Here is a 48470-nt window from a genome sequence, read left to right as displayed (position 1 = left end):
CCCGCGCCGTCGACCGCCTTTGTCCTCAGCTCCTCACTCCGCGGAGGCGAGGGCGGCGGCCGGGGCGGTGCGCGCGGCGGCGCGGCCCGGCAGGACCGAGGCCAGCGCCCCGGCGGCGAGGGCCAGCACCAGCACGATCACGAGGCGGCCCCAGGGGATCGTGATCGAGACCGGATAGGTCGAGCCCAGCAGTGCGATGATCCCGAGCACGCCGTAGAGGGACCCGATCAGCAGCCCCAGCACGGCGCCGACCGCGGCAAGCAGCACTCCCTCCCAGCCGAGCATCGCCCGCATCTGCCGGCGCGTCGTGCCCAGGGCGCGCAGCAGCGCGTTCTCCCCGGTGCGCTCGACCACACCGAGGCTGAGCGTGTTGGCGACCCCGACCAGGGCGACGAGCACCGCGACCGCGAGCAGAGCCACGGTGATGCCCAGCAGGATGTCGAGGATCTGCGCGTAGGACTCGCGCTCGGCGCCGCCGGGAACGCTGCTCGCCCCTTCGAAGCCCTCGGAAGCGGAGAGCTCGTCGACCGAGGAGAGCAGCTCGAACACGTCGATCCCCTCGCGCTCGGCGGTGCCGGGATCGGCGAAGTCAGCGAGCACGACCGGGGTGGTCCCCTCCCCGAGGAGCTGCTCGAGCGTCGCCGGGGTCACCAGCGACATCTGCAGGTTCGCATCCACCTGGACGCGCAGGTCGTGGCTCTGCCCGTCGGCCCCCTCGAGGGAGAGGACCTGGCCGTCGTGGACCCCGAAGCGCTCGGCCCGCTCCTGGCCGAGCAGCACCGTGCCGTCGGCGAGCTCGTCCGCCATCTCGGGACGGTGGGAGACCTCCCGCACCGTCTCGGGGGTCACGGAGTACAGGGTCATCGGCTCGCCGGCGCCGACCTCGACGTCCCCGCGCTCCCCGGCGTGGGCGGCATCCATGCCCTCGATCGCGGCGACCCGTTCGGCGGCATCCTCGGGCATCGCCTCCGCGGAGAGGACCAGGTCGATCGGCCGACGGGAGTCCAGCTCCGAGGTCAGGGTCGCCTCCGCAGTGCGGGCGCCGACAGTCATCATCGTCATGAGCGTGGTGCCGATCAGGAGGGCCGCGATCGTCGCCGCGCTGCGGCGCGGGTTGCGGGCCACGTTCGCCCCGGCGATCCGGGCGGGCAGCCCGCCCAGCAGCGCCCCGAGACGGGCGGCGAGGGCCGCGAGGGGCCGGGTGAGCGTGACGAGCACGAGCATCACGCCGGTGAAGCTCAGCACCCCGCCGCTGATCGCAGCGAGGATGCCGAGCGCGGCGACCCCGTTCAGGGCCAGCGCGGTGCCGCCGACGAGCGCGGCCACGCCGAGCACCACGGCCACCAGGCCCAGCACGCCGCGCACCCCGAGCCCGCGGGTGACGGCGGGCGGCTGCGGGCGCAGCGCCTGCAGCGGCGCGACCCGGGTGGCGGAGCGCATCGGGGCGAGGCTCGCGAGCACGGCGATCGCGACGCCCGCCAGCAGCGGAAGCAGCACCGACCACAGGCTCACCGGCACCGGGGCGACGCCGTTCAGCCAGCCGAGCCCGGCGGCGCCCGCGAGCGCGGCCTGGACCAGCAGGTGCCCGGCGACCACGCCGACCGCCGCGCCGAGCAGCCCGACCAGCAGCGACTCGCGCAGCACCACGGAGCGGACCTGGGCGCGGGTCGCGCCGAGGGTGCGCAGCAGCGCGAGGGAGCGGGTGCGCTGCGCGAGCGTGACGGCGAAGGTGTTCGCGATGACGACGGCGCTGGTGAACAGCGCGATCACCACGAACACGCCGAGGAACATCCCGAGCGCTCCGAAGCCCTGCATGAGGGCGCTGGCGGCTTCCTCCTCGGCCTCCTCGACGCCGCGCACGGTGATGCCCTCGGCGGCGGAGGCCGAGGCGGCCTCGGCCACCGCGGCGGGGTCCTCGCCGTCGGGGACCGTGGCGAGCCAGGTGTCGGTGGTCGTCCCGGCGGTCGGCCCGAGCAGGGCGGCGGCGTTGACGTCCTGGAGCATCAGGCGCGGGGTGCCGCCGAAGACTGCGCCGGCGGGGTCGACGGCGATGCCGGAGACGGTGAGCGTCCGCTCCGTCTCCTGCGCGGGGTCCTCGCCCCTGGCCGGGCCGGAGCCCTGCACGGTGATCGGGTCGCCGACCCCCACCTCGAGGGCGTCGGCGGCGGAGCGGGAGAGCACGATCTCGGACTCGGCACCGGCGGCGGAGCCCTCCTCGAGGGAGTCCTCCTGGCCGGGCGGGAGCATCGTGGCCTCGAAGAACCCGCTGCCGCTCGTCGAGCTCGCCTCGAGATAGCTGCGGGGCGCGGGCCACACGGCCTCGGCGCCCTCGACCTCGGGGGCCGGAAGCGGCTCCTCGGAGGCCCAGTCCTCATCGGACAGCTCGCGCTGGACCTCCAGGTCCGCGCCCTCGTACATCTGGGAGGCCTGGGAGCGCAGGGAGGCCTGCATCAGGTTCCCGGCCAGCACCATGATCGCGACGAAGGCGCAGGACAGGGCGATGGTGACGACCGCAGCGAGGTGACGGCGCACCGGGGTCAGCTTCACGGTGGAGCGAGCCATCAGCGCTGCTCCTGCCCCTGAGGCGCGGAGCGCGCGGTGCGGATCCCGCGCAGGTCCTCGTCGGAGGCGATCCGACCGTCGGCGAGGGTGAGGATCCGGTCGGCGCGCTCGGCGGCGTCCCGCTCGTGGGTGACCATCACGACGGTCTGGCCGAACTCGTCCACCGAGAGGCGCAGGAAGTCCAGCACCTCCTCGGTGGTGCGGGAGTCGAGGTTGCCGGTGGGCTCGTCGGCGAAGACCACGGCCGGGGAGGTGACCAGCGCGCGGGAGATCGCCACGCGCTGGATCTGTCCTCCGGAGAGCTGGGAGGGCAGGTGGTCGAGTCGGTCCGCGATCCCGAAGGCCGAGGTGAGCGTGTCCAGCCAGGCGCGGTCCACGCGGGTCCCGGCCAGCTCGAGGGGGAGCAGGATGTTCTGCTCCGCGCTCAGCATCGGCAGCAGGTTGAACGACTGGAACACGAAGCCGATCCGCTCGCGGCGAAGGCGGGTCAGGGCGTCGTCGTGCAGCGAGGTGATCTCTACGCCCTCGAGCTCGATCGAGCCGGAGGTGACCTCGTCGAGGCCGGCGAGGACGTGCAGCAGAGTCGACTTGCCCGAGCCGGAGGGGCCCATGATCGCGGTGAAGGCGCCGCGGGTGATGTCGAGGTCCACGGCGTCCAGCGCCGTGACGGTGCCGGCGCCGCTGCCGTAGGTGCGGGTCACGGCGCGGGCGCGCAGCGCGACGGGGTCGCCGGAGGCGTCGGTGGAGGGCGGGGGAGCGGCCTGGGCGGCAGTGGTCATCGGGCAGTCCTTCGCGAAGGGGTCATGATGTCGACCCCGATGCTTCCCGAGCGGGGGCCCCGCAGTCGTCAGCCCCCGGTCGCGGCCTTGCGGACCGGGCGAGACCGGGGGAGGGGAGACCGTCATACCCAGGGATGACGCGGCCTCGACCACCGACCGCGCGGCGCGCGAGAGCGGCAGCGCGGGCCGGAGCCCGGCGCCGCCTGCGGGTCATTGCTCGCCGGGGGTGACCAGCCCGGTCTCGAAGGCGATGATCACGGCCTGGACCCGGTCGCGAGCACCGAGCTTGGCGAGGACCCGTCCCACATGGGTCTTCACCGTCGCCTCGGCGACGAACAGCTGCGCGCCGATCTCCCGGTTCGAGCGGCCCCGTCCCATCAGGGTGAGCACCTCACGCTCGCGCTCAGTGAGCTCCGCGAGGACGGAGCTGTCCTGCTCGGCGGGCTCGGGGGTGGCGACCACCCGTTCCAGGAGCCGACGGGTCGCCGACGGGGCGATCACCGCATCGCCGCGGTGGACCGTGCGGATCGCGCCGAGGAGGTCCTCGGGCTGGGCGTCCTTGAGCAGGAAGCCGCTGGCCCCGGCGCGGATCGCGGCGAGCACGTACTCGTCGAGGTCGAAGGTGGTCAGCACGATGATCTTCGGGGCCCGCTCGACGGGCAGCCGCTCCAGGAGCGTCGAGGTCGCCTCGATCCCGTCCATCCGCGGCATCCGCACGTCCATCAGCACCACGTCGACGCTGCGGGCGGACAGCTCGCGCACGGCCTCGGCGCCGTCGGTGGCCTGCAGCACGACCTCCATGTCGTCCTGGGAGTCGATCACCATGGCGAAGCCGGTGCGCACCAGCGGCTGGTCGTCCACCAGCGCGACGCGCAGGGGATGGTCGGCGATCTCGGTCATGGGGTCTCTCCTCGAGGGTCGTCGGCCGCGGGGCCGGGGTCGGTGGTGGTGTAGGGGGAGGCGGGGCCGTCGGCCTCGGCGGCCGTGCCATGGATGGCGGGCAGCGGCACGGTCGCCCGCACACGGTAGCCGCGGGAGGGGAGCGGCCCGGCCTGCAGCGCCCCGCCGAGCACGCTCATCCGCTCCCGCATCCCGGTCAGGCCGTGGCCGAGTCCGTCGGAGGTCGGGTCGGTGCCCTGGCCGTCGTCGACGACCTCGATCACGAGGCCCTCGGCGCCTCGGACCAGGCGCACGGAGGCGCTCGCGCCGGGCCCGGCGTGCTTGAGCACGTTGGTCAGCGCCTCCTGCACCAGGCGGAACACGGACATGCCGACCGACGAGGGGAGCTGGCCGAGGGAGCCCTCGACCTCGAGGTCGACCTCGAGGCCCGCGGCGCGGACGCGCTCAAGCAGCTCGGGCAGCTGCTCGGGGCCCGGCTGCGGACCGAAGCTGGTCTCGTCCTCCTGACGCAGCACGCCCAGCAGGGAGCGCATGTCGGCGAGCGCGGCGCGGCCGGTCTCTCCGATCGTGCCGAGCACCTCCACGGCCTTCTCCGGCTTCTGGGAGGCGACGAAGCGACCGCCGTCGGCCTGCGCGATGATCACGGAGAGGGAGTGGGCCACGACGTCGTGCATCTCGCGGGCGATGCGGGCGCGCTCGTCGGCGACGGCGAGCGCGGTGCGCTGCTCCCGCTCGCGCACCGCCTGCTCGGCCCGGTCGCGGGTCAGGGCGAGCTGACGCACCCGGGCCCGCTGCAGGTTGGCGAGGGCCCAGATCGCGATGATCGTGATCGTGCCGATGATGCCCAGGCCCACGAAGGTGATCGCCGCCTGGCCGACGCCGCCGTACTCGCTAAGCAGCGCGGCGATCCCGAACCAGCTCGCCTGGACGAGCACCCCGAGCATCCCCGCGGCCACACCGATGAGGTGCACGGCGGTGGTGCCGTAGGCGACGGCGCAGAACATCGCGTAGAAGGTCATCGCGTCGCCCGCGACGACCGGGGTGCCGACCAGCACGTGGGAGACGGCGAGCACGCCGATCACGATCACTCCCAGCAGGGGGCGGGTGCGGCAGACCGCCCCCGCGAGCACCATCGGAACCGAGAACGGCACCCACCAGCCGATCACCCCGCCGCCGAGACCGAAGAGCAGCATGAGCGCAGCGGCCGTCCCGAAGCCGATCAGGTCGACGGTGCCGGGGTTCTCGATGATCCAGCGGAAGGGATCGCGGAATCCGCGACCGGTCCGGCCGGGCTGAGGGGCCGAACCGGCGCTGTGCGGCCCCGCGGGAGCGTCGGGGGAGCGGCCGGTGGTCATGTCCACGAGAGTACGGGCGCGGCGGCGCCGCGGCGTCAGACCGCAGTCGGACGGAAGGGCCGTGTGCCTGCGGGGCCCGTCACGCGTGCGGCTCTCGCCTCCGGACGGCCCGGACCGCGTGACGCTGCGGTCACAGCAGACGCTGGGGCGGCTCGAGCAGCTCGGGCCCTTCGTTTCCCACTCGTCCCACGGCCGGATCTACCTCGCGGGGAGCCAGCAGGGCGTCATCCAGCAGGTGCGCGTCATCGTTGATCCAGGCCGCGGCGGCTTCCTTGTGATCCATCGAGGTGTCCAGCCAAGTTTCGACCTGGTGGCGCGGGAGCATCACCGGGGTGCGGTCGTGGATCTGGGCGAGGTCACCGGTGGCCTCGCGCGTGATGATGGTGGCGCTCAGCAGGAAGGCGCCGTCGTCACTGGCCGCAGGGCCCTGGTGACCGCCGGGACCCTTCCACCAGGAGACCAGGGCTGCCATGTACAGGCGGGAGCCGTCGGCCGGGGCGATGAAGAACGGCTGCTTGCGCTTGCCGTCCTCGCCCCGCACCCACTCGTAGTACCCGTCCATGGGGACGATCGCCCGGTGCCGCGCCAGGCTGCCGCGGAAGCTGGGCTTCTCGGCGATGGTCTCCCGTCTCGCGTTGAACGTGCGCGAGGAGAAGGACTCGTCCTTCGCGAACGGGGGCAGCAACCCCCAGCGGGCCACCCGCAGGGCCCGCAGCACCTCACCGGTCTCCTTGTCGATCGACTCGGTGACCACGTGGATCGGTGCGGTGGGAGGGATGTTCCAGCGCTTGCGCAGGCCCGGATCGGTGAGGTCCACCGCGCCCAGGTCATCCAGCAGCGGCTCGATCTCCTGGTAGAAGGCGAAGCGGCCGCACATCTCAGACGCCCTTGGGGCCGTTCGGCTCGCTCGTGCCGTCTCCCTTGGTGCCGAGGGACCCGGTCTCGGGGTCGATCTCGCCCTCTGAGGGAACGGAGGAGCCGCCCTCGGTGCCCGCGCGGGGGGTGAGGCGGGCATCCTCGGAGACGTAGGAGTCAGAGTCGCGGTGCAGGTTCTGCAGGCGGATGTCGCGGCCGTCGTCCACGATTCCCTGGTACTTCTCCTCCTGCTTCTTGGCGCCCTCGTCGTCGCGCAGCGGGAGGGTGAGGGAATCCTCGGCGGGCTTGCCGGACTCGAGCTCCATCGCACGCTCGTACTCGGCATCCACCTCGGCACCCATGATGATCACGATGTTGATCACCCACAGAGCGAACAGCACCGCCATGATGCTGCCGATCGCACCGTAGCTGGAGTAGCTGGCCAGGGTGGCCATGTAGATCGACACCGCCACCGCCGCGATGATGATGCCCAGCACCGCGAACACACCGCCGGGGGAGACCAGGCGGAACGGCTTCTTGATGTTCGGGGCGGCCCAGTACAGCAGCGAGAGGATCACGAACAGGAACAGCAGGATCACGGGCCACTTCACCCAGGCCCAGATCGGCAGGAACGACTCGGTGAGGAAGGTGAGCAGTCCACCGGCGCCGATGGTGCTGGCGATCGGCCCCAGCAGGGCGTCCACCAGGGTCTGGTTCAGCAGGATCGAGATCGCGATGATCAGCAGGCTCAGGATCAGCCCCAGGGTGATCGCGAGCATGGTGCCGGTCTGCCTCACGAAGCCGCGGCCCTCGGGGATGTCGTAGATCTGGTTGGAGGTTCGCGAGTACGCCTTGACGTACGCGGAGGCGGACCACAGCGCGGTGGCGATACCGATGATCAGGGCGATGGTGCCGCCGGTCGCCGATCCCATCAGGGACTCGACGGTGGAGTCGACCAGGCTGCCCAGGCCCTGCTCGGAGGCCCCCGAGGAGGACGCGGCGGCCTGCTTGATCAGCTCCGCGATCTCATCTTTGAGGTCCGACAGCAGCAGGGTGGCCAGGGAGAACAGCGCCAGCAGGGTGGGAGCGATCGACAGCACCATGAAGTAGGTGAGCTTCGCGGCCTGGTCCGTCCCGCCGTCGCGCGAGAACTCGGTGAGCACCCGCTTGGCCATGTACTTGATGGACTGCCCGCTCAGGCGGGTGCCCTTCTTCTCGGTCGACTTATCGGTCGAGACGGCCATGAACACTCTCCTGGGGGATCGGGGTGCACTCGGGGACCGTGCGGCACGGGGTGCTGCACCTGGTGCGCCCTCATCCTGCCACGATCAGGGGAGGCTGGTCCGACTGCGGGTGGGAAGGACCGGGTGGTCCGTGGCCGCGCGAGGGGCGGATCGTCCGGGCCGGGGTTGTCCACACGGATCGGGCGCGCGCTCGCGGTTATCCACAATCCACGGCCGGGCAGTGCGCCGGGGAGCACAACTGCCTACCGTGGCCGGCGTGATGACCACATCACATCGGAGTCGCCGAGCTCGGAGCACAAGGGGGAGAAGACGTGGTGGATGCCGTCACGATCCTCGAGAGCGAATCGCGCGAACTGATCCGCCGCCGAGGTCTGGACGTGCGCGGGGACCAGTTGGAGCCGCTGATCCGGGAGGTCGCCGCTGACTACGACCGGCGGGCCTCCACCGGCACGGTGCCCTTGGTGCACGACATGGATCCGCTGATCGCGGAGGTGGCTGCCCGGATCGGCGGCTTCGGTCCCCTGCAGGAGATGCTGGACGATCCGTCCGTCGAGGAGATCTGGCTGAACTCGCCCAGCGAGGTCTTCGTCGCCCGCAACGGGCGCAGCGAGCTGACACCGCTCGTGCTCACCGACGCCGAGGTGCGCGGGATCGTCGAGCGGATGCTGGTCAGCTCCGGCCGGCGCCTGGACCTTTCCACCCCGTTCGTGGACGCGCTCCTGCCCGACGGCTCCCGGTTGCACTGTGTCATCCCTGCGGTCACCCGCACCCACTTCGCCGTCAACATCCGGAAGTTCGTGGCTCGAGCGCACGACCTGGAGGGCATGGTGGGGCTGGGCTCGCTCACACCCCAGGCCGCAGGTTTCCTCGATGCCGCGGTGGCCTCCGGGCTCAACGTGATCGTGTCCGGGGCAACCGGCGCCGGCAAGACGACCTTCCTGCGGTGCCTGGCCCAGTCGGTGGGTGCCCGGGAACGCGTCGTCACCATCGAGGAGGTCTTCGAGCTCGACCTGGGACTGCGCGATGTGGTTGCCATGCAGACCCGGCAGGCCAATCTGGAGGGGACCGGCGAGATCTCGATGCGCCGCCTGGTCAAGGAGGCCCTGCGCATGCGGCCCAGTCGGATCATCGTCGGGGAGGTGCGTGAGGCCGAGGCGCTGGACATGCTGATAGCGCTGAACAGCGGACTGCCGGGACTGGCCTCGATCCACGCCAACTCGGCGCGCGATGCGGTCACGAAGCTGTGCACGCTTCCCCTTCTTGCTGGTGAGAACGTGTCCAGCAGGTTCGTCGTGCCCACGGTCGCCGGGTCGATCGATCTGGTGGTCCACCTGGACATGCTGGCGGACGGCCGCCGGCGCGTGCGTGAGATCGCGGGCCTGACCGGCCGCGTCGAGAACGATGTCATCGAGGTCTCCGACATCTTCTCGCTGCGTGATGACAGGCTGGTGCGGGGGGACGGCCATCCGCCTCACCCCGAGCGCTTCGCCCGTGCCGGGCACGACCTCTCACGCCTGCTGGGCGGGCGGAGGGCGGCATGACAGACGGCGCCTTCCTGGGGCTCATGGCCGGCCTGGGCCTGCTGGCGATCTGGTGGTCGATGTGGGAGCAGGAGGAGAGCCAGAGCCGTCCCGGGCCGGTGGCCGGTCTGCTCGACCGGATGCGGGACGATCTGGTGAGGGTGGGCCTGGGAACGGTAACCCCGGCAGCGGTGCCCGCGCTGAGTGCCGGTCTCGGCCTGGTGGTGGCCGCCGCTGTATGGGCGCCATCCGGAGCTGTGGTCCCTGCCCTCGCACTCGGGCTGGTGGCGAGCCTCCTGCCCATGATGGTGCTGCGGGCCGCAGCCCGGCGCCGCACCACGGCCCTCCGAGAGGTGTGGCCCGAGGCAGTCGATCACATCGCCTCGGCGATCCGCGCGGGAATGTCGCTTCCCGAGGCTCTGGTGCAGCTCAGCAGGAAGGGGCCCGAGCAGCTGCAGCCCGCCTTCGTCGAGTTCAGCCGTGACTACCAGGCCAGTGGAGACTTCTCCAACAGCCTGGATCGGCTCAAGGTCCGGCTGGCCGATCCCGTCGGGGATCGGATCGTCGAGGCCCTGCGGATCACCCGCGATGTCGGCGGTACCGATCTCGGTATCCTGCTGCGTACCCTCTCCTCCTTCCTGCGGGAGGACGCCCGCACCCGGTCCGAGCTCGAGGCCCGGCAGTCGTGGACGATCAACGCCGCCCGATTGGCCCTGGCCGCACCGTGGATCGTCCTGGCATTGATGTCCACCCGTCCTCAGGCCGCCCAGGCCTACGATTCCACGGCCGGACTGGTGATGATCCTGATCGGCGGTGCCGTGTCGCTGGTGGCCTACCGGGTGATGCTGATGATCGCGCGGCTCCCGCAGGACGAGAGGGTGCTGCGATGAGCGCCCCGGGAACCGTGGTGGCCGGGGCTCTGCTGGGCCTGGTGCTCGGGACCGGCCTCGCTCTCATCGCCGGGCGCCTGCCGTGGCTGCGACAGCGGGATCTCGCGGCACGCATCGATCCCTACCTGCGAAGGAGCTCGGCGAGTGCGCTGCTGGACTCCGCGGGGCCGCGCGGACGATCCAGGGTGGTCCTCGAGGCCCTCCTGGGGCCGGTAGCGGTGCGTGCCATCGGTGTGCTGGAGCGCCTCACCGGCGGTGCGGATCAGTTGGAGCGGCGCCTGCGAATGGCCGGCCGACGCAGCAGCGCGGACTCCTTCCGGATCGAGCAGGTCGTGTTCGGAGCAGCGGGGCTCGTGCTCGGCCTGGCAGCGGGACTGGCAGCGGTCGGGATCCGCGGTGCCAGCCCGCTGGTGGGTCTGGTGATCGTCGTACTCGGCACGGTCTCGGGCATCCTGCTGCGCGACTACCTCCTGGGCGTCGAGATCAAGCGGCGAGCGGCGCGCATGGCCCGGGAGTTCCCCACGGTGGCCGATCTGCTGGCCCTGGCGGTGGCCGCCGGCGAGAGCCCGATCGCTGCCATGGAGCGGGTGGCACGATCATCCTCAGGTGCGCTGCCGGACGAGTTCGCCGCCACCGTCGCGGAGATCCGCGCGGGGTCGAGCGTGTCCCAGGCCCTGGCCGCAATGGGCTCCCGCACCCCGCTCGAATCGCTGGCGCGCTTCGGCGAAGGGGTCTCGATCGCCATCGAACGCGGCACCCCGCTGGCGGAGGTGCTCCGGGCCCAGGCCCAGGACGCACGGGAGGCGTCCAAGCGCCAGCTGATGGAGACCGCCGGCCAGCGGGAGGTGCTGATGCTGATCCCGGTCGTCTTCTTCGTTCTTCCCCTGGTGATCGTGTTCGCGATCTTCCCGGGTCTCGCAGTCCTGGAGATCAGCCTGTGAACGCGCCCATCACCCCCGAAAGCCCAGGATCCCCCCGTGAACGATCGACCTGACAACCCATCATTCGCCCGGGAACGGTTCCCGGGCCTCACCCCAGGAGGCTGAGATGACCATCCACCGCACCCGACTCACCCGATCCGCCGTCGCCCCACGCACCGTCCGATCCAGGCAGGAGAGCCCGTCGATCCCGTCCCAGCCCCGACGACGTGCGTCCCTGGGGGCGCGCCTTCTTGCTCGCCTCGCCGCTGACAGGGGCGATGTCCCGGGGTGGGTGATGATCACGCTCATGACCGCGGCGATCGTGGTCGCCCTGTGGGCGATCGCATCCGAGCAGTTCGTGGCGATCTTCAACAACGCCCTGCGCCCGTTCCTCGGTGAGGAGCTCTGAGACAGCCCATGGTGGGTGCGATGGCCCCGGCGCTCCCGCTCCGGCCGCGCCCTCTGGCGGGGCTGGCGCGTCGGCTGCGCGGTGAGGACGGATCGGCCGTGGCAGAGTTCCCGCTGGTGTCCGTGCTGATCATCATGATCGCGCTCGGGGTGATCCAGGCGGCGCTGATACTCCACACTCGCAACACCCTGATCGATGCGGCTGTCCAGGGCGCGCACCATGCGGCACTGGTCGGCTCGACACCCGAGGACGGTGCTGCCCGAGCCGAGTCCCTCATCAGCGGTCGCTTCGGTGACTCGCTCGATGCCGAGGCCACAGCGACCACGGACGGGAGCGGGACCATTCGCGTCCAGGTGAGCGCCACCTTGCCCCTGGTGGGGATGATCGGGCCCTCGGCCGGTCTGCAGGTGGAAGGGCGTGCGATCGACGAGAGCACCTGGTAGTCGGATACCGCTCCACGCTCGTCACGATGGAAGGAGGGATGTCGTGCGAACTCTGTACCGCCGATGGCGGGCCGAGGACGGCAATGCGCTGGTGGAGTTCGTGGTGCTGGCCGTCGCACTGCTGCTCCCTGCCCTGTACCTGGTGCTGACCCTGGGATCCGTGCAGTCCGCTGTCTTCGCCGCCGACATCATCGCCCGGGACACTGCCCGCATCCATGCCGTCGAGCAGGAACCCGTGCGTGCCCAGCAGCGCAGCAGCGATCACGCCGAGATGGTCCTGGAGGACTTCGGTCTGTCCGCTCGCGATGCGGTGGAGGTCTCCTGCACCCACGATCCCTGTGCCACCGCCGGCGGCACCGTGACTGCCACCGTCCGGATCCCGGTGCCGATTCCCGGGCTCGGGCCGGTCCTCGGCCAGAAGGGCCCGGTGGCCGTGAGCTCCGGACACGCGGTGCAGGTGGACCAGTACCGGGCAGGCAACGGATGATCCCGCGCGGGAACGGAGCAGGCGCGCTGATGACGCGGCTGCGCAGCACCGATGGATCGATGACGATCCTCACCACCGGCGTCCTGGTGGTGATCCTGATGGTGATCGCCGTGGGCACCTCGATCACCGGGGTGCACCTGGAGCGCAACCGGCTCCAGCACGCCGCCGACGGAGCCGCCCTGGCCGCCACCCAGGCGCTGGACCCTGCCGACCTGTACGGCCACGGATCCGGGGGCGTCCCCTCCGAGGCCGATGCGCGCTCCGCCGCGATCGAGCATCTGTCCACCTACCCGATCGACTCCACCCGAACCGAGGATCTCGACATCACCGGGGTACAGGTGGACACGGATGGCACGGTGCGCATCCAGCTCTCGGCCACCACCCACCCACCGCTGGCAGGATGGTTCACCCGGGGCACGGGCATCGCCGTCCCCCTCACGGTCGAAGGGCAGGCACGCTCACGATGAACACAGGCGCAGCAGTGAGCTCCCCGCACAGCCCGCTCCGGTCAGCAGCCGACACCGTGCTGCTGGCTCCCGACAAGTTCAAGGGTTCGGCCACCGCCGCCCAGGTGGCGAAGGCTCTCGCCCGCGGCATCTCGGCCACGGCCCCCGAGGTCCGCCTGATCCACTGCCCCATCGCCGACGGCGGCGACGGCACCGTTGACGCCGCCCTCACCGCCGGGTACACCGAGCACCCCGCCACCGTCACCGGGCCCACCGGGAAGAAGCGCGCCGCCCGTTGGGCCCAGGGGTCCGACGGCACCGCCGTGGTCGAACTGGCCGAGACCGTCGGCCTCCAAGCACTCCCCGGGGGCGATCTCGCCGGCCGCACCGCCTCCACCCGCGGTCTCGGGGAACTGATCCTCGCCGCCGTCACCGCGGGCGCTCGCAGTGTGATGGTGGGCCTGGGCGGCAGCGCTTCCACCGATCTCGGGGCAGGGCTGCTGCAGGGGCTGGGGGCGCGGCTGCTCGATGCGGACGGGGTCGGCATCGGGCCAGGGCTCGACGGTCTTGCGCGCCTGGTGACCGCGGACCTGGACCCTGCCCGAGAAGCCCTGGACGGGGTGCAGCTGATCATCGCCAGCGACGTCACCAGCCCCCTTCTGGGGCCCGAGGGCGCTGCTGGCGTGTTCGGCCCGCAGAAGGGGCTCGCCGCCACCGAGATCGACGAGGCCGAGGCGATCCTCGAGCGGGCCGCCGCCGTCCTCGACCCCAGCGGTGACCTCCGGGACCGGCCCGGTGCTGGGGCGGCCGGGGGAGCGGGCTTCGCCCTGCACCTGCTCGGTGCGCTCCCGCGCTCCGGGGCCGACGCCGTGCTCGAGCTCGCCGGCTTCGACCAGCACCTCGATAGCGCCCACCTGGTGATCACCGGGGAGGGAGCGCTCGATGAGCAGACCCTCCAGGGCAAGGGCCCCGCCGAAGTGGCGCGCCGCGCCGCCGCCCGGAGCCTGCCGGTGCTCGCCGTGGCCGGCGCGGTCCGGCTGGACCCGTCCCGCCTGCGTGAGGCCCGCATCGAGCGGGCCTGGGACCTGCTCTCCCGGGCCGGCGGCAGCGCCCAGGCCATGGCCCGCACCGAGGAGCTGCTCGAGGACGTCGGCCGCAAGATCGGTGCGCACCTGAGCGAGGCCCGGCTCGGCCAGGGCCGGGAACCCTCCTGACGGCTCCCCGGCAGCACTGCCGTAGACTCCCCCCTTGTGGCAGCCATCGACTTCTCCGCAGAGATCCCGCACCTCCGTTCGACCCTGAGCTCGATCGAGCAGGTGACGGACGTCAGCGCGCTCGAGGCGAAGATCGCCGAGCTCGAGAAGGAGGCATCGGACCAGAACCTCTGGGACGACGTCGACAACGCCCAGCGCGTCACCTCCGCCCTGTCCCACGCCCAGGCCGAGCTGCGCCGCGTCACCGAGCTCGGCCAGCGCATCGACGACCTCGAGATCATGGTCGAGCTCTCCGCCGAGGAGAACGACGCCGAGGCGCTCGCCGAGGCCGAGGCGGAGTTCGCCGCCATTCGCAAGTCCCTCGACGAGCTCGAGGTGCGCACCCTGCTCTCCGGCGAGTACGACGAGCGCAACGCGGTGATCACCATCCGCGCCGGCGCCGGCGGCGTGGACGCAGCGGACTTCGCCGAGATGCTGCTGCGCATGTACCTGCGGTGGGCGGAGCGCCACGGGTACTCCACCAAGGTGATGGACACCTCCTACGCCGAGGAGGCCGGACTGAAGTCCGTGACCTTCGAGGTCAGTGCCCCCTTCGCCTACGGCACCCTCTCCGTCGAAGGCGGTACCCACCGCCTGGTGCGCATCAGCCCCTTCGACAACCAGGGCCGGCGCCAGACCTCCTTCGCCGCCGTCGAGGTGATCCCGCTGATCGAGTCCACCGACTCCATCGAGATCCCCGAGAACGAGCTGAAGATCGACGTGTTCCGCTCCTCCGGCCCCGGTGGTCAGAGCGTGAACACCACCGACTCCGCCGTGCGCATGACCCACATCCCCACCGGGATCGTGGTGTCCATGCAGGACGAGAAGTCCCAGATCCAGAACCGTGCCGCCGCGCTGCGCGTGATGCAGTCCCGCCTGCTGCTGCTGAAGAAGGAGCAGGAGGCCGCCGAGCGCAAGGAGCTCGCCGGGGACGTGAAGGCCAGCTGGGGCGACCAGATGCGCTCCTACGTGCTGAACCCGTACCAGATGGTGAAGGACCTGCGCACCGAGTACCAGGAGGGCAATCCCTCCTCCGTGTTCGACGGCGAGATCGACGAGTTCATCGACGCCGGCATCCGCTGGCGCGCCGAGCAGGGCAAGGAATCCGACGCCTGATCCCGTCGAGTCCCGCTGCGCACCGAGGTTTGACCAGGACTTGACCGTCCCGGTGACGGTGGCAACGGCGCATCTGCTCCTGGGGCGCCTACCCTGGAAGCGCTCAGCTTCCCCGACCCCGACAGGCGCTCGTGATCCGTTTCGACGACGTCACCAAGACGTACATGCGTGGACAGAACCCCGCGGTGGAGAACCTCGATATCGAGTTCGCCCGCGGGGAGTTCGTGTTCCTGGTGGGGGCCTCCGGTTCCGGCAAGTCGACCCTGATGCGCATGGTGCTCAAGGAGACCGCGCCCACCAGTGGGACCGTGCACGTGGCCGGCAAGGACCTCTCCCGCATCCCCTCGTGGCGGGTGCCGGCGCTGCGGCGCGACATCGGCATGGTGTTCCAGGACTTCCGCCTGCTGCCCTCCAAGACCGCCTACCAGAACATCGAGTTCGCCCTGGCCGTGATCGGCACCCCCCGCAAGGTGGTGCGGCGCCTGGTGCCCGAGATGCTGGAGATGGTGGGACTGGAGGACAAGGGCCGCCGCCTGCCACACGAGCTCTCCGGCGGTGAGCAGCAGCGCGTGGCCATCGCCCGGGCCTACGTCAACCGCCCCTCGATCCTGCTGGCCGACGAGCCCACAGGCAACCTCGACCCCTCCACCGCGGAGGGAATCCTGGACCTGCTGGCCGAGATCAACGATCGCGGCACCACCGTGGTGATGGCCACTCACGACCGCACCGCCGTCGACCGCATGCGCCGCCGAGTGGTGGAGATGGTCGCGGGCAGGGTGGTGCGCGACGACGCCCACGGCACCTACGAGTCCGTCGCCCCGGAGAGCGTCATCTCCGGCAACCTCCCCGACGGGGCCGAGGACCTCGACGCACAGGCCCTCGCCGATCCGGAGACGGATCACCGGGACAGCACCGATGATGCCCAGCGCTCCCCCGACGACCGTCCCGGGAGACAGGCGGGCGGATCCCACCGCGTCCCCCATGACGGCGACGACCTGCTCGACGAGCGCGATGCCCACCTGCGCGAGGAGGACGAGGCCTTCGCCGAGGACCTGCACGATCCGGAGTCCGCACGATGAGGGCGCGGTACATCCTCAGCGAGATCCTCACCGGTCTGTGGCGCAACATCTCCATGGTGATCTCGGTGGTGATCGTCACCGCGGTCTCCCTGACCTTCGTGGGCACCGGCCTGCTGATGCAGAAGCAGATCCTGGAGATGAAGAACACCCTGGTGGAGCAGTCGCAGGTGACCATCTTCATGTGCTCGCCCCACTCGACGGCGGCCTCGTGCGCCGGGGGAGCGGCCACCGATGCGCAGATCGACTCCGCGCGCGAGGCCCTCGAGGGGGACGTGCTCTCCCCGTACATCGACAGGTTCTCCGAACGCAGTCAGGACGAGGCCCTGGAGATCTACCAGGAGCAGTTCGCGGGGGAGGGGTTCGTCTCGAACTTCACGGCCGCGGACATGCCCGTCTCCTTCCACATCACGCTGAAGAACGCGGAGGACTCCGACGCGGTGGTCGAGTTCTTCCAGGGACGCGACGGCGTGGACGAGGTCACCGACCTGCTCAGCGTGTTCGCCCCGTTCATCGACGTGCTCAACCAGTCCACGATGTTCGCCCTGGGACTGGCGGTGCTGATGCTGGTCGCCGCCGCTCTGCTGGTGGCCACCACGATCCGGATGTCGGTGGCCAACCGCCGCCGCGAGATCGCGATCATGCGCCTGGTGGGAGCCTCCAACGTGTTCATCCGGGCACCGTTCTTGCTCGAGGGCGCCGCGGCCGCCCTCATCGGAGGAGTGATCGCCTCAGCGATGCTGTGGGTGGGCCTGCGGTACATCGTCGAGGGCTGGCTGGTGGAGACCCTCGGCCCCCAGCTGATCACCGTGGGAACCGCCGACCTGGTGTGGGCGGCGCCGGTGATCATCGTGCTGGGCGCGGCGCTGTCCATCGTGTCCTGTGTGGTCTCCCTGAACCGCTACCTGAAGGTGTGAGCATGACCGATCGCCTCCTGCGCCGCCCGCTGTGCGTGCTCGCCTCCGCACTGATGGTGCTGTTCCCGCTGCTGGCGGTGCCGACCACGGCGCTCGCGGAGGGGTCCAAGGACGACAAGATCGCCGAGCGCGATTCGATCGAGCAGCAGCTCGAGGACCTCCGCCTGGAGCTGGACGGGGTCAACGACGACCTCGCCGACACCTACATGGAACTGGCCGAGACCGAGCTGCTGATCCCTCAGGCCCAGGACGCTCTCGACGACGCCCGGGAGGAGCTCGCGATCGCCGAGGAGGAGGACCGCGAGGTCGGCGAACGGCTGAGCAAGGCCCAGGACGAGGAGAAGGAGCTGGAGGACGAGGTCGCCGCCGGCCAGGACGAGGTCGACCGCACCGACGACGAGCTCGCCCAGGTGGCACTGTCGGCCTACAAGGGCGCGGGGATTCCCAACCCGGCCACCGTCTTCGTGGGCGGCAGCCCCCAGGACACGGTGGATCGCACCATGAACTACCGCCTCACCATGGCGTCCCAGGGGTCGCGCCTGGACACCCTGCGCACCGACCAGGCCGTGAGCGAGAACTCCGCCGACCGCCTCACCGCCGTGCGCGAGGAGATCGACGACCTCAAGGCCGAGGCCGAGGAGACCCTCGAGCGGAAGACCCAGGCCGAGCAGGACGCCGAGGACGCCAAGCAGGAGCTCGACGACCTGTATGCGCAGCAGACGCAGCAGCGCGACGACCTCGAGGACAAGAAGAAGCAGTACGAGGACGACGAGCAGAACCTGGAGTCGCGCAGCTCCTCCCTCGACGACGAGATCGCCGAGCTGGCCCGCAAGGAGCGCGAGCGGGAGGAGAGCAGCGGCAGCGGCGGGGCGCAGCCCGCAGTCACGCCCTCGGGCAGCGGATGGACCCGCCCCGTCGGTGAGCGCCTGAACTCCAACTTCGGCTGGCGCGTGCATCCGATCTACCGCACCCGCCGCCTCCACGCCGGGGTGGACTTCCCCTCCGCCTGCGGCGTCCCGGTGGGCGCCACCCAGTCCGGCCGCGTCATCCAGCGCACCTACAACCGCGGCGCCGGCAACAAGATCGTGCTCAGCCACGGCATCCACAACGGCAAGCTGATCACCAGCTCCTACCACCACCTGCAAGGCTTCGCACTTCCGGTGGGGGCGAGCGTCTCAGCCGGGCAGACCGTGGGCTACGTGGGCACCACCGGAAGCTCCACCGGCTGCCACCTCCACTTCGAGATCCACGAGGACGGCAACGCCGTCAACCCCGCGAAGTACATCTGAACCAGGACGCGCCGCCCGGGAGCGGTTTTGAGGCCGGCGCCCGGTGCCGTGCCCTCGCGCCCTGCGCATAATCGCTCGCACACGACCAGGAGCGGCGCGTAGGCTGGGACGCTGGCGCGGGGACCGCGTCGGCTCCGGTGAGGCCGAACGGTGGCGCTGGTGGATCACGAGGTGAGGAGGGACCATGGCCACGAAGGCCGAGAAGAAGGCGACCAAGGCCGCGAAGAGGCAGGGCGCTGCGGACGGACCCGTCAAGAAGCTCATCGCCTCCAACAAGAAGGCCCGTCACGACTACCACATCGATGACACCTGGGAGGCCGGCATCGTGCTGACCGGCACCGAGGTGAAGTCCCTCCGTGACCGCGGTGCCTCCCTCGTCGACGGCTACTGCTATCTCGATGGCGGCGAGGTGTGGATGGATGCCGTGCACATCGCCCCGTACGTGAAGGGCACCTGGACCAACCATGCCGCCCGCCGCAAGCGCAAGCTGCTGCTGCACAAGCACGAGATCGCCAAGCTCGCCGGGAAGACCCGTGAGAAGGGCTACACCCTGGTCCCGCTGGAGATGTACTTCCTCGGATCCCACGCGAAGGTGGTGATCGCCCTGGCCCGCGGCAAGAAGGAGTGGGACAAGCGGCACACCTTGCGCGAACAGCAGGATCTGCGTGAGGCCCAGCGCGCGATGCGCCGGCGAGAACTCGTCTGACCACACAGTTTTACTATCGCTTGAGCTGATGTTGGGTTCCCTTATACAGTTGGCGTGCGCCGGACCAGGCACACCGACGGAGCTGCGAGGAGCAGCTCGACCACGAAGGGGTACCGATGAGGGAATCGCGCACGACCAGGGCGGGCCGCACGGCTCGAGCGCTCATGACCGGAGTGGCGGCCGCCGTGCTGGCACTCGGCATGGTCGGATGCAGCAACGATGCAGAACCGGTCGATCAGCCGACAGCGGGCGAGGAGGCGACCGGGGGCGACCAGGGCCCGGCATCATCGGACGGCGGAGGCACCGCCACCGACTCCGATGAGGCCACCGACGACCAGTCGGAGGTCGGAGCGAGCGACGGGGGAGGGGCGGATGCCCCGGAGGCCCGGGGCAGTGCAGGCAGGCCGCCGGCCGTGCTCTACATCGTCGACGGGGTGGAGGAGGCCGTGGACACCTCGCAGACCCCGTGGACGCTCACCGGTGACGGCTTGGCAGGCGTGCTTGCCGGGCACGAGGTGATCAGCGACCGTACCGCCCCCTCCTGCGACGGCGAGCTCGCCTACACCGATAGGTCCTCCGTGAACTGCACGGCATCCTTCGACATGGAGGGCCTCGACGGGGAGCAGGAGCTGACCGTGATGGCGGTACGCGCGCCGGTGGGGTTCGACCCGGCCGGTTCCCCGGCACTGCTGGTGAGCATCGGTGCCCCGCCATCGGCGCAGGCACTGGAGACCTTCACCGATCAGGACAACCATCTCGTCGGAGTGGGGCAGGGCTCCATGTTCGGCACGGATGAGCTGAGTGCCGCGGAGCTCGGCGAGGCTGTCCAGGCCACTGCGAACAGCGATGCCGGGTACGCCCCCCTCGACTCCCCGATCGCGGTGACCGAGTGCGAGGGTGCGCTCCCGGCCGGCTCCCCGGATCCCGTCGGGTGCGACGTCGTCTGGGAGCACTCGACCGACGCCGGCTTCGATGCCGAGGCGATGGCTGTGTGGTTCGTGGACTCCGACCCCGGGCTGCTGGTGGCCCTGGAGATCGGCGACCAGTCCACCGAGGGCGAATCGGGCTGATCCGCCCGTCCGCAGGCCCACCGGACCCGGTATTCCCCGGATCCCGGTGGGCCTGCCCACGTAGAAAAGACCTTGGGCGAACGCGCGCCACCGGCTACACTGGTATGACCGTGGACGAGGGTCCACCAGCCGTACGGCTGAGGATTCCTCTGATTGACAAGTGAACATCGAGTGCACCGGCAGCCCATCAGCTGCCGCTCCATGCCACTGCTCCACGCTCGGGGACGATCGGTTTCGACGGTAGTTGTCCAGCGAGGGGAAGCGGGCCGAGAATCCAGAGTCAACTCGTTAATGTCCTCTGGAAACCAATAAGTGCCGAACCCAAGCGCACTGACTTCGCTCTCGCTGCCTGATCAGCGACAGCAGTCTGGAACCCCGGGCGTGCTCCTGACCCGGATCGTTCCATCATCAAAGGAGCCACTGCTTCCGTCCCTCGTCATCGGGGCCGGGTGAACACCTCAGAGTGACTGAGTCCGTCGACGACGTGTCCGTGCGAGCGTCGGGACTGAGAAAGCGCCTTTCACGGACTGCGCCCGGAGAAGCCCTGGCTTCGCACTATCGGACGCGGGTTCGATTCCCGCCGTCTCCACTCGATGAGAAGTACCAGAAGGCCCTCTCCCCTGCGCTGATGCGCGGGGGAGGGGGCCTTCTGCATGCGTCGTCATCACGCGGTGAGCATTTCTCGCACGCGCCTGGCTGCACCCGGCGCCGGCGCTCCCGCCCCATCGGTACCATCTCCGGTATGGACATGACGCGTGTGCGGGATCGGTTCTGATGGCCGGGGTCCATTCGCACGGCCACACCCACGGTCACGCCCACAGCAGCGCCCGCACCGCCCGTGGGCGCCTGGCCTTCGCCTTCGGGATCACCCTGGTGATCGTGCTCGTCCAGGCCGTGGGCAGCGTGATCACCGGCTCCCTGGCACTGCTGACGGACACCGTCCACGCCCTCGCGGACGCCTCGGGACTCGCCGTGGCGCTGATCGCCGCCACCATGATGCTGCGTCCGCCCAGCAGCGCGCGCACGTGGGGCTTCGCGCGCATCGAGGTCATCGCCGCCCTCGGGCAGGCGGTGCTGCTGCTGGTGGTGGGGCTGTACACGGCGGTCGAAGGGCTCTCGCGGCTCGCCGCGCCGCCGGAGGTGCCCTCCCGGGAGCTGCTGATCTTCGGCGTCGTCGGCCTGGCGGCCAACATCGTCTCCATCCTGATCCTCTCGGGCAGCGGATCGGCCAACCTGAACCTGCGGGCCGCCACCCTCGAGGTGGTCAACGACGCCCTGGGGTCCCTGGGCGTCATCGTGGCAGCCGTGGTCATCGCCACCACGGGGTTCCAGCGGGCCGATGCACTGGCGGGACTGTTCATCGCCGCCCTGATCGTCCCCCGGGCGTTCCGGATCCTCCACGAGACCCTGCGGATCCTCATGGAGTACACCCCGCGCGGTGTCGATCTGGACGAGGTCCGCGAGCACATCCTGGCGCTGGACCACGTGGTAGACCTGCACGACCTGCACGCCTCCGCAATCGGCAGCGACCTGCCGGTGATCTCGGCGCACGTGGTGATCGCGGACGGCTGCTTCGAATCCGGTCATGCCCCGCAGATCCTCGCCGACGTGCAGTCCTGCCTGCGCAGCCACTTCCCGATCGCGTTCGAGCACTCGACGATCCAGTTGGAGACGGAGGAGATCCGCCGCCAGGAGGCCTGGGCCGCCCTGCACGAGTGACCACAGCCAGCCCATGGCGCGCGCACATCGGGCCGCCAGGGCGCGGACAGCGCCGACTGTCGGCTCAGCCGTCGATCAGTGCCCCGTACCCCAGCTCCACCAGGTGCGCCCTGCTCATCGCCAGCGACTCGAAGATGTCGCGCCCGTAGGTGAGGTCCTGCTCCACCAGCAGGTGCTCCGCACCGGAGGCGATGCCCTGCTCGATCACCGGTGCCCAGTCCAGGGTTCCCTGTCCCACCTCGGCGAACTGCACGATGGAGCCCTGCCAGTAGGTGGGGAAGGCGGTGGTGTCCCCTGCATCCATCGCCGCCAGCACCTCGGCCGGGGGAAGGGTGATCCGGTAGTCCTTCAGATGCACCATGTCCAGCACGCCGTCGAACTGCTGCAGGGTGCGCTCCGGGTCGCGGCCGCCGCGCTGCACCCAGTGGCAGTCGATCTCGAAGCGCAGGCTCGGGGCCTTCTCGCGCAGGTGCTCCAGCAGCGTGCGCCCGTCGATCCGGGCGAACTCCACGTGGTGGTTGTGGTAGCTCAGCGAGATGCCCGCCTCCTGCATCCGGGCCGCGTACTGCTCGGTCTCATCGCAGAACGCGAAGAACGCCTCCGGGGAGCGCATGGCCTCCATCGGCATCATGCCGATCCGGATCATGGAGGTGCCGAGCGTCTGCGCCTCCTTCACCAGCAGATCGAAGTGCTCGGCCAGAGTCTGGTCCTGGGAGGAGGGCGGCGCGGTGGTCTTCGCGGAGATCGCGGCGTACTCGATGCCCAGTTCCGTGCGAGCCCGCTCCATGTCGGCCACGTTCTGCGCGGTCATCGGGATCTGGGAGACCTCCACGACGCTGTAGCCGGTCTCGCGCACCCGCTCCAGGACCGGCAGCACCCCCTGCTCGGCGATGTGGTCCCTCAGCATCATCAGCTGGATTCCGATGCGCGCCATGGCACTCTCCTCGAGGCAGTAGGGTGCGCACCAGCCTATCCAGCGCGACCCGTCCCGCTGCGGCAGGTTGCCGCCCGTTGTCGTGACGGGGGCACGGCACCGGGCAGGATCGGCGCCCAGCCGAGCGGGGCCGGCCACCACCCGCGGCTCAGCCGAAGCAGAGCCCGTGCCCGCGCTGGCAGCGGTTGCCGTCGCGCGCAGCGGTGGCTGACCGGGGCTCAGCTCGCCTGCACCCGGTCCCGAGCGCGCACGAACGCCTGCACGCAGGCCTCGATGTCCTCCTCGGTGTGCGCGGCGGAGAGCTGCACGCGGATGCGAGCCCTTCCGCGCGGCACCACCGGGTAGGAGAACGCGGTGACGTACACGCCCTCCTCGAGCATCGCATCGGCGATCCGACCGGCCAGCGCGGCGTCCCCGAACATCACCGGGACGATCGCGTGCTCGCCGTCCAGCAGCTCGAAGCCCTCCTCGCCCATGCGTCGGCGGAACCGGGCTGCATTGTCGAACAGCGTGCCGCGCAGCTCGTGCGAGGCGGCCACCAGCTCGAGGGCCTTGATCGAGGCGGCCACGATCGCCGGTGCCAGGGAGTTGGAGAACAGGTAGGGACGGCCCTTCTGCCGCAGCATGGCGATGATCTCGGCGCGACCGGAGACATAGCCGCCGCTCGCGCCGCCCAGCGCCTTGCCGAAGGTACCGGTGTAGATGTCCACCCGATCCGAGACCCCGAAGTGCTCCGGTGTGCCGGCCCCGGTGGCGCCCATGAAGCCCACCGCATGGGAGTCGTCCACCATCACCAGCGCGCCGAACTCCTCGGCGAGGTCGCAGATCTCCTCCAGCGGTGCCAGGTACCCGTCCATGGAGAACACCCCGTCGGTGACGATCACGGTGCGGCGAGCGCCCTTGCCGTCGTGCAGCTGCGCGGCTGCCTCCAGCTGGGTGCGCAGATCCGCCATGTCGGCGTTGCGGTAGCGGAAGCGCGCCGCCTTGGAAAGGCGGATGCCGTCGATCAAGGAGGCGTGGTTCAGCTCGTCGGAGATGATGGCGTCCTCCTTGCCGAACAGGGGCTCGAACACGGCCCCGTTGGCGTCGAAGCAGGAGGAGAACAGGATGGTGGCCTCGGTCCCCAGGAACTCGCTCATGGCGTCCTCGAGCCGGAGGTGCAGGTCCTGGGTGCCGCAGATGAAGCGCACCGAGGCCATGCCGAAACCTCGCTCATCGAGGGCATCGTGGGCGGCGGCGACCAGGTCGGGGTGATCGGCCAGGCCCAGGTAGTTGTTGGCGCAGAAGTTCAGCACCTCAGAGCCGTCACGGCCGATGGGGCCCGCGGTGATGCGGCCCGACTGAGCGGTGGTGATCACCCGCTCGTGCTTGAAGGTCCCGGCCTCCTCGATCTGTGCGAGCTCGGCGGTCAGCTGATCCTTGAGGTCCGTGTACACGGGGTTCCTTCCTGCGGGTGGGGGTGAGTGGTCAATCGATGCTCTCCCAGTCCAGCAGCACCTTGCCGCCGCTGCCGGAGCGGGCGATCTCGTAGCCCTCCTCGAACCGGGAGGCGGGCAGCACGTCGGTGACGGTGCGGGTGACCAGTTCTCGCAGCTTCTGCGAACTGGTGAGCATCGCGGCCATCGCGTTCCAGGTCTCGAACATCTCGCGGCCGTAGATGCCCTGCAGGGTGAGCATGCGCGTGACCACGACCGTCCAGTCGATCTCGAACTGCCTGGGCGGGAGCCCCAGCAGCGCTATCTTGCCGCCGTGGTTCATGTTCTCGATCATCTCCTGCAGGGCGGAGGCCTGCCCGGAGATCTCCAGACCCACGTCGAAGCCCTCTCGCATGCCCAGCTCCTGCTGGGCCTCGCGCACACGGGTGGTGGAGACGTCCACCGTGACGTCCGCCCCGCTCTCGACGGCCATCTGCAGCCGGTGCGGCGCCACGTCGGTGGCGGTGATGTAGCGGGCACCGGCATGGCGCGCCACGGCCACGCACATCTGGCCGATCGGGCCCGCGCCCGTGACCAGGACGTCCTCACCCACCACGGGGAACTTCACGGTGGTGTGCACGGCATTGCCCAGCGGATCGAACAGCGCGCCCAGCTCGGGGGAGATCAGCTCGGTGCCACCGCCCGACTCGTGCACCCACACGTTCAGGTGCGGGATCACCACGTACTCGGCGAAGGCGCCGTCCCTCTGCACGCCCACGGAGCGGGTGCGGATGCACATCTGCCGGCGTCCGGCCCGACAGTTGCGGCAGGTCCCGCACACCACGTGCCCCTCACCGGAGACGCGGTCGCCGATGCGCACATCGGGAACCTGGTCGCCCACCTCGACCACCTCGCCGTAGAACTCGTGGCCGGGGGTGAACGGGACGGTGTCGCACATGGCCTGGGCGGAGGCGTCCCAGGCCAGGATGTGCAGGTCGGTCCCGCAGATCCCGGCGCGCATCACCCGGATCTTCACGTCCCAAGGGCCGCACTTCGGCTCCGGCACCTCGGTGAGCATCAGGCCTGGCCCGGGCTCGGTCTTGCGCAGCGCACGCATCGCAGCGGTCGTCTCCTCGGTCACACCACGGGCCCGGCCAGGACAGCCGGCAGCCCGTGTCCGATCAGTGACCTTCATCCTAGTGCGGGCGCACCGCCTGCTCCTTCGGTACGGGCCGTAGAGTTGGCCCGTCATGACCGAGAACGCCCCCGCCGACCGCCCCAGGACTGACCTGCGGATCACCTACCCCACGGACCTGCCCGTCTCCCAGCGCCGCGAGGACATCCAGGCGGCCATCCGCGAGAACCAGGTGGTGGTGATCGCCGGCGAGACCGGATCCGGCAAGACCACCCAGATCCCCAAGATGCTGCTCGAGCTGGGGTACGGGGCCAAGGGCCGCCTGATCGGCCACACGCAGCCGCGACGCATCGCCGCCCGCTCGGTGGCGCAGCGGATCGCCGCGGAGCTGGGGGAGAAGCTGGGCGAGGGCACCGTCGGTTACCAGGTGCGGTTCACCAAGGAGACCAGCCGCGGGGCCCGCCTCAAGCTGATGACCGACGGCATCCTGCTGGCGGAGATCGGCCGGGACCGGCTGCTGAAGCGCTACGACGCGATCATCATCGACGAGGCCCACGAGCGCTCCCTCACCATCGACGTGATCCTGGGCTACCTGCGGCAGATCCTGCCCGAGCGACCCGATCTCAAGGTCATCATCACCTCCGCCACCATCGACCCCGAGCGCTTCGCGGCCCACTTCTCTTGCCGCCTCCCCTCCGGCGACCAGGAGCCGGCGCCGATCCTCGAGGTCTCCGGCCGCACCTACCCCGTGGAGATCCGCTATCGCCCCCTGGTGCTCGAGCCCGACCTCGAGGGGGACGCGGGCGAGGACGACGACCTGGACGACATCCACTCCGTCGAGCGTGACCTCACCCAGGCCATCACCGACGCTGTGGACGAACTGGCTGCTGAGGGCCCCGGCGACATGCTGGTGTTCCTGCCCGGTGAGCGGGAGATCCGGGAGATCGCCGATGCCCTCAGCTCCCACCTGGGGCGCGGCACCCGGGGCCGGGCCGCCCTGCCGGTGGAGGTGCTGCCCCTGTTCGGCCGGCTCTCCGCCGCCGACCAGCAGAAGATCTTCACCCCGCCCCCCGCCGGCACCTTCCGCCGCATCATCCTGTCCACGAACGTCGCCGAGACCTCCCTGACCGTCCCGGGCATCACGTACGTGATCGACTCGGGCCTGGCCCGGATCTCGAGGTACTCCCAGCGCACCAAGGTGCAGCGCCTGCCGATCGAGGCGATCTCCCAGGCCAGCGCGAACCAGCGCTCGGGACGCTCCGGCCGTACCGCCCCCGGCATCGCCATCCGCCTGTACTCCCAGGAGGACTACGAGGCCCGGCCCGAGTACACCGAGCCGGAGATCCTGCGCACCTCTCTGGCCTCCGTGGTGCTGTTGATGACCTCGCTGGGCCTGGGCGACGTGGAGTCCTTCCCCTTCGTCGAGCCCCCCGCCACGCGCGCCATCACCGACGGTGTGCGTCTGCTGGAGGAGCTGGGTGCCATCGAGGACGCCCCTGGTCAGCCCGGCGGGCGCCGACTGACGAAGGTGGGCCGCACCCTGGCCCGCTTCCCCCTGGATCCCCGCATGGCGCGCATGCTGATCGAGGCGCACCGCCTCGGGGCGCTGCGGGAGGTGCTGATCATCGTGGCGGCCCTGGAGATCCAGGATCCCCGCGAGCGGCCCCTGGGCCAGGAGCAGCAGGCCAAGGAGAAGCACCGCCGCTTCGAGGACGAGACCAGCGACTTCCTGGCCTATCTGAAGCTGTGGGAGCACCTGCAGCAGCGCCGCGATGCGCTGTCCGGCTCCGCCTTCCGCCGCGAGGTGCGCTCGGAGTTCCTGCACTACCTGCGGATCCGTGAATGGTGGGACCTGCACTCCCAGCTGCGGGACATGGCCAAGGACGTGGGGCTCTCCCGCAACGACACCCCCGCAAGCCCTCAGGCCATCCACCAGGCGCTGCTGGCGGGCCTGCTCAGCCATGTAGGCCTGTACGAGGAGCGCTCCCGCGAGTACACCGGGGCCCGCGGCGCCCGCTTCGCGATCTGGCCCGGCTCGGCCCTGGCCAAGAAGCGCCCCGACTACGTGATGGTCGCCGAGCTGGTGGAGACCTCCCGGCTGTGGGGCCGCACCGCCGCGCGCATCGACCCCGCCTGGGCCGAGGAGGTGGGCGCCCACGTGGTGCGGCGCTCACATTCCGCACCGCACTGGTCCTCCAAGCAGGCCGGCGCGATGGCCCACGAGAAGGTCACCCTGTACGGGGTTCCCATCGTGGCCGACCGCGTGGTGGGCTACGGACGCATCGACCCCGAGGCCGCTCGCGACATCTTCATCCAGCACGCCCTGATCGAGGGGGACTGGCGCACCCGCCACCACTTCTTCCGCGACAACCGTGCCCTCATCGCCCGACTCGAGGAACTGGAGGCCAAGACCCGTCGGCGCGACCTGCTGGTCTCCGACGAGCAGCTGTTCCGCTTCTACGACGAGCGGATCCCCGCCGAGGTGGTCTCCGGCGCCCACTTCGACTCCTGGTGGAAGAAGCAACGGCACGAGACGCCGGACCTGCTCACCCTCACCGAGGACGACCTGCTGGACCCGGACGCCGACGTCGCCCACCTGGCACGGGACTACCCGGACACCTGGGTGCAGGGCGACATCACCCTGCCGCTGAGCTACTCGTTCGGCGAGGTGGGGGCCAAGGGGGCCGATGGCGTGACCGCCACCGTGCCGCTGGCCGTGCTGAACCGTCTCGAGCCGCGCGGCTTCGACTGGTTGGTGCCCGGCATGCGCCACGAGCTGATCACCGAGCTGATCCGCTCCCTGCCCAAACCGATCCGCCGCCACCTGGTGCCGGCCCCCGAGCGGGCCAAAGCCGTGGCCGCAACCCTCCACGACGACGACCCCGATGCGGGCGAGCCCTTCGTGGAGGCCGTGGCCGATGAGCTGGTGGCCCTGCCCGGGGTGCCCCAGGACCTCCCCCTGTATGGGGCCGAGTTCGACCTGGCGAAGCTGCCCGCCCACCTGCGCATGCACTTCCGGGTGGTGGACGCCAAGGGCCGCCAGATCGGCAGCGGCGACTCCCTGGCCGATCTCAAGGCCCGCCTCAAACAGCGCATGGAGGCCTCGGTCTCCTCCCGCGGTGACGACCTGGACCGCACCGACCTGCGCAGCTTCCCCGAGGACGGGGTGCCGCGCGTCCACGAGTCCACCGTGGGCGGGCTGAAGGTCACCGGCTACCCCGCACTGGTGGCCCGTCGCGACAAGGACGGCACCGTCACCCGCATCGACCTGGCCGTCCTCGCCACCGAGGACGAGCAGTCCCTGGCTCACCGCGCCGGTCTGATCGCCCTGATCGACCGGGAGGTGGGGACGGACCTGTCCGGGGTGCTGAACTCCCTTCCCAACCCCACCAAGCTGGCCGTGGCCGGTTCGGACTACCCCTCCACCGCGGCCCTGCTGGCCGATGCTTCCCGCGCCGCCACCGCCCACCTGGTGGGGGAGGGCACCGCGCGCACCCGTGCCGAGTACGACGCACTGCAGGAGCAGGTGCGCGCACGCCACGACGTGCTCGCCGCCCAGGCCGTCAAGGACGCCGCCGGTGCGCTCGCCGTCCACGGCCGGCTGCAGAAGGAGGTCTCCCGCGCCTCCTCGCTGGCGATCCTGAACACACTCACCGCGATCCGCGAGCACGCCGCCTCCCTGCTGGGCGACGGCTTCATCTCCCGCACGGGACTGGACCACCTGGGGGACCTGCGCCGGTATCTCGAGACCGATCTGGTTCGCCTGGACAAGCTGCAGCAGAATCCCCGTCGTGATGACCAGCTCGCCTGGCAGATCGACGACATCACCCGGTACTGGGAGGGAGTCCGGGCGAAGCTCTCCGCCCGTCGCCTGGCCGAACCGGACGCCGGTGAGATCCCCTGGATGCTCGAGGAGCTCCGCGTGAGCCTGTTCGCCCAGACCCTGGGCACGAAGTACACCGTCTCGGACAAGCGGATCCGCAAGGCCATCGCAGAACTGGGGTGAGCGCCCCAGCCAGATGGTGCCCACCGCTCAGGCGATCTGGGTGCGCCACGCGCACGACGTGGCACCGTTCGTCGGCTGAATGACTACGGTCCGGCGGGCCGACGGATACTCTGTGTCCCATGTCACCGATGCCCTCCGTGAGCTACTCCATCACCATCCGTCTCGAGTTCGCGGCACGCTCCGCCGCCGTCAGCGACATCACCGGCAGCATCGAGCGCCACGGGGGCTCGGTCACCGCCCTGGACGTCTCCGCCTCCGGGCCGGAGCGGATGCGGGCCGACATCACCGTCCTCACCGGCGGCCACGATCACGCGATGGAGATCGTCGAGGAGCTGCGCGTGCTGGACGGCGTGGAGCTGGGCAAGGTCTCCGACCGCACCTTCCTGGCCCACCTGGGCGGCAAGCTCACCGTCGAGTCGAAGGTTCCGATCCGCCACCGTGACGATCTCTCCATGGTCTACACCCCGGGCGTGGCCCGGGTGGTCAAGGCCATCGCGGAGAACCCCGAGGACGCCCGCCGCCTGACCATCAAGCGCAACACCGTCGCGGTGGTCTCCGACGGCTCCGCCATCCTGGGCCTGGGGGACCTGGGGCCGCTGGCGGCCATGCCGGTGATGGAGGGCAAGGCGGCCCTGTTCAAGCGCTTCGCCAACATCGACGCCTTCCCGATATGCCTGGACGCCCACTCGGTCGACGACATCGTCGCCCATGTCAAGGCGATCGCCCCCGTGTTCGCCGGCATCAACCTCGAGGACATCTCCGCCCCCCGCTGCTTCGAGATCGAGGACCGCCTCCGGGCTGAGCTGGACATCCCCGTGTTCCATGACGACCAGCACGGCACCGCCATCGTCGTGGTGGCCGCGCTGCGCAACGCCCTGCGGGTGGTCGACAAGAAGATCGAGACCGCCCGCATCGTGCTGTCCGGCGCAGGCGCGGCCGGCACCGCGATCCTCAGCCTGCTGCGCGCCGCCGGGGCGCGGGACGTCGTGGTCACCGACGTCGACGGCGTCGTCCACGAGGGCCGCGAGCAGCTCGCCGGTCGCCTGCCGTGGATCGCCGAGGTCACAAATCCGCGCGGCATCACCGGCACCCTGCGCGACGCCGTCGCCGGGGCCGACGTGTTCATCGGCGTCAGTGCCGGCAACATCCTCACCGCCGAGGACGTGGCCACCATGGCAGATCGCTCCGTGGTGTTCGCGATGGCCAATCCCACCCCGGAGATCGATCCCTCCGAGGCCGCCAAGCACGCGGAGGTCGTGGCCACCGGACGCAGCGACTTCTCCAACCAGATCAACAACGTGCTGGCCTTCCCCGGCGTTTTCCGCGGCCTGCTCGATGCTCGTGCCACCCGGGTCACCGACCGCATGCTGCTGGCCGCGGCGAAGGCCCTGGCCGACGTGGTCACGCCCGAGGAGCTCAACCCCACCTACATCGTGCCCAGCGTGTTCCACGAAGGTGTCACCAAGGCCGTGGCCAGTGCCGTGGAGCAGGTGGCACGGGAGGACGCCGGCACGGTGGACACCATCACCGGCGCCATCCAGGCCGTGTACGCCGACGAGATCAGCCTGGAGGGCTGAGCACGCCCGGCGTCGGCGCTTCCACCCCGGCACCACGGCCGCCGGCCCGATGGCGGCTTGCCCCGGTCGTCCTGCGGCTCAGCGCTGGGCCAGCGGCGCGGGCTCGAGCTCGTCGATCGTCTCCAGCAGTCGCCGGCGGCGCTGGCGTTCGCCGATCCACAGCCCCAGGCCCAGGGCGATGCCGACCATGTCGGCGATCAGATCGCCCGCCGTCCCCGCACGTTCGGGGAGAGCCACGAGCTGCACGAGCTCGGACAGGACGGCATGCACCAGGGCCGCTATCACCACCCATCCCATCGGGAACCGCTTCACCGGTGCCAGCACGCGCCCGGCCGCCCACACGGTCAGGGCGAACACCAGCACGTGGGCCACCTTGTCGAGGCCCGGCACTGCGAGCCCCGGGATGCTCGAGGGGACGGTCGGCAGGTAGAAGCCGATGTTGAGCAGCAGAGCGAGGCCCAGCAGGCCCAGCCTCCACGGCACCGAGCCCCCGGCGCGGCGGATCTCGGTGGGCGTGCGGGCGATCAGGTCCGAGGCGATGCTCATGGCGGGCATGGTGGCACGGATCCCCCCGTGCCTCAGGGAGGCAGGGCCGCTAGGCTCGGGGCATTCGCGCAACGACCGAGGGAGTCGCCATGACCATCCGCACCACTGCTGCCCGTACCATCGCCGTCGGCTCTGCCCTTGGGGCTCGCATGACCTCGGACCCCTCGCACACCGATCCGTACCGGGAGGACCCGGGCGCCTCGCCCACCTCCACCGCGGTGCTGGACAGGCAGGTGCAGGAGAAGGAGCAGACCACCGACGACGGTGACCACGACCGCTTCGCCCACTACGTGCGCAAGGACAAGGTCACCCAGGCCGCCCTGGACGGCTCGCCCGTGATCGCTCTGTGCGGGAAGGTGTGGGTGCCGGGCCGTGACCCGAAGAAGTACCCGGTCTGCCCGGCGTGCAAGGAGATCTACGACGGCATCCGCGGCCCGCAGGACGGCGACGGCGAGGGTGGCAAGGGCTCCGGCCGCGGAGGGTTCCGGGGCTTCTTCGGCGGGCGCCGCTGACAGCGCGTCCCTCGATCGACCCTCGGGGACCGGCCGGCCAGATCGGTCGATCGGGGACTGCCGGCGGGTCGATCGGGGACTGCTGGGTGGTCGATCTCCTCACAGCGACACGGCGCCGGTTCGTCGGTGCGCGGCGGTACGGTGGGGCACGCTGTGACTGCGCTGAACCATCCCCCCTCCAGTGACCCGCGCCGCCCCTCCGAGGCGGCAGCCCGGTCGCTCCCGCCTGCCTACCCCGAACGCGCCGCCTGGGGCACCGCCCCCAAGCTGCGAGCCTGGCAGCAGGCCGCGCTGGACCAGTACCGCGAGGCCCAGCCGAAGGACTTCCTGGCCGTGGCGACCCCGGGTGCAGGCAAGACCACCTTCGCGCTGCAGGTCGCGGCCCGGCTGCTCGCGGCCGGCACGGTGCGTCGGGTGACCGTGGTGGCCCCCACCGAGCACCTCAAGGCGCAGTGGGCCGATTCCGCCGCCCGCGTGGGCATCTCCCTGGATCCGAACTTCACCAACGCCCAGGGCCGCCATGGCGCCCAGTACCAGGGCGTGGCCATCACCTACGCACAGGTGGGAATGAACCCGGGACTGCACCGCGCCCGCACCGAGGCCGATCGCACCTTGGTGATCCTGGACGAGATCCACCACGCCGGCGACGCCCTCACCTGGGGCGACGGTGTGCGTGAGGCCTTCGACCCCGCCACCCGGCGGCTCGCGCTGACCGGTACCCCGTTCCGCTCCGACGACTCCCAGATCCCCTTCGTCACCTACGAGGAGGACGGCGAGGGCTTCCTGCGCTCCAAGGCCGACTACACCTACGGCTACCGCGACGCCCTGCAGGACCACGTGGTGCGCCCGGTGCTGTTCATGACCTACTCCGGGCGGATGCACTGGCGCACCAAGACCGGCGACGAGGTCTCCGCGCAGCTCGGCGCCCTGGAGAGCAAGGACATCACCCAGCAGGCCTGGCGCACCGCCCTGGACCCCAAGGGCGAGTGGATCCAGGCCGTGCTCTCGGCCGCGGACCGTCGCCTCACCGAGGTGCGCCGCCACGTGCCCGACGCCGGGGGACTGGTGATCGCCACCGATCAGAAGTCCGCCCGCGCCTACGCCGCCACCCTCGCCGACCTCACCGGCGAGCAGCCCACCGTGGTGCTCTCCGACGATGCCGGCGCCGGCAAGCGCATCGAGGCGTTCTCCGATTCCGAGGACCGCTGGATGGTGGCGGTGCGCATGGTCTCCGAGGGCGTGGACGTGCCCCGCCTGGCGGTCGGCGTGTACGCGACCTCCACCGCCACCCCCATGTTCTTCGCGCAGGCCGTGGGCCGCTTCGTGCGCTCCCGCACCCGTGGGGAGACCGCCAGCGTGTTCATCCCCTCGGTGCCGATCCTGATGGCGCACGCAGCCGCGATGGAGGCCGAGCGGGACCATGTGCTGGACCGCAGGCCCGATGCCGGCGATGCGCTCACGGGGCTGGACGAGGCCCTCATCGAGGAGGCCAACCGCTCCGAGCGGGCCTCCGAGCAGCTGGAGATGCGCTTCGAGGCCCTCGAGTCCGAGGCGTCCTTCGACCGGGTGCTGTTCGACGGCGGCGAGTACGGCGCCGGGGGAGTGGTGGGCAGCGAGGACGAACAGGAGTTCCTGGGGATCCCCGGCCTGCTGGACACCGAGCAGATGCGCACCGTGCTGCAGCAGCACCAGGCCCAGCAGCAGTCCCGTCGTCAGAACGGCGCCTCCCGCGCCCCGCAGCCCGGCGTGGTGGACCACCGCCGTCTCATGGACCTGCGCAAGGAGCTCAGCTCCCTGGTCTCGGCGTGGTCGCGCAAGTCCGGCACCCCGCACGGCTCGGTGCACACCAGCCTGCGCAACCGCTGCGGCGGCCCCGCCGTTCCCCAGGCCAGCGCCGATCAGCTGCAGGAGCGGATCGACACCGTGCGCGGCTGGTTCGTGGGAAGGCGCTGAGGGGTACGGCGAACACTGCCCGGAAGCACGTGGCGCTGGTGGTCAGTCTCTCGACGAGGTCGCGGGCTTGTCGGCACACCGCGAAGCTCTCTGGCCAGGCCCACTGTTGTCGAGGTCGGCGTGGTAGCCGGTCTCGTTGTTCGCTTGAGTAGGTGAGTGCCTAGAGGCATCAGCGGAGCGCCCGGCCCGCAGAATCGGGCCAAGTGCGGGAAGGAGCAGAGTGGTGAGCCGCGGCCCGGCGATTGACGGAAAGCGTCGCTCATGCGACGATTTCTGCATGGAGTTGACCGTCGCAGACGCAGCGCAGATTGCCGGCGTGAGCCTGCGAACGGTGCAGCGGGCGCTGGGGGATGGAAGGCTTGGTATGGCCCGGGTGCTCGGGCGACAGGTCACGACGGACGACCTAGCCGTGCAGGCGTGGGTCCGGACGACATCACGTGGACGGAAGTGGTCCAGCAGGACACTCGAGGCAGCCATTGATCTGCTGTCCGGCGGGCAAGGCGATTCGGTCTCATCATCTGAGCGATCAAGACTGCGGGCGGCACTGCGCGAAATGACCGCCCGGCAGATCGCCTCCTCGTCGTGGATCGGCACATGGTCGAGGTATCGAACCCTCGGCGAGGTGGATGCTCACCTGATCGGCCCCAGCATTGCAGATCTATCCGCCCTGGGGATCGTGGCGGGTGAGTCGTGGATGCGGTTCGCCGAGGCGGTCGACCTCGACCAGTTCGAGGCGAGCCAGCCGGTTGCAGCAGATCCCGATGGCGACCTCGTCGTCATCGAGCGGCCCCACGACAATCGCGGAGCCAGATGGCTGGTGGACACGTATGTGCTCGGTGATGCGCGGGAGTCCGCTGCTGCAGCCTCCGAGCTGGAGTCGGTTGCCCATGCGCTCTGATCCGCACGCCTTGCTGACTGAGGTGGCCATGTCGTTCGAGCTGGACAGCTGGCTCCTTGTGGGTGGGCTCATGGTGCACTGTCACGCCCAGAGGGCTGGGGTCACGCACGTGCGTCCCACAGATGACGCGGACATCGTCGTGGAACTCCAGTCCGGGGCGTACGTTGCCCACGCTCTGGCACTCGCGGACCTGGGGTTCACCCCGCGTGAGCCGGTGGACGCCGCCGCACCCTTTCACCGGTTCGTGCGGGATGGCGACACCGTCGACCTCATGGTCTCTGACCGGGAATCGTGGTCACCGCGATACCTTGGTCGTGATCTCGTCAAGGTTCCCGGGTCTGGATCTGCCTTGAAACGATCGATCGTGCACCTGCTCCCCAGCGGGGAGCGCATCCGTATCCCCGACCTGCCTTCAGCGTTGTCCCTGAAGGGCGCCGCTCATCAGGTCCCCAGTGCAAATCCTGTACGTCACTTGCAGGACTCGGTGACCCTGCTGGCCTGCGCCGGGCCTGATGGGCTCAGGCCGGTGCCGAGCAAGTCAATGCGGGCGAACCTGAATCACTTGGTGAAGTGTCTGTCGACAACTGCAGAGGCTCGGTCGCTCGCTGCGCCAGAGAACCGGGTCCGAGCCAGCCAGTGCATCCAGACATTTCGTCAAGACTGGGTGGCGCCGTCATTCCTGGGGTCTACCACCGCGACGACAGCCCGCCGCCGTCGTCCCCAGCTCTAGCCGCCGACGGCACTTCCCTGCCGAGTTGCTGTCGTCCTCGCGCTGCCTCCTGGGATAATTCCTGAGCAACGTGGCTCACGCCCCCGGACGCGGAACGCCCATTGTTGCCGCGCTCAGCGCTGGCCGGGCAGGGGCCATTCGCGCGGAGGAATGCTCGATGACAGACCTGTGGGCCGAAGAGCAGAGTGGGTTGGATGCACCCCTCGACCCCGCCAAGGCTGCGTTGCCGGTCCGAGCGAGCCTCAGCGCAGCACTCGTGCCGCCTCGATGCCGTCGGTGACGGTCGGGATCGCGACGGGGCCGTCGGGACCCTCGTCCGGGTCCAGTTGCAGTTCGGCCAGGGACTCCTGGTGGCGCTGCCGTGCCCGCTGCACCAGCTCGGGCTGGGAGAGGGGCTCCACCGGCTCCCCGCCCAGGATGAGAGGCACCTGCAGGGGCCGCAGGTCCGTGCGGCTCCACTCGGGGGAGGCGCCGGCGGAGTTCAGCTCCGCGTGCAGCTCCCGCTCGAACTCGGCCACCTCGGCCTCGCCCGGCAGCACCAGCTCGGCGTGGGCCTTCCCGCCCACCAGCATCCGGTAGGCGTGCTTGCCGGCACCCAGGGTGGCCTTGGACTCGGACATCTTGCCGACGGGATGCACGAGGCCATCGGCGCCCTCCCGCTCCACCAGCTTGTACACGAAACCGGGGGCGGGGTGACCGGAACCGGTGACCAGCTTGGTGCCGATCCCGTAGCCGTCCACCGGGTCGTCCTTGAGGTCCTCCACCCGGTGCTCGTCCAGATCGCCGGTGGCGGTGATGCGGGTGCCGGTGGCCCCCAGGGAGTCCAGCAGCTCGCGCAGGGAGGCGGCCTGCTTCTCGAGGTCACCGGAGTCCAGGCGCACGGCGCCCAGCTCCGGACCGGCCAGCTCCACGGCGGTGCGCACCGCCTGCTCCACGTCGTAGGTGTCCACCAGCAGGGCGGTGTCGGTGCCCTGGGCGGCCAGCTGGGCGCGGAACGCCTCCTCCTCTGTATCGAACAGCAGGGTGAAGGCGTGGGCGGCGGTCCCGGCCACCGGGATCCGGTAGTGGGCACCCGCTGCCAGGTTGGAGGTGGAGTCGAAGCCCACCACATACGCGGCGCGTGCCGCGTGGATCGCAGCGTCCTCGTGGACCCGCCGGCCTCCCATCTCGATGCAGGGTCTGCCGCGGGCCGCGGTGACCATGCGCGAGCCGGCCGAGGCCACACCGCTGTCATGGTTGATGATCGAGAGGATCACCGTCTCCAGCAGCACCGCGTTGCCGAAGGTGCCCTCCACCCGCAGCACCGGCGAGTTCGGGAAGTACAGCTCGCCCTCCTCGTAGCCGTGCACGTCCCCGGTGAAGCGGTACTCCGCCAGATGCTGCAGGGTGTCCTCGTCCAGGGTGCCCGTACTGTGCAGGTACCGCAGATCAGCGTCGTCGAAGCGGAACTCGGCGATCGCCTCCAGCACCCGGCCGGTGCCGGCCAGCGCGCCGTAGCGCCTGCCCTCGGGAAGGGAGCGGGTGAACACCTCGAACACGCAGCGACGATCCGCGACGCCCGCCTGACGGGCGGCGCGCAGCATGGTCAGCTCGTAGAGGTCGGTGAGCAGAGAGGTGGTCACCGCTCCACCGTAGTGCGTCGCACGGCTCCTCCGTCGCACCCGGCACGTAGAATCTTGCGGACCGCTCGGAGAACCTGTGCGGCCCCAGCGAGGAGGAGATCGATGCCGGTCCAGGCACCGCGGGCCACGTCCGCACCCGGCGGCCTCACCGACACCTCCCGGTCGCCCCAGGATCTGGCCGAGACCACCGGGCCCTGGTGCACCGTGGTGTGGAACGACCCGGTGAACCTGATGAGCTATGTGGTGTTCGTGTTCCGCCGCTACTTCGGCTACTCCCGCCCCATTGCCGAGCAGCTGATGATGCAGGTGCACCAGGAGGGCCGCGCGATCGTCTCCCGCGGCTCCCGCGAGCGGGTCGAGACCGATGTGCAGGCCATGCACTCCTACGGCCTGCACGCCACCCTGGAGAGGGCGGGGGAGGACTGAATGGCCCACGCATTCCGCCGTCGACCCGACGGCTCCCTGGTGTGCCGCCTGGACGCCGAGGAGAAGGCGATCATCGCCCAGGTGGCGCAGGAGACAGCCGATCTGATTCGGGCGGATCTGGGCATCGGTGCTGATTCCAGCGCCATCCAGCAGGCCGCCGACAGCGAGGACCCGCTGCAGCGCCTGGAGGCCGAGTTCGCCTCCCGTGACGCCCGCGAACCGTCGGATACCGCCGTGAAGCGCCTGTTCCCCGACGCCTCTCGCGACCCGGCCCTGGCGGCCGAGTACCGGCGCCTGGGCCAGCTGGACCTCGCCGAGGGCAAGATCGCCGATCTGCGCAGCGTGATGACCGTGATGGACGCCTCCGGGCCCGGCCGCAGCGAGGTCGCACTGGACCAGGAGGAGGCCGTCTCGTTCCTGCGTGCCGTCAACGACGTGCGGATCGTGCTGGCGGATCGCCTGGGGCTGGAGCGGGACGGCGACTTCGACACCGTGCGCATGCTGCAGCAGATCGGGGAGCGGGTGGAGGACGCCACCCCTGCCGATGCCGGGCAGGTGGGAGGCGATGTGGTGATCGCCGTGTACGAGCTGCTCAGCTGGCTTCAGGAGAGCCTGCTGCGCGCCATGGACTGACCGCACCCGGGTCACGGGCCCGCCGCGCATCCCGTTCGCCCGCCCCGCTGAGCCCCGTCGGCCGCTCCTGCTGTGACCCTGCACCCAGTGAGCGCGCCGTCACTGCAGGCAGGCCCCCCGGAGCCTACGCTGGCCGGGATGAACAACGCGCCGATCGGGATCTTCGACTCCGGCGTCGGGGGCCTCACCGTCGCCCGGGCCGTGCTGGACCAGCTACCACAGGAGGAGCTGGTCTACATCGGCGACACCGCGCACACCCCGTACGGGCCCCGCCCGATCGCCGAGGTGCGCGCCCTGGCTCTGGACATCATGGACTCCCTGGTGGACCGCGGCGTGAAGATGCTGGTGATCGCCTGCAACACCGCCTCGGCTGCTGTGCTGCGCGATGCCCGCGAGCGCTACCGGGTGCCCGTGGTCGAGGTGATCCAGCCGGCCGTGCGCCGTGCCGTGGCCGCCACCCGCAACCACCGCGTGGGCGTGATCGGCACCCAGGCCACCATCACCTCTCGCGCCTACGAGGACGCCTTCGCCGCCGCGCCCGCCCTGGACATCGTCACCGCCGCCTGCCCGCGGTTCGTGGAGTTCGTCGAGCGCGGCGAGATCACCGGGGACGAGGTGGTCGAGGTCGCCGAGGAGTACCTGGCCCCCGTGCGCGAGGCCGGGGTGGACACCCTGGTGCTGGGCTGCACCCACTACCCGATGCTCGCCGGCCCCATCAGCTACGTGATGGGCCCGGACGTCACCCTGGTCTCTTCAGCGGAGGAGACCGCACTGGACATCTACCGCCAGCTGCGCGGCAGCGACCTGCTGCGCACCGACCGCGAGCCGCCCCGCCACGTGTTCGCCCAGACCGCCACCGGTCGCGGGCACGACAGCGACTTCGCGCGGCTCTCCCGACGGTTCCTGGGCCCCATGGTCACCATGACCGCGACCCTGCCGGCGGTGACGCCATGAGGATCCACGTGATCGGCTGCTCCGGCAGCTTCGCCGGGCCGCGCAGCGCCGCCTCCAGCTACCTGCTCGAGCACGAGGACGAGGCCGGCCGCACCTGGCGGGTGCTGATCGACCTGGGCTCGGGTGCGTTCGGCCCCCTGCAACGGGTGATCGACCCCGCCCAACTGGACGCCGTGGTCTTCTCCCACCTGCACCCCGACCACTTCCTGGACCTCACGGGCCTGGAGGTGTTCTGGGCGTACCACGAGCGCACCGACCTTCCCCAGCTGCCGATCCACGCCCCGGCCTCCCTGCCGCAGCGCCTGGCCGCGGTGATGTGCCGGGAGGGCGATGTGCCCGACGGCGTGGACACCGTCCCCTTCGCGTACCACGCGATCAGCGACCGCCACGTGTTCGAGGTGGGGCCGCTGCGCTTCGAGACCCGTCTGGTGCTGCATCCGGTCGAGGCGTACGGGTTCCGTGTCACTTGCGGTGACGAGGTGTTCGTGTACTCCGGGGACACCGATTCCTGCCAGGCGCTGGACGAGCTCGCCGCTGGCGCGGACCTGTTCCTGTGCGAGGCCGGGTATCTCGAGGGCCGCGACGACCGCTTCACCGGGGTCCACCTGACCGGCCGCCGGGCGGGGGAGTGCGCCGCCAGGGCCGGGGTGAAGGTGCTGGCCCTGACCCACATCCCCGCGTGGACCGAGCCCCAGCAGGCACTGGAGGAGGCGCGCGCGGTGCACGACGGAGAGATCCGCGTGGTGTGCCCGATGGATATCCTCGACGTGTCCCCCTGACACCCACCGAGGAGGTCGCGCCCGTGAGCGCCGACACCAGCAGCACCAGCACCGACATCCCCACCCGCGGGGCCGACGCCGGCGATCGCGTCGACGGTCGCACCCCCGAGCAGCTGCGCGAGGTGCGCATCACCCGCGGCTGGCTCGACCACGCCGAGGGCAGCGCCCTGATCGAGTTCGGCCGCACCCGCGTGCTGTGTGCCGCCACCTTCACCGAGGGGGTGCCGCGCTGGAAGAAGGGCTCCGGCTCCGGTTGGGTCACCGCGGAGTACGCCATGCTGCCGCGCTCGACCAACACCCGCTCCAGCCGCGAGAGCGTCAAGGGGAAGATCGGGGGCCGCACCCACGAGATCTCCCGCCTCATCGGCCGCTCCCTGCGCGCCGTCATCGACCTCGAGGCTCTCGGGGAGAACACCATCCAGCTCGACTGCGACGTGCTGCAGGCCGACGGCGGCACCCGCACCGCCGCCATCACCGGCGCCTACGTGGCCCTGGCCGACGCTGTCGCCTGGGGCAAGAAGCACACCGCGATCCCTTCGGCCCGCACCGTGCTGACCGACACCGTCAGCGCCGTCAGCGTGGGCATCATCGATGGTCGCCCCCTGCTGGACCTCGAGTACCGCGAGGACGTGACCGCCGGGACCGACATGAACGTGGTGGTCACCGGTGGTGGCGACTTCGTCGAGGTGCAGGGCACCGCCGAGGGCGCTCCCTTCGACCGCGAGGAGCTCAACGCCCTGCTGGACCTGGCCGTGCGCGGCTGCGGCGAGCTCGCCGAGATCCAGCGCAGCGTGCTCGAGCAGGAAGCGGGCCGTCCGGCCGAGGGCCGATGAGCACGGGCATCCCCGCCGCGGCGCGGGTGATCCTGGCCTCCCACAACGCCAAGAAGCTGCGGGAGCTGCAGCGGATCCTCACCGCAGCCGTCCCCGGGCTGCCCGAGGAGGCCGTGATCTCCTCCGCCGGCATCGACCTGCCCGACGTGGTGGAGGATGCCGTCACCTTCGAGGACAACGCCCTGTTGAAGGCACGATCCGCCGCAGCGGCCACCGGTCTGCTCGCGGTGGCCGACGACTCCGGCCTGGCCGTCGACGTGCTCGGTGGGGCCCCCGGCATCTTCTCGGCCCGCTGGAGCGGGCGCCATGGCGATGACGACGCCAACAACGACCTGCTGCTGGCCCAGCTCGCCGACGTACCCGCCGAGCACCGCACCGCACGCTTCGTGTGCGCGGCGGCCCTGGTGGCGTCGGACGGCAGCGAGACCGTCGAGCGCGGGGAGATGACCGGTGTGCTGCTGACTGAGCGGCACGGGGAGGGCGGCTTCGGCTACGACCCGCTGTTCCGCCCCGACGGGGAGCAGCGCTCCGCTGCCGAGCTCAGCCCCGGGGCGAAGGACGCCATCTCCCACCGCGGGAAGGCGTTCCGGGCCCTCGCCGTGCACGTGGCCCGGCTCCTGGAGAGCTGAGCGGGGCGTGAGCGGGGCCTGGACCGAGGGGGCGCCACCGCTGCTGTGCGGCAGTGCTCGCTGCGGTCAGATCAGCCCGCCGTGGGCGAGGGCGCGGCGCACGATGATGTCGTGCCCGCCCTCCATCTCGTCCAGCATCCCGGAGTCCAGCAGCTCGGGGACCGAGCACCAAGCCAGGTCCAGGGCGTCCTCCTGCGGGGCGGCCTCGCCGTCCACGGGCACGATGTAGGCCAGGGAGATCGCGTGCTGCCGCGCATCTGTGAACAGGGACTGGCCGGGGGTGGGGAAGTACTCGGCCACCGTGAACGGCTGGGGCGCCACCGGGATGCGGGGCAGGGCCATCGGCCCCAGGTCCTTCTCCACGTGGCGGGCGATGGCCTCGCGCAGCGTCTCGTGCACCAGCACGCGACCCGAGACGATCGCCCGCACGATGCGCCCGGTGCCGGAGGCGCGCAGCAGCAGACCCACCTCGGAGATGGTGCCGTCGGTGTCGGTGCGCACCGGCACGATGTCCACGTAGGGGATGGGCAGGCGGCGTCGAAGCTCCCGGATGCGCTCGGGCTCGAACCAGGCGCCCTCGGTGTCCACGGCGGTGTTGTTCATCGGGCCTCCTCGGCTCAGCGGTCGATCAGTGCTCAGTGCTCAGTGTTCGGATCGGTGGCGTCCACGGCGGGATCGGCCCCCGGGGTCAGGTTCCGGTGCTCGACGACGAAGCGCGGGTTCTGATCGCGCGACGCGGTGCGCACGGTGTTCTGGACGCGCTCGTTGGCGATCATCTCCACCGTCCACTCGGTACCCTCCAGGCGCACCAGGGACAGGGTGCCATTGGGGATCGAGTCCAGGGCGCGCTCGGCGATGCCCGAGAGGATGAAGCGGATGATCGTCCCGTGGGCCACCACCAGCACGTTCTTGCCCCGGTACTGCTCCTCGAGCTTCTCCAGGGAGTCGTAGCCGCGGTCGGCCACCTCCTGGTGGTCCTCACGCCCGGGGAAGGAGCGCTGCGGCCAGCGAGCCTCCGCCTCGTCGACGTCCATCCCCTCGGCCTGGCCCCAGTCGATCTCCCGCAGGTCAGGGACAACCTGGCCGAAGGGGATCCCGTGGTCCTCCGCGATGATGCGCCCGGTCTGCTCGGCCCGCTGCAAGGGGGAGGTGATCACCACGTCCCAGTCCACGTCCGGGATGTGGTCGAGCGCCCGATGGGCCTGCTCGATGCCGTCGTCGTTGAGCGGGATGTCCGAGGAGCCCTGGAACAGGCTCCGGCGGTTGTACTCCGTCTGCCCGTGGCGGACGAGACCGAACAGGGTCACGAGTGCTCACCTCTCATATGGCCTGGGTGCCATGGGGCCGGGTGCCGAACGGGGCTCGGCGCCTCGGGATCGTGCGCGAGAAGGGACTCGAACCCTCACGCCCTCGGGCACTGGAACCTAAATCCAGCGCGTCTGCCAATTCCGCCACTCGCGCGCCTGATCAGGGTAGCGGGTCACGGCACCCGGACCGCACTGCCGCTGGGGCGGGCCCTCCCGGTAGGCTCGGACCCAGCCCGGACGCTCACCTGTCCGTCGCTGCATCGACCACATCCCCCGATCGGACCAGGAGTTCACATGGCCGTCCTCTCAGGCAAGACCGCTGTCGTCACCGGATCCTCCCGCGGCGTGGGAGCCTCCACCGCGAAGCAGCTGGCCGAGCTGGGTGCGAACGTGGTGATCAACTACCGGCAGAAGGCGCCCCGGGCGAACAAGGTGGTCGCCGAGATCGAGGCCGCCGGTGGCCGGGCCGTGGCCGTCGGCGCCGATCTGACCAGCCCCGAGGACGTGCGCACCCTGATGTTCACAGCCGTCGACGAGTTCGGCGCACTGGACCTGCTGGTCCTCAATGCCTCCGGCGGCATGGAGAAGGACCTCGGGGAGGACTACGCCACCCGCCTGAACCGCGACGCCCAGCTGGATGCGCTCGAGGCCGGCCTGGAGCACCTCGGTGCCGGTGGCCGCGTGGTGTTCGTGACCAGTCACCAGGCCCACTTCATCAAGGACGTCGAGACGATGCCGGAGTACGAGGCGGTCGCCCGCTCCAAGCGCGCCGGCGAGGACGCCCTGAGCGAGCAGATCCCGGTGATGTCCGAGAAGGGCGTCTCCTTCGTGGTTGTCAGCGCCGACATGATCGAGGGAACCGTCACCGCCACCCTGCTGGACCGGGCACGCCCCGGTGCTCTGGAGGCGCGGCGTGAGGCCGCCGGTCGCCTCTACTCCGTGGACGAGTTCGCTGCAGAGATCGTCCGCATGGCCACGGCCGACGTGCCCACCGGTCACATCGAGCTGGTGGGAGGCGCCGACGACTTCCTGGCCCGCGCCGGAGCCGACGGCGCCTCGATCGAACAGAGCAGTGATGAGCAGGAGGAGCAGCGATGACCCAGCCGACGGACCGCACCGGAGTGGACCATCCCCTCGACGGCCCGGGGCTGGCCTCGCAGGAGACACCCGATCCCGAGCAGGCCGATCACGAGGTCGACGAGTCCGAGCAGAGCTCCCTCGAGGAGCCGCCGGAGGAGGAGCCCTCCCCATTGCAGCAGAGCCGACGGGCAGAACCCTCGGACGCGGGACGCCCCGTGTTCGACGCGGCCGACAACACCCCGACCCGGCAGCGGGGAGTTGTCGGCGATCCGAGTGCCCCGACCGAGCCGGCGGATCTCACTGGCGGCGGATCGGGCACGTTCATCGTCGGGGGCTGACCCCGCGCACGCGATGTGAGCCGTGAGCACCGGTCACGGTACGATCGGTGCGTTCGTAACCTGATGACCCTGGAGGCAGTGGTGGCAAAGGATCCCAGCCTGGACGAGATGCGTGACGAGGCCTACCGGCGTCAGGACAATCTCGCCGCCGACATCGATGAGCTGATCGACCGCGTCAACCCCAAGAACGCGGTGCAGCGCTGGAAGAACGAGATCGTCGGGTCGGTGAAGTCTTTCTCCGAGGCCGGTGACGGGAAGACCCCTTCGAACGGTGCGCTCGCCGTCGCAGGCGGCGTCATCGGCCTGGTCGTGCTGACCACGGGCATCGCCATCGCCGTCGCCCTCTCGGGTGATGACGAGAAGAAGGCCCACAAGGAGGCCGAGAAGGCCCGTGAGCAGGCCGCCAAGGATGCCGAGAAGGCCCGCGAGGACGCCCGCAAGGCCCGCGCCGCGTTCTTCGAGGACGTCCAGACGAAAGCCCGCAACGCCGAGAAGCAGGTGCGCGGGGGGATCGAGCAGGCACGCAAGGACGCCACGAAGTCCCGGAAGAAGGCCCGCAAGAACGCCGCGAAGGCCCGCAGGAGCACGTCCTCGGACATCGAGAAGGCGCTGAAGCGCGCTCACAAGGCCGTCGCCAAGGCCACCAGGTAGGAGCTCAGTGCCGGGTGGCGGCGAGATCCCCGCGCACGTACAGCCAAGACCCGTCCACGCGCGTGAAGTGCGAGATCTCGTGCAGTTCCCGGCGGCCCTGTTCGGTGCGGGCGATCGCCACGAACTCCACGGTGCCCTCGTCGTCGAAGGGACCGCCCCCAGTGGTGCCGCGCACGTCGAGCCGCAGCCACCGGGTGTCGGCGAGGCTGCGGGCAAGGTCGGCCCGGTCCGGGCGGGTGTCCGGGTGCCAGGAGGCCAGGGCGTGCTCGAGGTCCTGCGTGGTGAACGCGGTGTAGCGCGAGCGCATCAGTGCTTCCGCGGTGGCCGCCCTCCGCTTGCCGGTCAGGACCGGACCGCAGCAGGAACCGAAGGTGTCACCGCTGCCGCAGGGGCAGCGCTCGTCGTTCGCAGGATGACGGGTCGAGGAGCTCATTCCCCGATTATCGCCGACTCTTCCCCCGTGGCCCGAGCGGGCGCTCCCGAGGCGGCCAGGGCGGGTGCCCCGGGTGCGGGGCGCAGCGGGGCCTGGCAGGGTCGACCCCATGGCTGCTGATCAGGATCCACCCTCGCGAGACGCCACCCTTCCGAGCGGGTACCGGCTGCGACGCGAGGCGCCCACCCTCGAGGAGTACGTGCGGATGCGCACCGTCGCCGGTCTCAGCCCCATCACGGCGGCCCAGGCGGCAGGGCCGCTGGAGACCAGCTGGGCGTGGTGCACCGTCCGCGACGGCGATGGGTGCCTGGCGGCGATGGGACGGGTGCTGGGTGACGGCGGCTGGTACTTCCACATCGCTGATGTGGCCACCGACCCCGCCCACCAGCGGCGCGGACTGGGGCGCGCGGTGATGGAGGATCTGATCTCCCGGATCGACGACGAGGCGCCCCCGAAGCCCTACATCACCCTGCTGGGCGACCCGCCGGGCCGTTCTCTCTACCGGTCCCTGGGATTCGTGGACTCCGAGCCCAGCCTGGGGATGCGCCTGCCGCGGTGAGCGCGCGTCCGGGCTGATGCCCGCGCCTGCACTCAGCTGCACATCGGCGCCGGCTCCGTGGTCACCAAGGACGTGCCCGCCGCAGCGGTGGTGGACGGGAACCCTGTCCGCATGATCCGTGAGCCCCAAGAGCCGAGTGCGAGCAGTGCCTCGGGGAGTGGCGGAGGAGTCCCCGGCCGGTGCGGAGCAGGCCGCCTGCGCAACGGACCTGCGGTACGTGGCCGGAGCCGATGTGCGCTGCACCGTGACCGCAGGGCACGGTCGTCCTCTCCGGTCCGGCGACGGGACCGATGGACGGATCAGCGGCGCGACCAGCCGGGGGTGGAGGGGCCGATCGTCGGCCACCAGCCGGTCTCAGACATGAACCGCACCGAGGAGATCCGCTGGGAGCGGCGCTGCACCTCGAGTCGGGTGCCCACCAGGGCCTGGGTGATCTCCGGGTAGAACTTCGCCGGCCCCTCGGCCTTCGCCTCGATCCCGAGGTCCTTCGCCCAGCGACCCCGCGTGATGGGCTCACCCCCCACGTTGTAGAAACCGCTGCTGGCGCGCAGGGCCGCGACGAACGCCCGCCCCGCATCGGTGTGGTGCAGCAGGGTGATGTACCCGTCGGGGCGGCCCAGCAGGATCGGGTCGCCCGCGCGGGTGGCCTTCAGAGCGTGGGTGGTGTGGGGGTCGCGGCCGAACAGCTGCGCAAGGCGCAGGATCACGGCGCTGCGACCGGAGGTCGCGAAGTCCACGGCGGCGCGCATCTCCCGCACGCGCGGGCGGAACGCCTGGTTGCGCACCGCGAGGGCGAGATCCTCCCCGATCCAGTCCGAGCCGTTGTCCGGGTACAGGTAGGCGGAGGATTCCTGGATCAGGCGGCGCACCCCGGAACGCGCGGCGGCCTCTGCGATCGCGACGGAGGCCTCCATGTGCAGGCGGTCGTCCTCCCGCCAGGCCAGAGGCCGCATGGCGGCCATGCCCACGGGCACCTTGGCGAGGGTGTTGATGACGACGTCGTGGCCGCGGAAGGCGCGGGAGAGGTCGTTGCTGTCGAACACATCAGCGATGACGGCGGTGCCGCCGCGGCCCTCAATCACGGGGACCCCGCGGTCGCGGCGGGTGACGCCGGTGACCTCATGCCCCGCGGCCACGAGGGCTTCGACGGCCTCCTGGCCCAGTACGCCCGTGGCGCCGGTGACGGCGATCCTCACGCTGTCCTCCTCTGCCGACGGGTCCGGGCCGCCTGGGTCGATGACGCTGCGATGACCGATTCTAGGGGATGGAGCAGGTCCCGCCGTGCGATGACAGCCCTGCTCGCCCGGGTGGATCGTCGGCAGAGACGCCGTGGGGGCGGCCGGGCGGGATCCTGTCGGCTCGCTCACAGAGTGCCCCGTCGCGTTGGATGACGGCGATCCGAGGTGTAGTGTCTACTCCTGTTCGCGCCATTAGCTCAGTTGGTTAGAGCAGCTGACTCTTAATCAGCGGGTCCGGGGTTCGAGTCCCTGATGGCGCACCCGCGAGAGAGGCCCCACCGGATCGGTGGGGCCTCTTCGCGTCTCGGAACAGTCCGAGACCGTCGAACAGGTCGGCCACCGGTACGTCGAAGTAGCTGGCGGCGTACTCGATCTCCTTCGCTTTCCATGGCGCTCCCTTTGATCTCGGCAAAGATGATTGCGCGGCTCCACCCAGTGGCCCGAACGGCTGGAGCGAGCCCACACCGCCACGCTGCGGCTGCGGCTCGACTCGATACCTCGTGGGATGGGCCGCGTGCCTGTGCGGCGGGGGACCGATGACGCTCGGGCATCGGACCTGGCACTGCCAAGAGTGCGGGCAGCGCACGGTCATCGGCTGCGTGGATGCCGCCCGTGAGGTCCGGCCCCGTGATCCGCTCGCGATACGGAACTACTGACGTACTGCAATACGGAACTACTGCACTACTGCAATGCCTGGTCCGGCGGGACGGTCAGCGGAGAACGGGCTGGATCTCCTGTTGCTGGCGGTACGTCTCGTGGCCGGGGGTGTCTCCTCGGCAGATGCGAGCAACGGTGCTGGCGGATAGTCCGGTTGCGGAGGCAATGGCTCGGTACGGCCGGCCCTGGCCGCGCAGGAGCAAGACGGTCTCGTACTGCTCGGGCTTGACGGCGATCGGTCGGCCGGGGCGGTGGCCGCGGTTCCGAGCGGCTTCGAGCCCTGCCGTGGTGCGCTCCCTGATGCGGTCTCGCTCGCGCTGCGCGAGGGCTCCGAGCAGCGTCACCGAGAACATGCCGTCTGCTGTGGAGGTGTCCACGCGCTCGTGCAGCGACTCCACCGTGATCCCGCGGGTCGTCAGCTCGTCCAAGGTAAGAATGAGCCGGCTCGTGCGCCGGGAGAGGCGATCGAGGTCGGTCACCACCAGGGTGTCGCCCTCGGCCAGTACGCCCGACATGAGCCGGTCTAGGTGTAGTTGGTCATGACGTTGTCGACGCCGGTGCGGAGGCGTGAGGCCGGGGGCTGATCGCCGCAGGCGGTGTGGGGCCGATGGACTCTTCTATGTCTGTCAAGCCGTGGTCGGCGCCGCGTGGAGCGCCTCGAGAGTTCGG

Annotated in this window: 45 protein-coding genes, 2 tRNA genes and 1 other RNA gene; 31 read left to right on the top strand and 17 right to left on the bottom strand. The window is 70.5% G+C overall.

Annotated elements, in window-relative coordinates:
• Window positions 1-33: 33 nt before the first annotated feature.
• From M4D54_RS05855 to M4D54_RS05830, 6 genes are all read right to left on the bottom strand, one after another.
• A complete protein-coding gene (locus M4D54_RS05855) occupies window positions 34-2562 on the bottom strand; it encodes an ABC transporter permease (protein ID WP_259890676.1) in 2529 nt (842 codons plus the stop codon).
• Window positions 2562-3341, bottom strand: coding sequence for an ABC transporter ATP-binding protein (locus M4D54_RS05850; RefSeq protein WP_193864710.1), 780 nt, complete (start codon window positions 3339-3341; stop codon window positions 2562-2564). The genes M4D54_RS05855 and M4D54_RS05850 overlap by 1 nt, the downstream gene beginning before the upstream one ends.
• A gap of 210 nt (window positions 3342-3551) precedes the next feature.
• On the bottom strand, window positions 3552-4241 hold the full coding sequence (locus tag M4D54_RS05845; protein WP_193864711.1) for a response regulator transcription factor: 690 nt from the start codon (window positions 4239-4241) through the stop codon (window positions 3552-3554).
• Window positions 4238-5596, bottom strand: a complete 1359-nt coding sequence (locus tag M4D54_RS05840; protein ID WP_228018472.1) for a sensor histidine kinase — start codon at window positions 5594-5596, stop codon at window positions 4238-4240. Before M4D54_RS05840 ends, M4D54_RS05845 begins: the two co-directional genes overlap by 4 nt.
• Window positions 5597-5726: 130 nt before the next feature.
• Window positions 5727-6473 carry an SOS response-associated peptidase gene (locus tag M4D54_RS05835; RefSeq protein ID WP_193864712.1) on the bottom strand — a complete coding sequence of 249 codons (747 nt, stop codon included), beginning with the start codon at window positions 6471-6473 and terminating at the stop codon, window positions 5727-5729.
• Between the two features lies 1 nt (window position 6474).
• A complete protein-coding gene (locus M4D54_RS05830) occupies window positions 6475-7695 on the bottom strand; it encodes a YihY/virulence factor BrkB family protein (RefSeq protein WP_193864713.1) in 1221 nt (406 codons plus the stop codon).
• Window positions 7696-8009: 314 nt separating this feature from the next.
• Between M4D54_RS05830 and M4D54_RS05825 the strand changes: the two genes are divergently transcribed.
• From M4D54_RS05825 to M4D54_RS05750, 15 genes are all read left to right on the top strand, one after another.
• Entirely contained in the window at window positions 8010-9236 is a 1227-nt protein-coding gene (locus tag M4D54_RS05825) for a CpaF family protein (protein WP_193864714.1), read from the top strand.
• Window positions 9233-10105 (top strand): type II secretion system F family protein, encoded by an 873-nt coding sequence (locus M4D54_RS05820; RefSeq protein WP_193864715.1) that lies wholly within the window; start codon window positions 9233-9235, stop codon window positions 10103-10105. The genes M4D54_RS05825 and M4D54_RS05820 overlap by 4 nt, the downstream gene beginning before the upstream one ends.
• A complete protein-coding gene (locus M4D54_RS05815) occupies window positions 10102-11046 on the top strand; it encodes a type II secretion system F family protein (protein WP_193864716.1) in 945 nt (314 codons plus the stop codon). Before M4D54_RS05820 ends, M4D54_RS05815 begins: the two co-directional genes overlap by 4 nt.
• A 486-nt stretch (window positions 11047-11532) precedes the next feature.
• Window positions 11533-11877: a TadE family protein gene (locus tag M4D54_RS05805; protein WP_259789216.1), complete on the top strand. Its 345-nt coding sequence runs from the start codon at window positions 11533-11535 to the stop codon at window positions 11875-11877.
• A 43-nt stretch (window positions 11878-11920) separates the two neighbouring features.
• A complete protein-coding gene (locus tag M4D54_RS05800; protein ID WP_259789215.1) occupies window positions 11921-12364 on the top strand; it encodes a hypothetical protein in 444 nt (147 codons plus the stop codon).
• Between the two features lie 59 nt (window positions 12365-12423).
• A complete protein-coding gene (locus M4D54_RS05795; RefSeq protein ID WP_228018477.1) occupies window positions 12424-12831 on the top strand; it encodes a pilus assembly protein TadG-related protein in 408 nt (135 codons plus the stop codon).
• Complete coding sequence (locus tag M4D54_RS05790; protein ID WP_193864719.1) at window positions 12828-14024, top strand: glycerate kinase; 1197 nt, start codon at window positions 12828-12830, stop codon at window positions 14022-14024. The genes M4D54_RS05795 and M4D54_RS05790 overlap by 4 nt, the downstream gene beginning before the upstream one ends.
• Before the next feature lie 36 nt (window positions 14025-14060).
• Window positions 14061-15179, top strand: coding sequence for a peptide chain release factor 2 (prfB, locus tag M4D54_RS05785; RefSeq protein WP_193864720.1), 1119 nt, complete (start codon window positions 14061-14063; stop codon window positions 15177-15179).
• Between the two features lie 131 nt (window positions 15180-15310).
• Window positions 15311-16258, top strand: coding sequence for a cell division ATP-binding protein FtsE (ftsE, locus tag M4D54_RS05780; protein ID WP_193864721.1), 948 nt, complete (start codon window positions 15311-15313; stop codon window positions 16256-16258).
• A complete protein-coding gene (ftsX, locus tag M4D54_RS05775; protein ID WP_259789213.1) occupies window positions 16255-17172 on the top strand; it encodes a permease-like cell division protein FtsX in 918 nt (305 codons plus the stop codon). The genes ftsE and ftsX overlap by 4 nt, the downstream gene beginning before the upstream one ends.
• Before the next feature lie 2 nt (window positions 17173-17174).
• Window positions 17175-18461, top strand: coding sequence for a murein hydrolase activator EnvC (locus M4D54_RS05770; RefSeq protein WP_193864723.1), 1287 nt, complete (start codon window positions 17175-17177; stop codon window positions 18459-18461).
• A gap of 184 nt (window positions 18462-18645) precedes the next feature.
• Window positions 18646-19167, top strand: coding sequence for an SsrA-binding protein SmpB (smpB, locus tag M4D54_RS05765; protein ID WP_228018478.1), 522 nt, complete (start codon window positions 18646-18648; stop codon window positions 19165-19167).
• A 164-nt stretch (window positions 19168-19331) separates the two neighbouring features.
• Window positions 19332-20237 (top strand): hypothetical protein, encoded by a 906-nt coding sequence (locus tag M4D54_RS05760; protein WP_193864724.1) that lies wholly within the window; start codon window positions 19332-19334, stop codon window positions 20235-20237.
• A gap of 220 nt (window positions 20238-20457) precedes the next feature.
• Window positions 20458-20829, top strand: a transfer-messenger RNA (tmRNA) gene (gene ssrA / locus M4D54_RS05755).
• A 182-nt stretch (window positions 20830-21011) separates the two neighbouring features.
• Window positions 21012-21956, top strand: coding sequence for a cation diffusion facilitator family transporter (locus tag M4D54_RS05750; protein WP_193864725.1), 945 nt, complete (start codon window positions 21012-21014; stop codon window positions 21954-21956).
• A gap of 64 nt (window positions 21957-22020) precedes the next feature.
• On the opposite strand, the gene M4D54_RS05745 is transcribed toward M4D54_RS05750, so the two are convergent.
• The 3 genes from M4D54_RS05745 to tdh form a co-directional block, all read right to left on the bottom strand.
• Window positions 22021-22890, bottom strand: coding sequence for a sugar phosphate isomerase/epimerase (locus M4D54_RS05745; protein WP_259890675.1), 870 nt, complete (start codon window positions 22888-22890; stop codon window positions 22021-22023).
• 218 nt (window positions 22891-23108) lie between these two features.
• Window positions 23109-24326, bottom strand: coding sequence for a glycine C-acetyltransferase (locus M4D54_RS05740; RefSeq protein WP_193864727.1), 1218 nt, complete (start codon window positions 24324-24326; stop codon window positions 23109-23111).
• 31 nt (window positions 24327-24357) lie between these two features.
• Entirely contained in the window at window positions 24358-25422 is a 1065-nt protein-coding gene (gene tdh / locus M4D54_RS05735) for an L-threonine 3-dehydrogenase (protein ID WP_193864728.1), read from the bottom strand.
• Window positions 25423-25555: 133 nt separating this feature from the next.
• On the opposite strand from tdh, the gene hrpA reads away from it, so the two are divergent.
• Window positions 25556-29446 carry an ATP-dependent RNA helicase HrpA gene (hrpA, locus tag M4D54_RS05730; RefSeq protein ID WP_193864729.1) on the top strand — a complete coding sequence of 1297 codons (3891 nt, stop codon included), beginning with the start codon at window positions 25556-25558 and terminating at the stop codon, window positions 29444-29446.
• A gap of 119 nt (window positions 29447-29565) precedes the next feature.
• Window positions 29566-31023 carry an NAD-dependent malic enzyme gene (locus tag M4D54_RS05725; protein WP_193864730.1) on the top strand — a complete coding sequence of 486 codons (1458 nt, stop codon included), beginning with the start codon at window positions 29566-29568 and terminating at the stop codon, window positions 31021-31023.
• 78 nt (window positions 31024-31101) lie between these two features.
• Here the strand turns inward: M4D54_RS05725 and M4D54_RS05720 are convergent, their stop codons facing one another.
• Entirely contained in the window at window positions 31102-31569 is a 468-nt protein-coding gene (locus M4D54_RS05720; protein ID WP_193864731.1) for a VanZ family protein, read from the bottom strand.
• A gap of 89 nt (window positions 31570-31658) precedes the next feature.
• Here M4D54_RS05720 and M4D54_RS05715 point away from each other — a divergent pair, with 89 nt between their 5' ends.
• The 3 genes from M4D54_RS05715 to M4D54_RS05705 all read left to right on the top strand — a co-directional run bounded on the left by M4D54_RS05715 (window position 31659) and on the right by M4D54_RS05705 (window position 34932).
• Window positions 31659-32081 carry a DUF3039 domain-containing protein gene (locus M4D54_RS05715; protein WP_396121478.1) on the top strand — a complete coding sequence of 141 codons (423 nt, stop codon included), beginning with the start codon at window positions 31659-31661 and terminating at the stop codon, window positions 32079-32081.
• A gap of 153 nt (window positions 32082-32234) precedes the next feature.
• The gene (locus M4D54_RS05710) at window positions 32235-34034 is read left to right on the top strand and encodes a DEAD/DEAH box helicase (protein WP_259890674.1); all 1800 of its coding nucleotides are present in this window, start codon (window positions 32235-32237) and stop codon (window positions 34032-34034) included.
• A gap of 223 nt (window positions 34035-34257) precedes the next feature.
• The gene (locus tag M4D54_RS05705) at window positions 34258-34932 is read left to right on the top strand and encodes a hypothetical protein (protein WP_259890673.1); all 675 of its coding nucleotides are present in this window, start codon (window positions 34258-34260) and stop codon (window positions 34930-34932) included.
• 972 nt (window positions 34933-35904) lie between these two features.
• Here the strand turns inward: M4D54_RS05705 and M4D54_RS05700 are convergent.
• The gene (locus M4D54_RS05700) at window positions 35905-37284 is read right to left on the bottom strand and encodes a nicotinate phosphoribosyltransferase (protein WP_259890672.1); all 1380 of its coding nucleotides are present in this window, start codon (window positions 37282-37284) and stop codon (window positions 35905-35907) included.
• 102 nt (window positions 37285-37386) lie between these two features.
• On the opposite strand from M4D54_RS05700, the gene clpS reads away from it, so the two are divergent.
• From clpS to rdgB, 6 genes are all read left to right on the top strand, one after another.
• Window positions 37387-37710 carry an ATP-dependent Clp protease adapter ClpS gene (gene clpS, locus M4D54_RS05695; protein WP_259789200.1) on the top strand — a complete coding sequence of 108 codons (324 nt, stop codon included), beginning with the start codon at window positions 37387-37389 and terminating at the stop codon, window positions 37708-37710.
• Window positions 37711-38343: a DUF2017 domain-containing protein gene (locus M4D54_RS05690; protein WP_259890671.1), complete on the top strand. Its 633-nt coding sequence runs from the start codon at window positions 37711-37713 to the stop codon at window positions 38341-38343.
• A gap of 138 nt (window positions 38344-38481) precedes the next feature.
• Window positions 38482-39297 (top strand): glutamate racemase, encoded by an 816-nt coding sequence (gene murI, locus M4D54_RS05685; protein WP_193864738.1) that lies wholly within the window; start codon window positions 38482-38484, stop codon window positions 39295-39297.
• Window positions 39294-40076 carry an MBL fold metallo-hydrolase gene (locus M4D54_RS05680; protein ID WP_259890670.1) on the top strand — a complete coding sequence of 261 codons (783 nt, stop codon included), beginning with the start codon at window positions 39294-39296 and terminating at the stop codon, window positions 40074-40076. Before murI ends, M4D54_RS05680 begins: the two co-directional genes overlap by 4 nt.
• A gap of 23 nt (window positions 40077-40099) precedes the next feature.
• On the top strand, window positions 40100-40909 hold the full coding sequence (gene rph / locus M4D54_RS05675; RefSeq protein ID WP_396121477.1) for a ribonuclease PH: 810 nt from the start codon (window positions 40100-40102) through the stop codon (window positions 40907-40909).
• Window positions 40906-41538 carry an RdgB/HAM1 family non-canonical purine NTP pyrophosphatase gene (gene rdgB, locus M4D54_RS05670; protein WP_259890669.1) on the top strand — a complete coding sequence of 211 codons (633 nt, stop codon included), beginning with the start codon at window positions 40906-40908 and terminating at the stop codon, window positions 41536-41538. The genes rph and rdgB overlap by 4 nt, the downstream gene beginning before the upstream one ends.
• A 66-nt stretch (window positions 41539-41604) precedes the next feature.
• On the opposite strand, the gene M4D54_RS05665 is transcribed toward rdgB, so the two are convergent.
• The 3 genes from M4D54_RS05665 to M4D54_RS05655 form a co-directional block, all read right to left on the bottom strand.
• Window positions 41605-42141 (bottom strand): NUDIX hydrolase family protein, encoded by a 537-nt coding sequence (locus M4D54_RS05665; RefSeq protein WP_259890668.1) that lies wholly within the window; start codon window positions 42139-42141, stop codon window positions 41605-41607.
• A gap of 32 nt (window positions 42142-42173) precedes the next feature.
• Window positions 42174-42845: a histidine phosphatase family protein gene (locus M4D54_RS05660; RefSeq protein WP_259890667.1), complete on the bottom strand. Its 672-nt coding sequence runs from the start codon at window positions 42843-42845 to the stop codon at window positions 42174-42176.
• Window positions 42846-42917: 72 nt separating this feature from the next.
• Window positions 42918-42999: transfer RNA gene (locus tag M4D54_RS05655), tRNA-Leu, on the bottom strand.
• A 140-nt stretch (window positions 43000-43139) separates the two neighbouring features.
• Between M4D54_RS05655 and M4D54_RS05650 the strand changes: the two genes are divergently transcribed.
• The 3 genes from M4D54_RS05650 to M4D54_RS05640 all read left to right on the top strand — a co-directional run bounded on the left by M4D54_RS05650 (window position 43140) and on the right by M4D54_RS05640 (window position 44914).
• Window positions 43140-43943, top strand: coding sequence for an SDR family oxidoreductase (locus tag M4D54_RS05650; protein WP_259890666.1), 804 nt, complete (start codon window positions 43140-43142; stop codon window positions 43941-43943).
• Complete coding sequence (locus tag M4D54_RS05645) at window positions 43940-44263, top strand: hypothetical protein (protein ID WP_259890665.1); 324 nt, start codon at window positions 43940-43942, stop codon at window positions 44261-44263. The genes M4D54_RS05650 and M4D54_RS05645 overlap by 4 nt, the downstream gene beginning before the upstream one ends.
• An 81-nt stretch (window positions 44264-44344) precedes the next feature.
• Window positions 44345-44914, top strand: a complete 570-nt coding sequence (locus M4D54_RS05640) for a hypothetical protein (RefSeq protein ID WP_259890664.1) — start codon at window positions 44345-44347, stop codon at window positions 44912-44914.
• 4 nt (window positions 44915-44918) lie between these two features.
• Here the strand turns inward: M4D54_RS05640 and M4D54_RS05635 are convergent, their stop codons facing one another.
• Window positions 44919-45347: a YchJ family protein gene (locus tag M4D54_RS05635; RefSeq protein ID WP_193864745.1), complete on the bottom strand. Its 429-nt coding sequence runs from the start codon at window positions 45345-45347 to the stop codon at window positions 44919-44921.
• Between the two features lie 109 nt (window positions 45348-45456).
• On the opposite strand from M4D54_RS05635, the gene M4D54_RS05630 reads away from it, so the two are divergent.
• Window positions 45457-45906: a GNAT family N-acetyltransferase gene (locus tag M4D54_RS05630; RefSeq protein WP_193864746.1), complete on the top strand. Its 450-nt coding sequence runs from the start codon at window positions 45457-45459 to the stop codon at window positions 45904-45906.
• Between the two features lie 299 nt (window positions 45907-46205).
• Here M4D54_RS05630 and M4D54_RS05625 read toward each other — a convergent pair whose 3' ends face one another.
• Window positions 46206-47102: an NAD(P)-dependent oxidoreductase gene (locus M4D54_RS05625; RefSeq protein WP_193864747.1), complete on the bottom strand. Its 897-nt coding sequence runs from the start codon at window positions 47100-47102 to the stop codon at window positions 46206-46208.
• Window positions 47103-47330: 228 nt separating this feature from the next.
• Here M4D54_RS05625 and M4D54_RS05620 point away from each other — a divergent pair.
• Window positions 47331-47404, top strand: a tRNA-Lys gene (locus M4D54_RS05620).
• A 450-nt stretch (window positions 47405-47854) separates the two neighbouring features.
• Here the strand turns inward: M4D54_RS05620 and M4D54_RS05615 are convergent.
• Window positions 47855-48316 carry a recombinase family protein gene (locus M4D54_RS05615; RefSeq protein WP_193864748.1) on the bottom strand — a complete coding sequence of 154 codons (462 nt, stop codon included), beginning with the start codon at window positions 48314-48316 and terminating at the stop codon, window positions 47855-47857.
• Window positions 48317-48470 lie beyond the last annotated feature (154 nt).

The sequence above is a fragment of the Brachybacterium sp. p3-SID1565 genome, assembly GCF_025143785.1.
Taxonomy (GTDB): Bacteria; Actinomycetota; Actinomycetes; order Actinomycetales; family Dermabacteraceae; genus Brachybacterium; species Brachybacterium epidermidis.
Note: the sequence above shows the minus strand (reverse complement) of the source record. Positions and strands in the feature narration are given on the sequence as shown.

Bases quoted from the DNA above. Each gene is read 5' to 3' on its own strand.
- M4D54_RS05725 (WP_193864730.1), top strand. From the start codon at position 29,566: ATGTCACCGATGCCCTCCGTGAGCTACTCCATCACCATCCGTCTCGAG.
- tdh (WP_193864728.1), bottom strand. From the start codon at position 25,422: ATGCGTGCGCTGCGCAAGACCGAGCCCGGGCCAGGCCTGATGCTCACC.
- smpB (WP_228018478.1), top strand. From the start codon at position 18,646: ATGGCCACGAAGGCCGAGAAGAAGGCGACCAAGGCCGCGAAGAGGCAG.
- M4D54_RS05635 (WP_193864745.1), bottom strand. From the start codon at position 45,347: ATGAGCTCCTCGACCCGTCATCCTGCGAACGACGAGCGCTGCCCCTGC.
- rdgB (WP_259890669.1), top strand. From the start codon at position 40,906: ATGAGCACGGGCATCCCCGCCGCGGCGCGGGTGATCCTGGCCTCCCAC.
- M4D54_RS05855 (WP_259890676.1), bottom strand. From the start codon at position 2,562: ATGGCTCGCTCCACCGTGAAGCTGACCCCGGTGCGCCGTCACCTCGCT.
- M4D54_RS05645 (WP_259890665.1), top strand. From the start codon at position 43,940: ATGACCCAGCCGACGGACCGCACCGGAGTGGACCATCCCCTCGACGGC.
- M4D54_RS05665 (WP_259890668.1), bottom strand. From the start codon at position 42,141: ATGAACAACACCGCCGTGGACACCGAGGGCGCCTGGTTCGAGCCCGAG.
- M4D54_RS05815 (WP_193864716.1), top strand. From the start codon at position 10,102: ATGAGCGCCCCGGGAACCGTGGTGGCCGGGGCTCTGCTGGGCCTGGTG.
- hrpA (WP_193864729.1), top strand. From the start codon at position 25,556: ATGACCGAGAACGCCCCCGCCGACCGCCCCAGGACTGACCTGCGGATC.
- M4D54_RS05795 (WP_228018477.1), top strand. From the start codon at position 12,424: ATGACGATCCTCACCACCGGCGTCCTGGTGGTGATCCTGATGGTGATC.
- M4D54_RS05770 (WP_193864723.1), top strand. From the start codon at position 17,175: ATGACCGATCGCCTCCTGCGCCGCCCGCTGTGCGTGCTCGCCTCCGCA.
- M4D54_RS05715 (WP_396121478.1), top strand. From the start codon at position 31,659: ATGACCATCCGCACCACTGCTGCCCGTACCATCGCCGTCGGCTCTGCC.
- M4D54_RS05820 (WP_193864715.1), top strand. From the start codon at position 9,233: ATGACAGACGGCGCCTTCCTGGGGCTCATGGCCGGCCTGGGCCTGCTG.
- clpS (WP_259789200.1), top strand. From the start codon at position 37,387: ATGCCGGTCCAGGCACCGCGGGCCACGTCCGCACCCGGCGGCCTCACC.
- M4D54_RS05835 (WP_193864712.1), bottom strand. From the start codon at position 6,473: ATGTGCGGCCGCTTCGCCTTCTACCAGGAGATCGAGCCGCTGCTGGAT.
- M4D54_RS05845 (WP_193864711.1), bottom strand. From the start codon at position 4,241: ATGACCGAGATCGCCGACCATCCCCTGCGCGTCGCGCTGGTGGACGAC.
- murI (WP_193864738.1), top strand. From the start codon at position 38,482: ATGAACAACGCGCCGATCGGGATCTTCGACTCCGGCGTCGGGGGCCTC.
- M4D54_RS05630 (WP_193864746.1), top strand. From the start codon at position 45,457: ATGGCTGCTGATCAGGATCCACCCTCGCGAGACGCCACCCTTCCGAGC.
- M4D54_RS05840 (WP_228018472.1), bottom strand. From the start codon at position 5,596: ATGACCACCGGCCGCTCCCCCGACGCTCCCGCGGGGCCGCACAGCGCC.
- M4D54_RS05850 (WP_193864710.1), bottom strand. From the start codon at position 3,341: ATGACCACTGCCGCCCAGGCCGCTCCCCCGCCCTCCACCGACGCCTCC.
- M4D54_RS05745 (WP_259890675.1), bottom strand. From the start codon at position 22,890: ATGGCGCGCATCGGAATCCAGCTGATGATGCTGAGGGACCACATCGCC.
- M4D54_RS05650 (WP_259890666.1), top strand. From the start codon at position 43,140: ATGGCCGTCCTCTCAGGCAAGACCGCTGTCGTCACCGGATCCTCCCGC.
- M4D54_RS05690 (WP_259890671.1), top strand. From the start codon at position 37,711: ATGGCCCACGCATTCCGCCGTCGACCCGACGGCTCCCTGGTGTGCCGC.
- M4D54_RS05830 (WP_193864713.1), bottom strand. From the start codon at position 7,695: ATGGCCGTCTCGACCGATAAGTCGACCGAGAAGAAGGGCACCCGCCTG.
- M4D54_RS05750 (WP_193864725.1), top strand. From the start codon at position 21,012: ATGGCCGGGGTCCATTCGCACGGCCACACCCACGGTCACGCCCACAGC.
- ftsX (WP_259789213.1), top strand. From the start codon at position 16,255: ATGAGGGCGCGGTACATCCTCAGCGAGATCCTCACCGGTCTGTGGCGC.
- M4D54_RS05720 (WP_193864731.1), bottom strand. From the start codon at position 31,569: ATGAGCATCGCCTCGGACCTGATCGCCCGCACGCCCACCGAGATCCGC.
- M4D54_RS05615 (WP_193864748.1), bottom strand. From the start codon at position 48,316: ATGTCGGGCGTACTGGCCGAGGGCGACACCCTGGTGGTGACCGACCTC.
- M4D54_RS05790 (WP_193864719.1), top strand. From the start codon at position 12,828: ATGAACACAGGCGCAGCAGTGAGCTCCCCGCACAGCCCGCTCCGGTCA.
- M4D54_RS05760 (WP_193864724.1), top strand. From the start codon at position 19,332: ATGACCGGAGTGGCGGCCGCCGTGCTGGCACTCGGCATGGTCGGATGC.
- M4D54_RS05680 (WP_259890670.1), top strand. From the start codon at position 39,294: ATGAGGATCCACGTGATCGGCTGCTCCGGCAGCTTCGCCGGGCCGCGC.